This window comes from Sphingobacterium litopenaei (assembly GCF_014692495.1).
In the GTDB taxonomy this organism is placed as follows: domain Bacteria; phylum Bacteroidota; class Bacteroidia; order Sphingobacteriales; family Sphingobacteriaceae; genus Sphingobacterium; species Sphingobacterium litopenaei.
This window is the reverse complement of record NZ_JACOIJ010000010.1, coordinates 1-57,671: the sequence shown is the minus strand read 5'-3', so window position 1 is coordinate 57,671 and position 57,671 is coordinate 1. Positions and strand designations below refer to the sequence as shown.

The following is a 57,671-nucleotide window of genomic DNA, read 5'->3' as shown; positions in this document are numbered from 1 at the left end:
CATTATGACGATCAGCAGCAATTAGCCCACCAACGAATGTACCATGGAAGCTATTTGAATCCACCAACACCGCATTACCATAATATTTATCACCTAATGATTTAATGTTATCGCCTATGGTATATCTAGGATTCGATTGATCATCCAAACTCTCAATTCGCTTTACAGCTGTTTGATATTCCTGTACCTGAAAAGCATATAAATCGTTCCACTTCGTCGTTTCTGCATAGCGAAAGGAAGAACGTCTAGCTGCTTCAATATATTCTTGCGTAGTAGCATCAGATTTTAAGTTTGCTAAATCTTTTATCGATAAAGCTGATCCATCCAAATTTTGTGCTTTGATTGTAGAATCCGTCAAACGAAATGCTTCGTAAGTTAATTTGATTATTGGAAAGAAATTAAGGTAGCCCTGGATTTTAGCATCTTTTTTTACCTGCAAGAAATAGTTGAATTCAGCAATATCCTGTTTCTTCTTCCAATCCGAAATTTTAGTATTTTCATATTTGGGACGTAGACGTTTATATTCACGAAAAGCCTCTGTACCTACTTTTGTGATATGAGTATTGTTGCTCGTTCCTAAGAAGTTCCAGCCGTTTACTGCCTCAGGATAATGTTTATTTGGTTTGGTATAAACCCACAAATTGGATTTTAAATCTTCATGATTGGTATCTAAATCGCCATCTATAACAGCTACTACTACAGGTTTCAAGCTGAGTTTCTGATTGCTGATATATTCATAAGCTTGATTTGTGTTAACTCCAAAATAACCTTGATCGCTATTACTATGATGCCAATGTATTGGTAAAGAACTTTTCTGTGCAAAGGATGATTCTGAATAAAAAAGAATCTGCACGATTACAAATATTTTCAAAAAACGCATAATAACGCGAAAATATGTTAAATAATGCAGATTTTAAATAATAAAAATGCAAAATAACGCATTTGTTACTTTTGTTGCATAAACATCTTATCCTAAATTGAAGTCATTAAACTATCGATAATCATTTAGAAATAAACAAGTTATTTGTAGTCAAGATGCTTTCCATGTTGAACAATTTTCTGTCGCAAATGAATATTTCGAAAAAATTGGAAAGCACGTTTTAACCCATTTTATAATAAGAAGTGACTATTTCTTTATTTTATAAAAGATGGTCCTTTTTATTTTTGGGATATATCAAATGGAATAACTGGTTTCCTAGGGTAAAATTACCAGTAGATATTTCGAAAGGGGTGTAAAAAAATCCCTTTGTCGTACTACAAAGGGATTTTAATATTATCTTAAACTTGGATCATTAAAGGTGTTTCCTGCATTAATATCGCCAGTTTCATAACCTTTCTTAAACCAGTACATACGCTGTTCGGAGGTGCCGTGGGTAAAAGATTCTGGATTAGAGTGACCATAAGTTTGTTCTTGAATATGATCATCTCCCACCGCAGCAGCAGCACGCATACCATCTAATATATCATCGTACGTAATTTCTATACTAGTAAGCTTATTCAAATAGTGTGCCCACACGCCCGCATAAAAATCTGCCTGCAATTCCGTCATCACGGATATCTTATTGTATTCGCGCTCACTCATTTTTGCACGCATTGCATTTGTCTGACTCAAAACACCAGTAAGATTTTGAATATGATGTCCTACCTCATGCGCAATAACATACGCCAAAGCAAATTCACCTTTAGCACCAAACTTAGAACTCAATTCTCGATTAAAGCTCAAATCTAAATAGACTGTATTATCTCCAGGACAATAAAATGGCCCAAAAGAAGACTGCCCCACTCCACAGCCTCCTGTTTCCGTAGCCTGCGAGTATACAGCTAAGGTAGGTTTTTTATATTGTTGTCCTCCTTGTTTGAAAACATGTGTCCATACTTCATCTGTACTGGTCAGTACTATCTCCGAAAATTCCATCAGTCTGTCTTCTTCAGGTGTAGATTGATATTCTCCTTGCTCAGTGGTTAATGCACCACCCTGCATTTGCTCTAATAATTGACCGGGATCTCCGCCCATAAAAAGACTAATCAACAACACTATAACTCCACCTACACCACCTAAAGCTAATTTTTTACCGCCAGACATACCTCGTCTATCTTCGATGTTGCCTCCTTTGCGGCCTCCTTGCCATTTCATATTTCAAATTTGATTTTAAGTTTATTGAATTTAACAAATTCCTTACCAAAATCGAAAATAACTTAAGTAAAACACTTGATAAAGGTAATATGAACGATATTTCGTATTTTTGGTTTTTTAATTAACCTATATGAGTTTAGAAAAACAACTTCAAGAAAGAAGCGGAAGCAAATGTGAATTGTGCAACAGCATATCCAATTTGAGTGTTTATGAAGTTCCTCCAGTGTCTATCGTGAATGCTGATAATAGTATTTATGTATGTCAAACTTGTAAATCTCAAATCGAAAAGACAGAACAAATTGATCCTGAACATTGGAAAGTTTTGAGTGAGACCATGTGGTCGGAGCATGCTCCTGTACAAGTAGTAGCATGGAGAATCTTAAGTCGCTTACGCAACGAAAGCTGGGCTATTGACAACTTAGACATCTTATATTTGGAAGAAGAAAATTTAGAGTGGGCTAAGAAAACAGGTGATCACGAAGCAGAAGCAACGGTAGAGTTCCACCAGGATTCTAACGGAACGCGCTTATACGAAGGTGACACGGTGGTGTTGATCAAAACATTAGATGTAAAAGGTTCTTCTGTTAACGCTAAATTAGGAACAGTGGTAAAAAATATCCGCCTTGACCCGAATAACACAGAGTATATCGAAGGAAAAATCGATGGTCAAACTATCGTAATTCTTACAAAATATTTGAGAAAAGGATAGTATACTTTTCACATAAATAAAGACGGGATATGCCAAACATATTCCGTTTTTTATTTCCCCCTCCTCCTCAAACAAAGAAATTCTCTTCTTCCATCAAACGAAAATTTCACTTATTTGTTATACAAAGTATACTGTGTAGAACACTAACATAAAGTTAGGCTTAATTGAAGGCTAATCACTTTACAAAACTACCAAACTAATAAACATAAACTTTATAAACCAAAATAATATGAGGTATATATTTACTTTGTTCATGATTTTGCTCTATGCTAATTCAGTTAATGCGCAAAATACGATTACGGGGATAGTAAAAGATGAAGAATCTTTAGTAACTATACCTGGTGTTACTGTCTCTATAAAAAGCAAAGCGACAGCGGTACAAACGAATGCTGTAGGACAATATTCTATTGTAGCTGCAGCGGGAGATACCTTAACATTCACTTTCATTGGTTATCAGCCACAAGATATTGTTGTTGGAAATCAAAGTCAAATTGATGTGTTTTTGGTCAGTGATGACAATGCGCTTGAAGAAGTAGTTGTCATCGGATATGGTACGGCTCGGAAGAGAGATTTAACGGGATCCATCACACAAATAAAAGGCGAAGACATCGTGGATAGACCAGGAACAAATCCTATCGCTAATTTGCAAGGTAAAGTTCCAGGTTTACAAGTGACCAATTCGGGTAGACCAGGGCAAGAACCAGACATTCGTATTCGGGGAACGAATTCCATCAATGGTGCTAAACCGTTGTATGTGGTCGATGGGTTGTTAAATGACAACATCAATTTCCTGAATCCTTCTGATATCGAAAGCATGGAAGTACTACGGGATCCATCGAGTTTAGCTATTTTCGGGGTTAGAGGAGCAAATGGAGTTATCGCTATTACCACCAAACGCGCTAAATCAGGACAATTGAATTTTGAGTTCAATACGCGTGTAGGGATGAAAAATGTGGCAAAGCGTATGAACATGGCAAACGCTGCGCAATTCAAGGAATTGTACGATGAGCAGCGAGCTAATCAGGGTGATGCACCTTATAACTACAGTAATTGGACTGGCAATACCGATTGGCAGGATGAAATATTCAGAAATGCTATTCTCAATTACAATAATCTTAGTGTTAGTGGAGCGACAGAACGGAATTCATTTCGTTTAGGGTTAGGATATTCTACAGACGAAGGAATAATTAACCATGAGAAGCATAGCCAAATAACGTTAAACATTAATGATGAGGTAAGATTAACAGACAATTTTAAAACAGGTATAGTCATCAATGGTTACCGCGCTCGCCTACCACAAGAACGTAATGTATTTGGATCTATCCTTGCAGCTCCAAATGCTCCGATATTCAACGATCAATATGGTCTTTATCATACTTTACCTGACTTCCAACGTGCACAGGTTAATAATCCCCTTGTAGATATTGAGGAAAGAAAAAATACATACATTGGAATCAATTATAGAGCTTTAGCTAATTGGTACGCGGAAGTTGATTTTCTAGAACATTTCAATTTTAGGGTAAACTTATCTGCTGATTATGGATTTAATAATTTAAGGACTTACCAAGGATTAGTCTCGGTTTACAACCCTGATATTCAAGGTGAAAATAAATCAGAACGTATTGGCAATCAATTGACTTCCGTTAATCACGAACAAAACACACATTATAAATACCAAACAGATTGGTTGTTAAACTATAGAAACACGTTCGGAAAACACAACCTCACCTTAATGGGCGGTTTTACAACTTATTTACAAGGTAATGAAGCTACCACAGCACGTAGAACGCAAGGCGAAGGAATTGAAATTCCAAATGATCCAGATTATTGGTACGTAAATATAGGAGATCCTGCTACCACTACTGGTAACAGTACAGCCTCAGAATACCGAACTTTGTCCTGGTTAGCAAGGGCTTTGTACAATTATGATGGAAGATATTTAATAAATACCTCTTTCAGAAGAGATGGAAGCTCTGCCTTTGCGAAAAATGGCAAACCTTGGCAAAATTTCTATTCTATCGGTGCTGCTTGGGTGCTGAGCGAAGAAGGCTTTATGCAAAATGTAGAATCCATCAACAACCTGAAACTAAAGGGATCTTGGGCTTCTTTAGGAAATCAAAATGTAGGAGGTAATTGGTATCCGATGTACCCGCTGATGGTACCTGGCAACTCTGCCGTATTTGGAGATAATTTAGTTCCTGCGTATGAAGCAGAGTATATTCCTGATGCAAATTTACATTGGGAAGTCGTGAAAAGCTGGGAAGCAGGTTTTGAATTTAATGCTATTCAGAATAAGCTAAGTGTCGAAGCAGTGTATTACAATAAGAATACAGAAGATATTTTAGTTCGCGTACCTGGTATTTTGGGAAGTAAACCTGGATTAAGTAATCTAGGAACTATCCAAAATAAAGGTATTGAAGCAGCTGCTACTTGGCAGCAAAGTCTATCCGAAAACTGGAACCTCTCCATCGGAGCTAACATTACTACTATTAAAAATAATGTAGTTAAACTATCTACAGACGGTTACGATATTATAAGCGGTGCATCTCGTACGGTAGCTGGTTTTCCTATTGGTTACTTCTGGGGATATGTTCACGATGGTATTTTCCAAAATCAATCTGAAATTAATCAATATGCTACAAATGGATTAGGCGGAGGAGCCTTTTTACCAGGAGATATCAAATATAGAGATATAGATAATAATGGCGTAATCAATACGCAAGATAGAACCATGATTGGTAATCCTACGCCAGACTTTTTCTATGGAATTTCTCTTTCATCTTCCTACAAAAATTTTGATTTAGGCATAGAATTCCAAGGTGTACATGGCAACGAAATTCTGCGTACTTGGAATCAAAACCAATTTGCAACGTTCAATTTTCTTACAGACCGTCTAGGACGTTGGAATGGTGAAGGAACCTCTAACTGGGAGCCTATACTTCATGAAGGCCGATCAGTAAATAGACAATATTCTACTTACTTTATTGAAGATGGAAGTTTCTTCAGAATTCGTGATATTACTTTAGGCTACTCCTTCCCTTCTGAAACATTGAATAAAATGCGTCTTCAAAATCTGCGATTGTTTTTGAATGCACAAAACGTCGCTACATTCTCAAAAAATACTGGCTTTACCCCTGAGATTGGCGGAAGTACGACTTCATTTGGAGTAGACAACGGAACTTATCCTGTTCCAGCGATTTATACATTCGGTTTAAACTTAAATTTTTAACAAGCATTTAAGTAAGTAATTATGAAAACAACGATATACACTTATAAATTTATTCTAAGCATAGCCCTGCTTCTTTTCATAAGCAGCTGTGGTAAAGATTGGTTAGATATTAAACCGAAAGGGCGATTTACGGAAGAAGAAATGCCTACGGGTTCCTTAGAAGGTCAAGTATTTGCGGCTTATGCAGGTTTAAGAAGCGAAGGAACGAGTGGCTTGCCTTATGTGGTGCTGCACAATATTCGCTCGGATGATGCCAGTTTAGGCAGTAATTCAGGCGATAATGCTGCCGCAGGTCCTATCTTTGATGAATTTAATTATCCATTGGATTATTGGTTAGTCAATAATTATTGGACTGGACATTACAATTTAATCAATCTAGCTAATAATGTATTGGCTACAGCAGATTCTATTGATAATCCTACAGAAGGAACTTTAGCTAATATTGGAGAGGTCAAATTCTTACGTGCTTGGGCATATTTTAATATGGTTCGAACATTTGGGGAAATACCTCTTATTAATTTCAAGATAACTGATCAAGCTTCCGCTAATATTCCTAAATCAAGTATCAATGATATATATAGACAAATCGATGAAGATTTAGCCGATGCGGTGGCGTATCTTCCTGAAACATGGCCAAGTCATCCAGGACGTATTACAAGAGGAGCAGCTTTGGCTGTACAAACCAAGACCTTCATGGCTCGTAAAAGATACAGCGAAGGCTTAGCTTCTGCGATGCAAATTATTAATTCCGGTATTTATGATTTGAGTGTACCTTATAATATGATTTTCCGTGAGGAGAGTGAAAATAGTAAAGAATCCATCTTTGAAATTCAAGCTTTATTCGATGGCGTTCAAAATTTTGGGGTTACTTACGCTGGTAGACAAGGTGTCCGTGGATCTGGCGCTTGGGATTTAGGATGGGGATGGAATGTTCCTAATCAACGTTTGCTTGATGCTTTTGAAACAGATGATCCCCGTAAAGATGTGACCGTATTATATAGCGGACAACGCAACGAACCTTATGGAGAAGTTTTACCCGATAATTTACCAAGAGATTATTGGAATAAAAAAGTGTATACTAATCCTACCTTACGATCACGATATGGCAGCCGTTTCGGAGAATGGTTCAATGTACGTATAATACGTTATGCGGATATAGTATTACTAGCAGCAGAGGCTGCTAATGAGGTTGGTGGGGCAGCGAATACAGATCTAGCTTTAGATTTATTAGAAAGAGTTAGAGTCCGTGCACGAGGAGGCAATACTACCATTTTACCAGCCATTTCAACACGTGATCAAGTTGCTCTTCGCAACGCCATAAGACATGAGAGACAGGTTGAATTGGGTATGGAAAACGAACGTTTCTATGATTTGATACGTTGGGATATTGATGTACAGACCATGCGCGACGCCGGACATTCTAATTACCAATTAAAACATCGCTTCTTCCCTATTCCACAGCCAGAAATTGATAAATCTGCTGGAATATTAGTTCAAAACCCTGATTATAGTTAAGTATAAAACTTCCTCCTCTCTATTGAGAGGAGGTTTTAATAATATTTCATGAAATTAATCCCTTCATATATTTTTATACTATTATTTCTTATAGGATGTAAAACAACTGACTTACCAAAAAATGATAAGCAGACGGAAGAATTATTGAACAAAATTCAGCGACAAACCTTTAAATACTTTTGGGAAGGTGCTGAACCTACTTCTGGTCTTGCGCGTGAACGCATTCATTTGGATGGTGTATATCCGCAGAATGATAAAGACGTGATTACTATTGGAGGTAGTGGTTTTGGATTGATGAGTATATTGGTTGCAGAAAAAAGAAATTTTATTCAATCCCAAGAAGCCTTAGAACGATTTAAAAAAGCTTTAAATTATCTAGATAAAATCCCACGTTTTAAAGGAGCATATGCGCATTGGTATGATGGTCCTACTGGCAAAGTCAAAGCTTTTGGCAATAAAGATGATGGCGGAGATATCGTAGAAACAGCTTTTCTAGCGCAGTCGCTGATTTGTATTCGGGAGTACTATAAAAATGGTAGTCCTGAGCAGAAAGACATCGCTCTATTAGCCCACAAACTATGGAAAGAAATTGATTGGGCACATTATACAAACAGATCAAATGTTATCTTTTGGCATTGGAGTCCAGAACACGAATTTGGGATGAATCATCCTATTCAAGGTTTTGATGAATGCTTAATCACCTATATATTAGCAGCCTCATCTCCTACTTTTCCAATCGACAAACAAGTTTATGTAAATGGCTGGACCCGAAATGGAAAAATTAAAACAGCTATTGAAAAATATAATATACCTACTGTAGCAAAGCATAATGCTATTCAGGGAGAAGTAGGTCCATTATTTTGGGCACATTACAGCTTTCTTGGATTAAACCCGAATGGTTTAAAAGATGACTATGTGGATTATGGAAAGGTTGTTAAAAATCATACACGTATCAATATCGCTTATGCAGATGATAATCCTAATAATTATTTAGGTTATGGTCCGGATAAAGGTTGGGGATTAACAGCCAGCTATTCGATTAATGGATATGAAGCCCATCACCCAGATAATGATAAGGGCGTAATTTCTCCTACCGCAGCATTATCATCTATGCCTTACAGTCCGAAAGAAAGTATCGCCTTTGCTAATTATTTGTTTCAGAATCTGGAGTCAAAAGTTTGGGGGCCTTATGGTTTTTATGATGCTTATAGTGAAACGGCGAACTGGTTTCCTCAACGTTATCTCGCTATTGATCAAGGACCAATTATCGTAATGATTGAGAATTATCGATCCCAATTTATCTGGAATTTGTTTATGAATGCTCCAGAAATAAAAGAAGGATTAAAAAAACTAAATTTTCAATATAACAAATAATTATTCTTTTTAGATAAAATTATATTATTTAAATAAATATATTTGTAGTGAATTATTGATAATAAATAGATTATTGATATCTTTACGCATACAAATAGCAAAACCGTGCCAATTAGAAAAACTTTTTTGTTGAGATTATTGTTAGTGCTAGTTATCCTAGTATCTTTCAGTATTCTTTGCACCATATTCATAAAACAATACAAACAGTATAAGCAAGTTGAAAATAGATTAAATCTTGCCTAATCTCATAATTCCAAGGTATCGCCGGCGTTATATGAGCTTTTCTCGACGTTCACAGAAGTAGACAATTTATTTCGATTGTATGCTATATCTTTCGATGACAAGAATTTTAAAGCCTATCAAAGTAAATTAGATACATTAGGGCAAATAATTCACGCTTTGGATACTATTCCAGCGCAGCAAAACACCAAAGTCCAAAAGAAGGAAATTGCCATTTTGGATCAATCGCTATCTATGCAATATTTAGCACTTAAAAAGCAGATAGACGATTTAATAATTTTCGCAGACCAGAATTTTGCTAAGAATAATAATAATTTAAGAACAGTCCAAAGAGATCGAATTGTCAGCAGTGATTCGGTTATCAATCGCATTTTAAGCGATACATTGGCGCGCCTAGATTCTGATGCAGATACTATAGTGAAGAAAAAACAAAATCTGTTTAAGAGAATTTTCAATGCTAAAAATGATACAGTTCTCAACACTAATAATACCGCGGTATTAAATGTAAACCAAATCGACATTGTTCAAAAGTATATTGAAAATCTCATTCGTACGAATGAAGCAAGCTATATAAGCAATATAAAAGATTTAAGAAGGGTCTATCTACTTTCCAAAGAAAAAGAAAGAAAGATCATCACTTCCAATTATGAATTAATAAATGAACTCAAAAAATCAATTGAAGCCATTCGAGAAATTGAATTTTTAAAATTCAGAACAGCGGAAAAAGATGATTATGTGCTCTATAAATTCAACACGCAAAAGTTTCGCTCGTATGCTATAATGGCCTTATGTGTGATTCTTTTAATGTTGATGTTTATTATATATTATCAATATGTCGTATCGAAATACGAGAACAAATTGATAAAAGAGAAAGACTATGCGTCACAATTAGCCGAGGAAAAAACCAGTTTATTAACCAATATCAGTCATGAGATCCGTACACCTCTAAATTCATTGAAAGGTGTTATGAAGCTGTTGACTTCCAATAAAGCGGAAGAAATTGATGACAAATTACTGTCAAATATCAATTACGACATTAATCTCATCAATAATACCGTTAATGATATTCTCAACTTAAGTAAAATAGAATCTGGTGCTGTGGACGTGGTACTTGATGAAGTATATATTTCTAAAATTATCAACGACACTTTCAGTTTACATAAATACCAAGCGGAGCAAAAAGGTCTTACTTTCATTAACGAAAATCAATTAGATCCTATATTAAAAATTAAATCCAACGAATTTAGGCTTAGACAAGTAATTTCTAATTTAATTAATAATGCCTTAAAATACACCAACAAAGGCAGTATTAAGCTCGAAAGCAAAATTGTAAATGATAAAATATCCATAGATATAGTGGATACAGGCATAGGAATAGACGATAAAAAAATCGATCAGGTTTTTAGGAAATACTATACTGTCGATGGCGAAAAAAACAAAGTTGGTTTTGGATTAGGACTACACATATCTCAGATTTTAGCGAAGCAAATAAATGGCAAACTTAGCGTAAAAAGTAAATTAGGAAAAGGCTCCACTTTTACTTTACAAGTTCCAATGAATAAATCTGTTGCTAATAAAAAACCTACAATTCAATCTAGGGTTACAAAGGAAATTCCTGTAGATACTTCTATAGTCTTCATTGATGATAATAAGATAAACTTGCTATTAGCAAAACAAGCTTTTAGCAATTTTAAGAATATTCAATTTTTTGAAGACGCAGAGCATGCGCTTTCCTATATAGAAAAAACAAAACCAGATATTGTAATTACGGACGTCATCATGCCTACATTATCAGGTTGGAACGTATTGGAGTCTATTAAGTCTAAAAAAGACCTTCAGCAAACAAAAGTTTTTGCAAACTCAGCTGAAAGTAGTTTTGCAGATAACAAACATTCTAATTTCCAGTTCGATGGAATATTAGAGAAGGGATTTGATCCAGATAATTTAGCTAAGATATACTATAATTAAAAGCAAAACAAAAGGGGATTTAAAAATCCCCTTTTGTTTTTATTCTTTTATTAAAGCACGATCAAGATGCACATATCCCCCATCGACATAAACCAATTGTCCCGTAGTATGGCTTGATCGATTGGAAAGTAAAAACACAGCTGTATTTGCAATCTCCTCTGGAGTCGTCATACGATGCTCCAAGGGGATACGATCTGTAATTTTCTTCAATGTTTCCTCTGGATTATCCAATGTTTGAATCCAAGTATCGTATTGTGGAGTAGCACATTCAGCTACTATAATGGCATTCACACGAATACCGTAAGGTAACAATTCAACGGCCCATTCTCTCGTTAAGGCATTGCGTGCTCCATTTGATGCTGCATAACCCGAAGTACCTCCCTGACCTGTTTCTGCCGTTTTAGAACTAATATTTACAATTACTCCCTTAGATTCTTTTAAAGCGGATAATGCATGATGTACAATCAAATAATAGTGTACCACATTTTTATGATAAGATTGGATAAAATCTTCATAATTACCATTTTCCAATCCTACTCCATCATTTTGCCCTGCATTATTTACAATCCCATCAATCCGACCATACTTCTCTAAAGTGGCGTCTACTGCTTTTTTAGATTCTTCAGGATTGGACAATTCTGCTTCAACGCATAAGGCTTCGCCTCCTAAAGCTACAACCTCATCCTTTACCAAATTATTATCGGATTGTTTACGCCCAACAATGACAGGAATGGCTCCCTCCTTTGCTAACGCCAAAACAATGCCTTTACCAATACCCTTTGCTCCACCCGTGACGATGAAAACTTTGCCTTTTAAATTTAAGTCCATATTAGTTATTTGAGATTATAAAATTTCACGGCATTCAGTCCCCAAAACTTATCGAGTTCTTCGTTTGTGAAATCTTTTAATTTATCTTGAACAATTTCGATGCTTTGTTCATAACTGGCTGCTAGTAAACAAACCGGCCAGTCTGATCCGAAACATACACGATCTTTACCAAAACTTTTGATGACATGATCAATATATTGTGTAAAATGATCCAGTCGCCAATTCGTCCAATCCGCTTCTGTTGCCAATCCCGAAACTTTGCAGAATACGTTTGGAAAAGATGCTAGACTTTCAATAAACAAAGCCCACTCTTCAAACTCTTGGGATTTGATAGGTGGCTTTGCAATATGATCAAGCATAAATTTTTGATTCGGATTAGCCTTTACACATGCCAATGTACTTGCATAATGACGCGGTCTAATCAGCAAATCGTAAGTATAATCGTATTTTGTGAGAGCTTCTATACCGCGCAAAAATTCATCTGAACTCAAGAAATCACCATGGGGTTCCGCCTCAATAACATGCCTAAAACCTTTGATAATCTCATGTTTTTTGAATTCTTCTAAATATTCATCAATATGTGCAGAATGTAAATCTACCCACCCTACAACACCTTTTATCAATTTGTAAACCTGCGCTAACTCAGCCAAAAAATAGCTTTCCTGATGACTTTCGCTAGCTTGAACAGCCACTACACCATCAATACGATTATCTTTTAGCGTTTGAGAAATATCATTTGGCAAAAAATTGCGCTGAATAGTAGACATTTCGTCTGTAATCCAAGAATCTCTCACAGGATCATAAATCCAAAAATGTTGATGAGCATCTATACGCATATTGTTTTATTTTTTATAATCAATTACTTCTTGTCTTTGCTCGCCTAAATAATCTGCTCCTAATTCAATAACGTCTCCTTCTTTTAAATATATCGGCGGATTAAATCCTAGACCCACTCCAGCTGGAGTTCCGGTAGAAATAACATCGCCTGGAAGCAAGGTCATAAATTGCGAAACATAAGAAACAATAAAAGGAACAGAAAAGATTAAGTTCTTGGTATTACCATTTTGATATGTCTTGCCATTCACTTTCAACCAAAGATTTACATTATTGATATCAGGAATTTCGTCTTTTGTAGTGAGTACAGGTCCCATCGGCGCAAAAGTATCACAGCCTTTGCCTTTATCCCAAGTACCACCACGCTCTATTTGAAACTCACGCTCCGAAATATCATTGTGTAATACATATCCAGCCACATAATCCAATGCTTCAGCTTCTTCTACATAAGTCGCTTTCTGGCCGATTACAATTCCAAATTCAACCTCCCAATCCGTTTTTTTAGAGTTTTTAGGTATTACTACCGTATCATTCGGACCTATTAATGCGGTGGTAGATTTCATAAAAATAATAGGTTCTGCTGGTATCGCAGCTCCTGTTTCTTCTGCATGGTCTTTATAATTCAAACCAATACAAACAATTTTGGAAGGCCTTGAAAACGGAGCACCTAATCTGGAATCCCTAGGTAATTCAGTTAGTCTCTCAGTATTTGTTTCCAAATAGTCTTGTAGTCTCTTTAGCCCTTCATTTTCAAAAAAAGATTCATTATAATCTGACACGAAATCGGAAACATCATAATTTACACCTTCTATCTGTACACCACATTTTTCTTTACCAACTTCACCAAATCGTATTAATTTCATTATTTATATTTTAATTGTTAGTTATTGAGTTTAATAAAGCCACCATCAATTGGATAATCATTACCTGTGATGAATGCGGCATCGTCCGAACATAGGAATAGAGCCAATTTAGCAATTTCCTCTGGTTTTGCCATACGGCCTATAGGTTGTGAATCGGAAAGTTTTTGAAACATTTCTACTTCCTTTCCAGGATAGTTTTTCGAGATAAATCCATCCACAAAAGGTGTATGAACTCGTGCTGGAGAAATAGAATTACTTCGAATGTTATACTTCATATAATCTCGGGCTACAGACATGCTCATTGCGTAAATAGCGCCCTTGCTCATCGAATAAGCAAAACGGTCAGCAATACCGACCACCGCTGCTATAGAAGCTAAATTTAATATTACTCCGCTGCCTTGTTGTTTCATTTTAGGAACACAAGCATATAATGCGTTATATGCGCCTTTGACATTGACGTCAAAAACTTTTTCAAAATCTGCTTCAGCGCAGTTTTCGAGATTTCCAACATGTGCAATTCCCGCATTATTCACCAGAATATCTACTTTGCCAATTGAATCAATAACGTTTATTATCTCTGCTTGATTCGAAACGGAGCAAATGTGTAATTTCGCTCCTCCTCCATTTGAAATAATATTTTGAACCACCTTATTACCACCTTCAACATTTAAATCTATGATATGTACCATAGCCCCTTCAGCAGCAAAAAGCTCTGAAATCGCTTGGCCAATACCACTTCCACCTCCTGTAATTACGGCAACTTTCCCTTCTAATTTTGACATCTTAATTTAAATTGTATTTATTACATAATCTCTATAACGACACACCTCTTCTCCAAGGAATAAAATCATCTTGTCCAAGCTTCACAGCTTTTGGAACTTGTTGACCACTTGCTACTTCAATGACATAATCAAGTATACGATGAGCTGATTCTTCTATTGTTTCTTGTCCATCGATAATAGTCCCACAATTAATGTCTATTATATCTGGCATGCGTTCATAAGTTGTTGTATTGGTAGAAATTTTAATTACCGGTGCAATAGGATTACCCGTTGGCGTGCCTAAACCTGTTGTAAAAAGCACAACATTCGCTCCGGCAGCCACTTCTGCTGTAGTACTCTCCACATCATTTCCTGGTGTACACAATAGATTCAATCCAGGTTTATCTGCTAGTTCGGGATAATCGGCGACATTCGCTACAGGAGAAGTGCCCCCTTTTTTAGCTGCTCCTGCGGATTTAATTGCATCCGTGATTAAACCATCACGAATATTTCCAGGAGAAGGATTCATATAAAATCCTGAACCATCTGCTTCTGCTTTGGCATTGTAGGTTTTCATTAAGTACATGAAGCGTTGAGCGATATCTTCATTCAGACATCTGTCGCTCATTTCCTGCTCAACACCACACAATTCAGGGAATTCTGCTAGGATAACTGAACCGCCTAAACTAACTATAATGTCCGAAACCATTCCTAAAGCGGGATTGGCGGATATTCCCGAAAAACCATCTGAGCCTCCACACTCTAAGCCAATACAAAGTTTGTCCAATGTAGCGCGTTGACGCGTCTGCAAATTAGCCTGAGCTAATCCGGCAAAAGTTGCTTTGAGAGCCTTCTGCATCAATTCGGCTTCCGTCCCCTCCTTTTGCTGCTCAAAAATGTATAACGGTTTATCAAAGTTAGCGTCTCTTTTAGCGATTTCATCACGTAATATGGAAGCTTGTGCATGTTGACACCCTAAACTTAGAACCGTCGCACCTGCCACATTAGGATGCGTGATGTACCCCGCTAATAATCCACAAAGGGCATCGGAATCCATACGTGTCCCGCCACAACCCATATCGTGATTTAAGAATTTCACACCATCAACATTTGGAAAAGGCCGATTAGTCTTCTGTTTAATACTAGAAGAGGTTAAGTCCATCTGTAATAATTCATCGATAGAAGCTCCTGCTTTATATCGATCAAGCAGTAAATCTACCTCATTCGAATAATCCTTGCTTTCTACTTTATAGCCTAATCTCTCTTCTAATGCAGATTTTAGCGTTAAGACATTTCTATTTTCACAGAATACTAAAGGAATGACCAGCCAGTAATTGGCGGTGCCTACTTTACCATTCGATCGATGAAAACCAAAAAATGTTTTATTCTGATATTTCGAAACATCCGGCTTGTGCCATTCCAATTTGCGCTCACCCAATTTAAAATCTTCTGAAGCATGGCGCAGATTGTCTACAGTAATTAAACTTCCTTTTGGTAGCGCATAGTTTAATTTTCCTACCAAAACACCATACATATAGATTTCCTGATCTTTATCGTAATCAGCCAAAGTAAATTTATGTTTTGCTTTAATATGATCTACTAAAACAACTGTTTGTCCTGCAAAATCAATGACTTGTCCTGCTTGCAAATCCTGCAAAGCAACTAACACATTATCTTTTGAATGTATTTGTAAAAAATACAAACGCTCTTTTTCCATTTATAATTGAAATATTTTATCCATTAATACCCACTTTTCACCTTCTTTGGCTCCTGGAATCGCTTGCTGATATTTCCACATCAATTGTTCCCATTCTTGCACTTTTGAATTTGAAGCATCCATTTCAGCTTTTACAGAGAAATCAAAATCCTCAGCTGTCTCCATAAGCATAAACAACCTATTGCCAAATCGATAAATCTCCATATTTTCTATTCCCGCATCAGCTATCGATTTTTTGATTTCTGGCCACACAGCTTTATGGTACTCCTCATATTCTTGAATTAATTTTGGATCATTTACTAAATCCAATCCTAAAGCATATCTCTTCATTTCTATTTTTTAATTTTGAATAGCTTTGACATGACGTGTTTTCCATCCAAACAACAATATAACCAGGAAACACAACAATACCACCACATAAGAAAGGTGAATATTCTTCGTACTATCTGTAATCATACTTGCTAAAGGAGGAATAACCGCACCACCTACGATTGACATAATTATAAAACTGGAAGCGGACTTGGTATCTCTTCCTACGCCTTGTATGCCGATCGCAAAAATTGTCGGGAACATTATTGACATGAAAAACGTAATCCCAATCAACGCATAAAACGTAAATATTCCAGTTCCAAAAATCACTATAAGACTTAACAGTATAGAAAATATGCTATAAAGCATAAGCAATTTGTAAGGAGCTATATAACGCATAAAAAATGTGCCGACAAATCGCCCTATCATAAACAAAAAGCCCGCTAGTCCTGCGTAATATTTTGCATCTTGACCAGCCATATTTATTGCATCTTCTGCAAAAACTAATAAAAAACTAAATACGTAAACTTGCGCCCCTACATAAAAGAATTGCGCAACAATTCCCCAACGAACCTGCATGTGTCTTAGACTCCTGAAAAAGCCCACATGCTCAGTAGAACCATCCTCCTCTTCTTTGATATCTGGTAATTTGGTCAGAAAAAATAATACGGCAACAACCAATATAATTAACCCCAATACCAAATAAGGTCCTTTCACTAATCCTGTTTCTGCTTGAATGTAGGCTAATCTTGCCCCTTCAGACATGGAAGCTAATTCCTCTGAAGATTTTGGCTCTTCTGCAAGAATAAAAACTCCTCCAACAATTGGTGCTAGTGAAGCTGCAAGACCATTGAAAGATTGCGCAAAATTAAGGCGTTGAGTAGCTTTAGCAGGATCACCCAACACGGTGATATATGGATTTGCGGCTGTTTCCAAAATAGTCAATCCACAAGAAAGTATAAATAAGGCAGTTAGGAAAAAACCATAACTCACTGTGTTAGCCGCAGGTATAAACAAAAAGCAACCCAAGGCGAACAAACTTAATCCAACGAGAATACCAGCCTTATAACCAAATTTTTGCATGATGATTCCAGCTGGAATGGCCAATAAAAAATAGGCAACGAATACAGCAGAATCAACTAAGGACGCTTGGAAATGTGTTAAGCTAAATGCACTGCGTAAATGCTTGATTAATATAGGATCTAGATTATGAATAAATCCCCAAAAGAAAAATAGTGATGTAATCAGTATAATTGCAAAAGTATACTTTTGTTGTTTCGTCATGGTCTTTGTTTATAATTGATTGGAATAAAATTAAAGGTATTAAAGAATAATTACATAAACCAATTTACCTAAAACATAAACTATATTATCTACTTTAGTATTAATTTTTAGGATTTACTTGAATAAGTGGATAATATAAACCGATGATATGAAAAAACTAAGCCTCACAGAAAGTTATCATAAAAACTTACATGTGCGCAGAGATAGCTATCCGCAACACCATAATCTTTGGCATTATCACGAAGAAATTGAATTTATCTATTTAGCAAAAGGTATGGGAACTTTATTCGTCGGGGATTGTATTCAGAGTGTTGCTGAAAACAGCTGTGTTTTAATTGGGTCTAACATTCCGCATTATTGGCTTTTTGATGGTGATTATCTTCACAAACATAATCCGATTGACTGTATTGTGATCCACTTTAAACCTAATTTTTTAGGCGAAGGTTTTTATCAATTACAAGAAGCTAAAAGTATTCAACAGTTGATTTCCAATTCATCAAGAGTAATGTATTTGGAGAATTGTGACGCCATGTTCAACGACCTGTTTGCTTATATTCATGAGAAATCGGATATTCTTAAAATCACCAAACTCATCGAATCCCTTCATTATTTCGAAAAGTATCAACCGCAAATGTTGATTAGCGAAAACTACGAAGTTTATACGCATTCGTTAGATCATAAAAGGATGAATGATGTGATTAATTACATTAAAGATAATTACCGTAATAAAGTGGAATTGGATGCATTAGCGAGCTTAGCGAAGATGACTAAAAATTCATTCTGTAGATATTTTAAACAAAAAACTGGTAAAACTCCAATCCAATTCGTAAGTGAACTGCGTGTCGCTCATGCCTGTAGATTATTAAAATCTTCTGATATGAATCTCAAAGAAATTTGCTTTGAATCCGGTTTCAACAACTTTGTGAATTTTCATAAAATATTTAAAAGTGTAACGGATACTAGCCCAAAACAGTATAAAAAATTAAATACAATCACGACAATTTAATTTTAATACTACGCTTCTTTATATAATAAGGTCAATAAATCTTTGGATTAAATTGTAATTCCTTATTTTCAGCGCATGAAATCTACCACACGTTTTGGCGTCGATATTTTACTTGAAAAAGAATCCATCAATAAAAACTTAAAAATAGGATTAGTCTGCAATGCCGCCTCAATGACTAGTAAGGATCAACATAGCCGATTAGCGTTGAAAGACGCTGGATTTAATATAACCAAACTTTTTGCTCCCGAACATGGATTTGATGGAACTGGAGATGATGGGGCTTATATCGATCACCACATTGATAGCGCAACACAAATTCCTATCATCAGTCTATATAGTGAAAAACTTGCTCCGACGGAGAAAGACTTAGCCGATTTGGATTTGATTATAGTGGATTTACCCGATATTGGAGCTCGATTTTATACTTACTTGTGGACGATGACCCACGTATTGGAGAGTTGCGAAAAATACAATAAGCCAGTCCTATTATTAGACAGACCAAATCCAATAGAGCAGGCTATTCATTTGGCAGAAGGTCCTTTTTTGAATGAGAGTTGTAGTTCATTTATAGGAAGATTTAATATTCCTATTACTCACCAATGTACTTTGGCAGAACTTGCTCAATATTTCAGAGGTAAATATTACCCGAAATTAGATTTACAAATTCAGAAAATGGAAAACTGGAATAGGGCAACAAACACAGACTATCCTTTCTTCCCTACATCTCCAGCCATTCAAAACAGAGAAACTATATATACGTACGCGGGTGCTTGTCTCTTTGAAGGATTAAATATCCAAGAAGGCCGAGGAACAGATTATCCTTTTGCACAATTCGGTGCGCCTTGGATAGATGCTGATCTATTATATAAACAGGTTTCCAAAGAATTAGTTGGCGCGGATATAGAGGTTGTACATTATACCTCCACAATGAGTTTGTATATTGGAGAAGAATGTCACGGTTTGAGAATTATTCCTAAAAATCCAACTGCATTTCAATCCGTTCAATATTTCATAAATCTCATTCAGATTATCTACAGCATGTTTCCAGATCATTTAAAAGAACGTAATTACCATACCAACGTTAATCCTGATGGAAACAAACATTTAGATAAATTATTAGGAATACCAAATGCTTTTAAATATTTGAAACAACATAAAATAAACACAAGAGAAGGCATTGAAGATTGGGAAAAAGAAATAACTCCGTTTTTACTGTATTAAGGAAAAGCCCAATGAAAAAATTTTCATTGGGCTTTTTTAATTTTAAAGTTTGATCTTAAATCTTTCCGACTACCACTTTAAATAATTTATCATAGTCAAAATATCGTTGAGCGATATCTTGCACCTTATCCGCATTCATATCTTTTAAGATGTAAGAATAATACTGGTAATATTCTGTTCCTAATCCAGAAAAGTATACTGCTTTGAACTTATCGACATGCGAAAAAATACTTTCTAAACTTCCTAAAAGCATTCCTTGCATATAATTACGAACCAAGGCAATTTCTTCTTCAGAAGTTTTTTCATTTCTAAGGATTTCAAATTCCTTCTGAATTTCACTCAGCGTATTTTGTGTCACATCAACGCCAACTTCCGAAGCAATAGTTATAAATCCTGTATGACGTAAATTTCCAATGTACGAACCTATACTGTACGTATACCCTTTTTCTTCACGAATATTACGCATTAAACGTGAACCAAAGAAACCGCCAAATAATGTATTTACAAACTGTAATGCAGGGAAGTCAATATGACGGCGATTAATAGTTAATCCGCCTAAACGAACCGCAGATTGTAAAGCCTCTGGTTTTTCTTTGATCAACAATTCCGAAGAATACGGTTGGAATTCCAATGAAGTTTTCTTCACCAGCTCATGTGTATTTTCCCACTCCTGACCAAATAAAGTAGCTATTAAAGACTTCAAATTGGCGTCTATATTTCCAGCAATAAACAAATTACAGTTAGCAGGTTGTATCTGCTTACGATACAATTCTACAATGTGCGCTCGCTCAATAGCATCGTATGTTTCCTCTGTCGGAAGCACACCATAACGCGTTCCTTTGAAGACTTCCTTATAGAAATTACGTCTTGCTAGCACATCATTTTTTTGCAACGAGATTTGTAAAGACTGTTTATTATTGCGTATGTGCGTATCTAATTCCGCTTGTGGAATAATAGAATGCTGCAGGATATCGGCTAAAATTGGAAGTATTTTATCTACATATTTGTGCATCGTATATACAGTCAATGAACTTTGATCAAAACTGTATTCTGGCATCAAATAAGCACCGTAAAAATCAACGGTGTCCGCTATCTGTTTGGATGTTAGACTTTCTGTACCTTCTCTCAACATTGAAGAAAGCACAGGATTTAATGTAGCAAGTTCTTCTTTTAATAGAATATTATCAAAAGTGAATTCTAACTTAATCAAATCCAAATCTGGAGCTTGAAAAATAAATGTTTTCAATCCATTGGCATAAACCATTTTTTCTGGTTCTACCAAGTTAACATCCTTTATTTCTTTGAAATGAGGTGCTACTGTTCTATTCAACATTTTCCTTCGCTTATGATTTATAAAATAATGTAGAAGAGTTTTCTTTCACAAATAGTGAATTGGCTACACGATGAATATCTTCTATAGTAACAGCACTATATTTAGCCACATCTTGATTATAATCTTCTGCTTTGCTTAGCATTTCAAAAAAAGCCAAATTCATCGCTTTATCCAAAATTGATAGTTCAGCAAATAACATGGTTGATTCTACCTTGTTCTTCACTTTCTGCAGTTCATTTTCAGCAACCAGTTCAGATTTTATTTTTTCCAGTTCCGTCCAAATATGTTTTTCAGCATCTTCTAAAGATATATGCGGTAACGGTTTTCCTTCTACCACAAAAAGATTAGTATCAATACTGCCCATCATGTAAGCATTAATTTCGCTGAAAACTTGATTTTCTTTTACCAACGAACGATACAATCTGGAGGAGGAACCCCTTGATAATAAATCAGAAATTAAATCGGTAGCATAATAATCTGGAGAAAGTCTGTCTGGTCCATGAAATGCTATATATAAAGCATCTACTGGAACATCAGCTTCTACACTTTCAAATCTAGCTTCTTCTTGCTTTGGCTCTTGAGGCAAATTACGTTCATAAGCATTACCTGCCGGAATATCACCAAACCATTTTTCTGCTAACGCTTTGACTTCCTCAAGATTTACATCTCCTGCTACCACCATAATAGCATTTTGAGGTGTGTAGAATTTTTGGAAGAATGCTTTTACATCTTCCATTTTTGCTTCTTCAATATGCCTAAGCTCCTTACCAATAGTTGCCCATCTATATGGATGAACTTTATAGGCTAAAGGCCGCAGTTTCAACCAAACATCTCCATAAGGTTGGTTTAAGTATCGCTGCTTAAACTCTTCACAAACTACCTGACGCTGAACTTCTAAACTTTGCTCACTGAAAGCTAAGCTTAACATTCTATCACTCTCCAACCAAAATGCTGTTTCCAAATTATTAGAAGGCAATGTGATGTAATAGTTCGTAATATCATTACTTGTGAAAGCATTGTTTTCGCCTCCTACGGATTGCAAAGGAGCATCATAATTAGGAATATTTATTGAACCTCCAAACATAAGATGTTCGAACAAGTGTGCGAAACCTGTTTGTTCAGGAGATTCATCACGAGCTCCTACTTTGTATAGAATATTCACCACAGCCATAGCTGTAGTATGGTCTTCGTGCACCAAAACTGTCAAACCATTATCTAGTTTGAAACGATTGAAATTTATCATTAATAATTGATAATTATACCCAGGGAATATCTTTCTTCAATAAATCTAAAGTTCTTTCTTCTTGCGATCCTGGTTCCGCTTTGAAATCATAAAACCAGTTAGCTTGTGCCGGTAAACTCATTAAGATTGACTCAATACGACCATTGGTTTCCAAACCAAATTTCGTACCCGAATCATATACTAAGTTGAACTCCACATAACGACCTCTCCTAATCAATTGCCAATCTTTCTCTCGTTGTGTGTAAGATTGATCACGATGTCTATTAACAAGCTCTATATAAGTCGGTGCAAAGATTCTTCCCAAATCACACGAGAAATCAAAGATTTGCTCATAGCTTAATCCTGTCTTTTCAGGAGTCAATTTATCATAGAATACCCCACCAATTCCGCGCGTTTCGTTTCGGTGTTTGATAAAAAAGTAGTTATCCGCCCAAGTTTTGAAATCAGCATAAAAATTAGGATGATGGGTATCACATACATTTTTTAATTGTTGATGGAAGAATTTCGCATCTTCATCAATAACATAATGCGGCGTTAAATCTATTCCTCCACCGAACCAACGAATTTGTTCGTTCAATTCAAAATAACGAATATTCATATGAATAATCGGAACATGCGGATTGTTCGGGTGAATAACAATAGAAACACCCGTAGCGAAAAAATATTCTTCATCAACTCCAAAAGCTTTTTTAATAGCCTCAGGTAATTTCCCATGTACAGCAGAGAAATTTACACCGCCTTTTTCCAAAATATTTCCATTTTGAATAATACGTGTTCTTCCTCCACCACCGCCTTCGCGTTCCCAAACTTCTTCCTCGAATTTCGCTCCCCCATCCAAAGCCTCCAAGGCTTGGGTAATTTCATCTTGTATCTTCTGATAGGTTTCTGCTATATGTTCTTTTGTCATCTTATTTACGACAATTTCTGTGCTAATATATTTACTTCTTTTAATGCAGGGCTATTGTTGTACAATATCTGATACACCATATTGCAAATATGCATATCCAATTGATATTTAGCAATAATGCCTTGAATACAATTCGACGCATAATACCCTTCGGCAACCATATTCATTTCCAATTGAGCAGATTTCACACTGTATCCCTTGCCAATCATATTGCCAAATGTGCGGTTTCGACTGAATTGTGAATAAGCGGTAACCAATAAGTCACCCAAATACGCGGAAGCATTAATATCACGTGATCCTGGATTAATAACTTCCACAAAATATTCCATCTCACGGATCGCATTGGATACTAATACCGCTTGAAAATTATCCCCAAATCCTAGTCCGTGACAAATGCCTCCAGCCAAGGCATAGATATTTTTCAATACAGCACTATATTCAATACCCAAAATATCGTCCGAAACAATAGTATTTATGTATCGGCTCTTATATAATGAAGCTACAATTTCAGCTTTTTCTAAATCATTACAGCCAAATGTTAAATACGACAACTTCTCTTGCGAAACTTCTTCTGCATGACAAGGTCCTCCGATAACAATAATATTTTCTATGCTAATACCGTAAGTAGAAGTCAGATATTCTCCTACAATTTGATTTTCATCTGGAATGATACCTTTAATCGCCGAAACGATGATTTTATTTTGAAAATCTTCTGCGTTTAAATCCTGAAGGGCATCTTTAAGATAAGCCGCTGGGGTATTCAACACAATAATATCACTGTTGTCAAATACAAATTTCACTTTTGAAGAAATATGCTCAAAAGGAATTTTAATGTCTACGGCTGTCAAATAACTTGGGTTATGTTTATAGGATTCAATGTATGCAATATCCTCCCGTTTTCTTACCCACCAATATATTTCCTTTTCTGATTGATTGTCTGTCAACATCTTAATCATGGCCGTCGCCCAACTACCACTCCCGATGACACCAATCCGATTTGAAATGTGTTTATCCATACTTTAATGATTGCCCAAAGATACTTATTAAATATGTTTACCCGATTATTATCGTGAATTAATGGAATAAAAATGACTTTATGTATCTTAATAATATATTTACGTGCAAAATACAAGCCATGACTGAGAAAGATAAAATGATTTTAGGCAAGCCATATATGGCTTCGGACAAAGAATTACAAAAAGATAGACTCGAAGCACAACGCGCCTGTTATCGATACAATCAGATAGATCCTAAAAATTATAAAGAAAGAAAAGCTTTGATACGCGGGCTTTTCGGAGAGACGGATGCATTGTTTTGCATAGAACAGCCATTTTATTGTGATTATGGTTTTAATATTCGCATTGGAAATAATTTTTTCTCAAATTATCACCTTACTATTTTAGATTGCGCACCAGTTACTATTGGTGAAAATGTGATGTTTGGACCAAATGTGTCCATTTATACTGCTGGACATCCTATTCATCCAGAAATAAGAAATACAGGATTAGAATTTGCCTTGCCTGTAACTATAGGAGATAATGTATGGATTGGTGGAAATGTGGTCATTAATCCCAATGTAAATATAGGCGCTAATTCGGTAATAGGCTCAGGTTCAGTAGTTACAAAAGATATTCCTGCAAATGTCATTGCGGTAGGTAATCCTTGTAAAGTAATCCGTAAAATAACCGATGAAGATAAAAAGTATTATTACAAAAATCGAGAAATATAAAAAAACCCTATGCGGAGAGCATAGGGTTTACCAAACCAATTATTAACCTAAATATGAAATTATTGAAAATTTTATATTCGTTAATATATTATCAAATAGCATGCCAAGATTAAGTGGCAATTGTAACAAATAGATTATAAAAAGAAACCCCTACAGCGGAGAACTGTAGGGGTACCAAACCAATTATTAACCTAAATATGAAATTATGAATATTAATTTCTACCCTTAAAACGCAGGTCTAATAAGTTTATTATTTCATATTTTTGATTTTAACACTTTTTAACAAATCGCTAATTCGATGACGGAGCAATTATTTCTACTACTTTCTCCCCGAGTCTAGTAATATCAGATTTCAAACCAAACAACAGGGTCATAGCATGAAAAGGTCGTCCTTGTACTTTAGTAAAATGCCGCATATATCCTAACTCTCCCCCTAAAAAGAAACTTTTAAATTTATAATCCGCTCCAACCCCTACTTTAGCCCCTATAGCAAATGATCTATCGTAGTCGATTTTAACGGTAGTCTCCAATTTTTGAGCGCGAGGTTCATTGACTAAGCCAAAACTTGGACCACCATAGACATACGTATTAAGTCTTTTCATCTGCTTCCGCGTTCCTCCAGCCAAACTCAACATATATATACTTGCATTTCCATTTTCAATTAAATGATTGTATTTATTATCCTCGATTTTCTGATCGTAGTCAAAATTGAACATATACAAGGCAGGATAAAGATAATATTTAGAGTTTTTAAGCGAAATATCTAATCCCATGCTCCCAGCAAATAATTTCGGAGAAAGTACTTCTTTCGTCTTTCCAATAGGTAGCGCCAATCCAGTTCCGGCAAAATAATAGATTTTACGATAGTGAATCGTATCAGCGTCATTTTGAGCAAATGAATATTGAATTGCGAAAAAGAAACAAGCAATCAGTGTGAAATATTTAGTCATAAAATACTTTTAGGCATTATTATTCCATAACAATAAATCAGGTCATTTGTTTTGAAGAGAAATTGTAAGATGAATAAGTATTATATTTTATGAATTAACTTAAGGGTTTTTAAATCATAAATTTCAATTTGACTAAATTCTGATTTATCCAGTTTTCTATTCTGATTCAAGTCGGGAAAGCCCGTTACCGTTAAAGTGCCAGATTGTTTATTGACTACCCACTTCTGAACATAAAAACTACTGGGAGTGAGAAGAGTTTTAGTTTTTCCATCTACAGAAAGCACAAATAGCTGAGTAGGATCCTCCCCATCTATGCCATTTTTGCTATTCCGATCCAGTGTTTTCGCGGAGACAAGAATAGAATTAATGTATAATTCATCAATTTTTATCTGTTCCACATTTAAATAATATCCGCCAACCCCAAAATTAACTTCATGCGTTTTTTTATCATTAGTATTAATAAATAAAAGATAGACAGCCTTTTATTTTCTATCTTATTTCGCTCATCTACCCCTGCAATAACATAAGGTGCACCCTCCACTTCAGTTAATTTATTGAAATGGGTCATATTATATTTCTGACCGAAAATATTAAAGCTGATCGAAGTCAGCATAATTAAGAGAAGTGATTTCATAACTAGATTTTTTTATTCTTCTCTTAAATATACGAAGAAACCTACTTTCCTCTACAAATAGTTTTTGCTTTGAGGACCTTGGTTAAAAATTAAATCTATCACACTCAAATCCGGAAGGAACCCGTGTCTTTCCTCAAAGATTTGGTAATAAGGTTTTGGATTTTGTAAAACTGAACCTTTTTTCGGATGGATCAAACTTCTAAAGTCACTTGATTCATAAGATTTTTCGTAAGTTTCTGTAAAATCAATTGTACGTTTCAGTTTAAGACATTTTAGAATTAACTCCAATTGAGCTACGTTGAAATCAAATAGAAATTCATGCTTTTCTTCGTAGAAAGGTCTGAAATCGTCTTCGTAGAATTCGAAATAAGGCGAACTACGATAAGCAGTTTGTAAACTCAACCAATGTAAGCGTTGCCATTCGTGATCATAAGTAATCTTAACATCTTTCATCGCAATACGTTCTTTGCGACCATGTTGTATCGGGACAATCAAATCCAAAATTCCATTTGCTGTCGCAATCTTTGCACGGTTGCGATAAGTCTGCTTTGGAAAATGCTCATATTTATCAAGGATTACATTTCCGTCATTTTGCGCAATGGCATGAAAATAAGATACTGGAGGAAGATAATTCGCTGATAAAATGATTGAATTTGACATATTTATACTTACTTATTAAAAATTACCGCAAAAATAAGTTAATTTGAGGATATTTGTAGCATCGAAAACAAGTTAGGTTGATGAGTAAAAGCATTCTTAAATTTATATTCTGGAGTCTATCCAAACTACCTTTTAGTGCCTTGTATCTCCTATCGGATGCTTTATATTTATTGATTTATTATGTCTTTGGCTACCGCAAAAAGGTAGTTCTCAAAAACCTTCGTAATTCTTTTCCCGAAAAAACAGAACTAGAAATACAACAAATAGCCAAAAAGTTCTACAGGTATTTCCCAGATTTAATCGTTGAAGCTATCAAAATGGCAGATATCAGCGAGCGAGAAGTTATTAAGCGGATTGAATTACTTAATCCAGAAGAAGTTTACCAACATTTTGATAAAGGTAAGGCTGTTATTGGAGTAACCGCGCATTATGGGAATTGGGAACTGGGAATTTTTCGTCTTTCACTAATGACTGAAAATCCACGACTGGTTATCTATAAGCCACTAAACAATAAAGCTTTCGATGAGGTGTACAATGGCATTCGCACACGATTTGGTGCGACAATGGTTCCCATGAAGCAAATCTTGCGTCATATTGTAAGATTACGCAACACACCGCACATCAGTATGTTCGTAGCCGACCAAACACCCGTTTATCAGGATTCGGATTATTTTATGCCTTTCTTGAACCAAGAAGCATTAGTGTATACGGGTACTGAACGTATAGCCAAAATGACCAACAGCCCTGTAGTATATTGTCATATTGGTCGAAAAGAAAAACGAGGGCATTATTATTGTAAATTTACTACATTGGTAGAAAATCCTGCAGAATACGCAGAACATGAGATAACGCATATTCATAATCGATTTACAGAAAAAATGATTCGTGAGAATCCCCCGTATTGGTTATGGACGCATAATAGATGGAAAAGACAGCGAAGAAATCAAGCATGACACACTATCCAAAAGTATCTGTGGTAATATTGAACTGGAATGGTAAATATTTCTTGGAGAAATTTTTACCTTCTGTGTATAATAGCACCTATCCCAATATAGAATTCGTCATTGGAGACAATGCATCGACAGATGATTCTTTGGCTTTTGTAAAAGAATATTATCCCACCATTCGCATTATTTCCAATTCAGAAAATTATGGTTTCGCAGGTGGATATAATAAAGTGCTGGAACAAGTAGATGCCGATTATTACGTTTTACTCAATTCAGATGTTGAAGTAACGGAAAATTGGATCGAACCTGTCATCGAAATGATGGAACGCAACAATTACGCTGCGGCACAACCAAAAATCAGAGCTTACCATAAAAAAACGCATTTTGAACATGCTGGAGCAGCAGGGGGATATATTGACGCATTCGGTTATCCTTTTTGTCGCGGCCGTATACTTCACCTAGCCGAAGAAGATTTAGGGCAATATGAGGACGAGAAAGAAATCTTTTGGGCAACGGGTGCTGCTTTATTTATTAAATCCCATGTTTGGAAAGAAGCTCAAGGCTTTGACTCCGATTTTTTTGCACATATGGAAGAGATTGATTTATGCTGGCGTTTGAAAAAAATGGGTTATAAAATCGGTTATTGTCCTACAAGTACGGTTTATCATGTCGGCGGAGGAACTTTAAACACAAGCAATCCTAAAAAGACCTATCTCAACTTCAGAAACAACCTTTTTATGTTGCAAAAAAACCTTCCCTTAGCCCAAGCTTTCGGTGTTATTTTTGTCCGTTTCTGGTTAGATTTATTAGCTTTATTAGCTTTTTTGGCTCAAAGAAAACCCAAAGATGCATGGGCTATTAGTCGCGCACATCAGGATTTTTTCGTCAATTTCTTCAAGAATTCCAGAAAACGTAAAAAATATTCTGCTACAGAAAACAAAATAGGAAGATATAAAAAATCCATTATTTGGGATTTTTATGTGAATAAAATTCAAAAATTCACAGAATTGTCAGCAAATAATTTTTAACCCAACACACATCTTAGAATAACCGATTTTTCGAACTATTCTCCTAGCAGTTATAGTTCGTAAAATATTGGTTTCTAAATTATTTTAAGCATTTAAATTTTATTAATTTCGTCGCGTATGTCACAAGATATTCAAGCAAAAATCGAACAATTAACAGCAGAATTAAACGAATATAATTACCAATATTATGTATTGGCTAATTCTGTAATTTCCGATTTTGATTTTGACATTAAACTCAAAGAACTTGAAAAGTTAGAACAAGAATATCCTCAATTTAGAGACCCCAACTCACCTACTTTAAAAGTGGGAGGAGATATTACTAGTAAATTCAAAACTGTTAAACATCGTTGGCCGATGCTTTCATTGAGCAATACGTACAGCGAACAGGAGTTACGTGATTTTGATAACCGCGTACAGAAAGCTATAGGACATCCCGTAGAGTATGTTTGTGAGTTAAAATTTGATGGATTATCTATTTCTTTGACATACGAAAACGGAAAATTAGCGCAAGCTATTACACGCGGAGATGGTGTACAAGGGGACGATGTGACTCAAAATGTAAAGACCATCCGTAAAATTCCACATCAACTGAAAAAATCAGACTATCCCGAAATCTTTGAGATTCGCGGTGAAATCTTTATGCATAAATCTGCTTTCTTGCGCTTAAACAAAGAGCGTGAAGAAAACGGAGAACAAACGTACGCCAATCCTAGAAATTTTGCTTCAGGTACCATTAAATTACAAGATTCAGCGGAAGTAGCTAAAAGACCTTTAGACTGTTTCTTATATTTCTTGTATTTAGAAAATAGAAATAAGTTCTTCTCTACACATTGGGAAAGCTTGCAAAAAGTTAAAGATTGGGGCTTTCATATTTCTGAACACAGCAAATTGTGCAGTAGTATAGATGATGTTTTAGAATTTGTCCATTATTGGGATACTGCCCGTCACGATTTATCGTATGATATTGATGGGATCGTTATCAAAGTAAACGATTATTCGTATCAAGAAGAATTAGGTTTTACGGCTAAATCTCCACGTTGGGCGACTTCATTTAAATTCAAGGCAGAACGAGTAGAAACTACGCTAAATAGTGTGAGTTATCAAGTAGGACGCACAGGTGCAGTAACTCCTGTAGCTAATTTAAAGCCTGTACTGTTAGCAGGTACTACAGTGAAACGTGCTTCATTGCATAATGCGAATGAAATTGAGCGTCTTGACTTACACGAAGGTGATACGGTATTCGTAGAAAAAGGTGGGGAAATTATTCCCAAAATTATTGCTGCAAATCCAGATAAAAGAGCTGCAGATGCTACGCCTATCCACTACCCTACACATTGTCCGGAGTGTAACACAAAGTTAGTACGACAAGAAGGCGAAGCAGTACATTACTGTCCTAATGAAAATGGTTGTAAACCCCAAATAGTGGGTAAAGTGCAACACTTCATTGGACGCAAGATGATGGATATACAAGGTCTTGGCGATGAAACAATAGAAACGCTATACAGAATGAATTTAGTAAGACATATTTCAGATCTGTATACGCTACACGAAAAGCGAGATCTATTAGTTACTATCGAAAGATTTGGTCAAAAATCCATCGACAATATGCTTAAAGGTATTGAGGAATCGAAATCAAAACCTTTTGAAAAAGTACTATTTGCTTTGGGTATTCGTCATGTGGGCGAGACGGTAGCTAAAAAATTAGCTCTTTATTTCAAGAATTTAGAAAATCTAAAAACAGCTACTGTAGAGGATATCGCTTCGGTACAGGATATCGGAATCCGTATTGCAGAAAGTTTATATGCTTATCTGCATAACCAAGATAATTTAGCAGAGCTAAATAAACTTCAAAGCTATGGCTTACAATTCCAGATCGAAGAAAAAGAAATTGTTTTAGCGGGTGATGGATTATCAGGTAAGACATTCTTAATATCGGGAGTTTTTGTGGATTACTCACGCGAGCAATTGACCAAATTAATAGAGTCTCATGGTGGAAAAATGTTGAGCAGTATTTCTGCGAAGCTCAATTATTTGGTGGCTGGAGATAAAATGGGACCATCAAAACTAGCAAAAGCTGAAAAATTAAATGTTCCTATCATTTCTGAAAAGGAACTATTACAAATGATTAATCAAGAATAAATACTATATAAATTAAAAAATCAAAATGACTGAGATTCAAGGAGCAGGTGTAGCATTGGTTACGCCATTTAATGCAGATGGAAGCGTAGATTTTGAAACTTTAGGAAATTTAATTGAGTTTCAAATCAAAGAGGGTATGAATTATTTAGTTTCATTAGGAACTACAGGTGAGACAGCTACATTAAGCTCTGAGGAGAAGAAGAAGATTTGGAAGTTTACAAAAGATAAAGTAAATGGTAGAGTTCCATTGGTAGCAGGTATTGGTGGAAATCACACACATGAAATTGTTGAAGCTATAAAATCTTTTGATACAGAAGGTTACTGCGCTATACTTTCAGTTTCACCTTACTATAATAAACCTACGCAAGAAGGTATTTACCAACATTATAAAGCAGTAGCTGAAGCATCAAGCTTGCCTGTTATTTTATATAATGTCCCTGGAAGAACAGGATCAAATATGACGGCACAGACGACATTGAGATTGGCTAATGACTTCAAAAACATTGTCGCGATCAAAGAAGCTTCAGGTAATTTCGCACAGTTTTCGGAAATTTTGAGAGACAAACCTGAGAATTTTTTATTAATTTCAGGAGACGATCCTACTACTTTACCGATGATGGCATTGGGTGCTGTGGGAATTATCTCTGTGGTAGGAAATGCTTACCCAAAAGAAGTAGCAACTTTAGCCCAATTGTGTGCAGAAGGAAAATATGTGGAGGCACGAAAAATCCACAATAAGCTATTACACATTACAGATCTTTGTTTTGTTGAAGGAAATCCTTGTGGTGTAAAATACATCTTGCAGGAGTTGGGATTCGGAAAAGATGTGGTTCGCTTACCTTTAGTTTCAGTAAGTTCAACCACACAGGATAAAATTAGAGAAGAAATAACTATTTTAGCGGAATAAATTCAGGTAAATGTATATTATAGAGGGCTTCGTTTTAATGATGAAGCCTTTCTTATTTTTAACTCTTCTACAAGGAATGTGAATTTTAATAGGCAAGCTTAGAAACTATAAAAACATTCTGCTATATTTATGTATATCAAATTCTTGTAATATGGCGGAATCATCGTTAAACACAGAAAAGAAAGGTTCAAAATTGAAATCATTTTTTGGTTGGCTTATTGTCGTAGCTCTATTAATTATTAGCGGAATAATTTACTGGAAATATTATTTTGTTTTTGGTGAAGGTGTAAAATCTGGCTATTTAAACTATGCTGTCAAGAAGGGCAATCTTTTCAAAACTTATGAAGGAAAATTAATTCAAGAAGGATTTGGCGGTGGTCGCACGGGAGTTATCACCAGCAATGAATTTATTTTTTCGGTCGAAAGTGATTCTATTTATAATATTTTAGAAACTAATAGCGGCAAATTCTTTGATCTACATTATAAAGAATATAAAGGTGCCTTACCTTGGCGTGGTAATACCGTATATATAGTAGATAAAATTGTAAGAATGAAATAAGCTATTGTTTAAATGATTAAATTTAAATCATTTATTATATGCCTGTTAATAATAACAACAAGTATTAACAGCTATGCACAAAAACGAAAATCTAATCCTGATTTAAGAACTGGTAAAAGCAACTTGATATACGATAATTTTAATTATTCTTCTTATATCAGGACTGTACAATTGAATCATATAGGCAAGGAAAACGAATTTCCAATTATTGATTTAAATAAAAATGAAACTTTAACGATTTCTTTTGATGACTTACGTGCGGATCAGCGCAATTTTTATTATCGGATAGAATATTGTAATGCCGATTGGACATCTAGTCGATTACCTAGTATAGATTATCTCACGGGGTACGAAGAAGATAGAATTTATACTTTTCAGAATTCGCAAAATACCCTACAAGCTTATACGCATTATGCTTTCATCTTTCCAAATGAAAACATAAAACCGAAATTATCTGGCAACTATCTACTCAAAGTCTACGAAGATGCTGATCAAGAACGCCTACTTTTTACTAGAAAGATTTATGTTTTAAAATCAGAAGTGCAACTTGATTCTGAAATTATTCCATCCTTATCTCCTACTAAAAGATCAAAAAATCAAAAACTAAATGTTTCAGTTAATTCCTCTCAGGAAATAAGAAATCCTCATACAAACTTACAGATTCATGTCTACCAAAATCAAAGACAAGACAATTATAAAATCCTCAAAGCACCAACTCAAGTTTCGAGTAATAAGATAACTTACAATAACCCTCAAAGTTTAGATTTTGAAGGGAACAATGAGTTTAGAACCTTAGATTTGCGCAGTGTTAGAAGTGCGTCTTCTTCAGTACAATCAATAGTTCGTGACAGCATAATTTTGGCGCAAGTCAATTTAGACGAGAAAAAGTCAGATAACAAATACATCTACAAACCCGATGAAAACGGGAAGTTTTATATTCGGAATATAGATTTTGAAGAAGCAAACTTACAAAGTGAATATATTAATTCATTTTTTTCGCTAAAAGATTCTGCAAATATTAAAGGAGATATTTACCTTGTAGGAGCTTTTAATAATTATAAGATTGGGTCAGAAAATAAGTTATCCTACGACGAACAGCAAGGCGTATGGACTACCACTCAATTATTAAAGCAAGGTATCTATAATTATGAATACATCACAATAGAGGAAAACAAAATCATAACCGATAAGTATTCAGGATCATATTTTGAAACAGAAAATGAATATCAAATTCTCGTATATTACCGCAAACAAGGAATATATTGGGATGAACTTATTGGATTTAAAAACATAAAAACTACAAATAATAACATATACAGTGGAGGAAAATAAAGAAAAAGAGCTCAAGAGAGGATTAAGCAATAGACATATTCAACTTATTGCTATTGGTGGAGCTGTAGGTACAGGTTTATTTCTTGGAATTGGGAAAGCCGCCATTTTAGCTGGCCCATCCGTTATTCTAGGCTACGCTATTGCTGGTATTTTTGCATTTTTTATATTAAGGCAATTAGGTGAAATGGTGGTTGACGAACCTGTATCGGGAAGTTTCTCTTATTTTGCCAATAAATATTGGGGGCCTTTTGCAGGGTATGCTTCAGGTTGGAATTATTGGATTCTTTATATACTTGTAAGTATGGCTGAATTAACGGCTATTGGTGTTTATATTCAATTTTGGTGGCCCGAAATACCATTATGGGTTTCAAGTTTATTCTTTTTTATTGTAATCAATGCCTTAAATCTTACTTCAGTAAAAGTTTATGGAGAAACGGAATTTTGGTTTTCCATTATTAAAGTTTCAGCCATTATAGCAATGATTATCTTTGGAGGCTATCTTTTAATTTCGGGAGCTGAAGGTGACCAAGCCACCGTACAAAATTTAGTGAATGATGGAGGATTTTTCCCTAAAGGCTGGTTGCAACAAACAGAAGACGGTTCTTATCAAGGGCTATTGGCAGCCTTGGTAACCATAATGTTCTCTTTTGGAGGTTTAGAATTAGTCGGCATCACAGCTGCGGAAGCAGAAAATCCAGAGAAAAATATTCCGAAAGCGACCAATCAAGTTTTGATTCGTATTTTAATTTTCTATGTAGGTGCTTTGTTTATACTATTCTCCTTGATGCCTTGGCGCTCAATTACAGCAAATACAAGCCCCTTTGTAGAAGTATTTGACATTTTGAACGATAAGCAATTTACTGTCTTCGGCAAAACATTTGACTTCATGAGCTTAATTGCGAATGTATTGAATATTATCGTTTTGACAGCAGCGTTATCGGTTTATAACAGTTGTGTTTATAGTAATTCAAGAATGCTGTATGGTTTGGCTGAACAAGGAAATGCCCCAAAATTTTTACGAAAACTAAATAAAAACCATGCTCCTATTGCTGCTTTAATGGTGTCAGCGGTATTGGTTGCTTTTTGTATTGTAATTAACAAAATAATGCCAGAACAAGCCTTAGAAGTATTGATGTCATTGGTTGTATCTTCTTTGATTATTAACTGGATTATGATTTCTTGGACACATTTGTTCTTCAAAAAACAAAAGAATAAAGAAAACAAATCTACTAGCTTTCCAAGCTTATTCTATCCTTTAAGTAATTATTTAACCTTATTATTCTTATTCGGGGTTTTGGGAATGATGTGGTTAACAGGGTTACGAATATCTGTAGAATTAATTCCTATTTGGATATTATTACTCTATATAAGTTACCGCATAGTGAAAGCCAATAAAGCTAAACAAAGCGTATAAAAAACAAAGGCTCGAATTTATAAATTCGAGCCTTTGTTTTTTATACAGTTGATCAAAATTTAATGATCACCCTTAGCCGCTAAGTATCTTTCAGCCTCTAAAGCCGCCATACAGCCTGTTCCAGCTGCAGTAATAGCTTGACGGTAAACATTATCTTGCACGTCACCCGCTGCAAATACACCAGGTATATTTGTGGTTGTAACATTTGGTTTTGTAATCAAATAACCTGTCTCGTCCATATCCAAAATACCTTGGAACAATTCTGTATTTGGTTTATGGCCAATAGCCACAAAGAAACCTGTTACATCTAAGTCTGTTGTTTCGTTCGTTTTATTATTTAGTACACGAACACCAGTAACCACTTGACCATCACCTAAAATTTCTTGTGTTTCCGTATTGTATAATACTTCGATGTTAGCTGTATTCATTACACGGTGATACATTGCTTTTGAAGCTCTGAACTCGTCACGACGCACCAACATATATACTTTATTACACAATTTAGCCAAATAAGTAGCTTCTTCTGCAGCTGTATCCCCAGCACCTACTATTGCCACATCTTGTCCTTTGAAGAAGAAACCATCACATACAGCACAAGCAGATACACCAAAACCATTGTATTTTTGTTCTGATTCTAATCCTAACCATTTAGCTGTAGCACCGGTAGAGATAATAACAGTATCCGCAGAAATAACGGTTTTACCATCAATTTCTACATAGTGAATACTACCATCTTTTGAAAAATCTACTTTAGTAGCATAGCCAAAACGTACCTGCGTTCCGAAACGTTCTGCTTGATTTTTCAAATCTTCCATTAATTCAGGACCTGTAATACCTTTAGGATAACCTGGAAAATTATCTACTTCTGTAGTTTGTGTCAATTGACCTCCCGGAACAATACCTGTATACACTACAGGTTTCAAATCAGCACGCGCTGCATAAATAGCTGCAGTATAACCTGCTGGCCCAGATCCAATAATCAAACAATTAACGTGTTCTGAAACTTGCTCTTTATTCATTATGTCTTTTTAGATTTATTTTACTTACCAAATTTATTTTGCAAACTCGCCAACATATCGCTTGTAATAGGCTTTGGATTTGTTTCTACTTTTACTTTCGGCTCATCCTTTTTAGCAATTTGTTGCTTTTGTGCATTTCTTGCGCTTTTGTATTCATTCCACAATTTTTCTAAAATGCGTTTGGTGTACAATGGAAAATCTCCATTCTGCATCCATGCATAATAGCTTGGTTCAGATTCAAAAACATCTGTTAATCTTCTACCCTTGTGCTTCCCAAAATTGATACAAACCTCATCCTGCTCATCATAGACAAAACGACCAGCAAAATCTACTGGTTTAGTCAGGTTCGTAAACTTATGTAAGGCTTCTACATCATTCACCACTGGGTATGAAACAGCACCATGCTTGTCTGTATAACTTTCATTTTCATATTTTGAGAGTTGTGCTTTAAGCACTTCATATGTTGCACGTACATCATCTTCTGCTTGATGTGCATTGTCTAAAGACTTACCACAGTAGAACTTATACGCAGCTTTCAACGTACGTTGCTCCATTTGATGGAAAATATTTTGCACATCAACAAACGAACGTCCTTCTAGACTAAACTCTACACCCGCTGCTAGAAATTCTTCCATTAACATGGGAACATCGAATTTATTGGAATTATATCCCGCCAAATCTGAATCTCCAATAAACTCTGCAATTTCCTTTGCCAAATCCTTAAATGTAGGTGCATCTTTGATATCTTCATCATAGATGCCATGGAACATAGATGACTCTACAGGAATTGGGATTTGAGGATTGATACGACGTGTATACACTTCTTCCGAATTGTCAACATTCACTTTTAAAATCGAAACTTCAACGATTTTATCGGTTGCAATATTGACTCCTGTTGTCTCTAAATCGAAAAAAGCTAACGGACGTTTTAATTTTAGTTCCATGAATTTATTTTTATACTTTCAGCCCTGAGACCAAAAATTATTAAAAACAAAAATAAGCAAATGCCAACGTAGCAAAAACTTATTTTTGTCACAACTCTATATTATGAGATATTTTCAACAAAAGAATGACTTTGACCAAAAAACAAGGTCTTAATCTTCTTTATTATAACTCCAAGTACGTAATTTTTCTTGCAAAATACGTGAAATTTTATTGAAGTAACGTTTCTGCTTATAGCCCATCACCCACTGAATACCTTGAACCGCATTCGTACAGAATAGCTCATCCGCTTTCTTCATGATTTCTGGACTGATCTGCGCTTCTACGACTGGAATACCTTCTTCTTCACACATATCCATCACAACCCGACGCATTACACCGTCGATACAGCCTTGATTCAAAGCTGGGGTGTACAACACTTTATCGTAATAAACGAAAATATTAGAGGTAAGCGCTTCACACAAAAAGCCTTCTTGATTTAAGATAAATACATCATCGTAATCAAATTTCTTCTTGTAGTTCCCTGCCAAAACGTAAATCAAGGAGTTATTGGATTTCAATTCAGACAAATCGCTATAAGGCTTTTTGATTTCAGAATATAAATCCACAATCAAACCTACCTTTTTATCGCGTACCTGAATATCAACTTTTTGCACCTGTAAAATGTAAGCGGGTTTGTTTGTCTCTGGGGAATAAATACCGCCTCCAGAACGATACACTATCAATCGCACACGCACACGCTGACCTACCATATTATTTTTACGAATCAATTCATCCGTGATTTTTTTGATGAAATATTCATCAAACATGGTAGATTGTTCCAATTGAATTTTTTGCATACTACGTTGTAGTCTTTCTACATGTAAATGCAAAAATCTAATCTCCCCTCCTTGATACAGCATCGTCTCAAAAAGACCATCACCATATCTCAATCCTCTATTTTCAACAGTTAATAGTTTTGAATCCTCAGAAACTATTTCTCCATTAAAATTTATATAATGTATTGGCATAAATTCTCACTAATTAACTTTTAACTTGCGCTGCGTAAGCTCTCCATTTTTCCAAAACCTGTTGCATATCTGCTGGCATTGGTACTTCAAAATCCATCTGTTTTTTCGTCACCGGATGGATAAAACCTAATAAACGTGCATGAAGTGCTTGACGAGGTAAAACTGCAAAACAATTGTCTACAAATTGTTTATATTTACTGAACGAAGTACCTTTCACTATCTTATCTCCACCATACATAGCATCCGAAAATAAAGGATGACCTATAGATTTCATATGTGCACGAATCTGGTGTGTACGTCCTGTTTCGAGTTGACATTCAATCAATGTCACAAAACCTAACCTTTCTAGTACTTTATAATGCGTCACCGACCACTTCCCTTTTTCAGGATCATCATACATAGCCATGATACGACGGTCCTTAAGATCGCGACCAATATAACCTGTCACCGTTCCATCCTCCGCTATATCTCCCCATACTAATGCTATATAACGACGATTGATAGTATGTTCAAAAAACTGTTTAGCTAAATAGGTCATTGCCCATTCATTTTTCGCTATAATCAACAAACCGGATGTATCCTTATCAATGCGGTGCACCAATCCTGGTCGTCCCGTATTACCTGGCAAAGTAGGCAATTGATTCAGATGATAGGTCAATGCATTGACCAATGTTCCTGTATAGTTGTTGTACCCGGGATGCACTACCATTCCTGCTTCCTTGTTAACCAAAAGTACATCATCGTCTTCATAGATTATTTCTAAAGGAATATTCTCCGGATAGACTTCGGTATCGCGTGGCGGATCGGGCAATAACATGGTGATTACATCCAATGGCTTTATCTTATAACTCGCCTTAATAGGTTTATCATTGACACGCACCGAACCAGCATCTATGGCATTTTGTATACGATTACGCGACGTATTCTCTACTCTATTCATCAAGAACTTGTCAATACGAATCGTAGTCACTCCTTTTTCCGCGACAATACGTATATGTTCAAATAATTCCTGATCCTCTTGTTCGATTAATTCCAAATCTTCAGACATGTTACAAAAGTAAAGGAAATAAGCCGAAATCTATTAACTTTGGGCAGTTCTACAACTAAAATCATTGATAATTCAGCGATTATATTTATGGAGCTAAATAATAAAATTAGGAATTAGCGCACATGCACATTTATAGCCCAGAACAAAAGATTGAACATCTACTCTACAAATCCAAAAATGTACAGGTCTATCTCAAAAGAGATGATATGATTCATCCTTTTATCTCAGGGAATAAATGGCGTAAATTAAAATATAACCTGCAAAAAGCACAAGAAGAACAAAAGACAACCTTAGTCACCTTTGGTGGAGCGTGGTCCAACCATCTATTAGCAACAGCTTGTTCAGGTGCAACTTATCAGTATAAAACTATTGGCTTTGTACGCGGTGAAGATATCAATAATCCCGTGCTGGATATGTGTAAGCTTTTTGGGATGAAACTGCGATTTGTTTCAAGAGAGGACTATAAGGATAAGCTAAAGCTTTTCGAGCAATTAGAAAATAAAGAAAAATGCTATTTTATTGATGAAGGCGGCGCTAATTCAGAGGCGACTTGGGGATGCAAAGAATTGGTTGATGAATTAGCAAATACTTATGACCACATCTTTTGTGCTGCTGGAACAGGAACTACAGCAGCTGGAATAGCACAAGGAATTCAAGAACAAAATCTAAAAACGAAACTACACGTTATTCCTGTTTTGAAAAATGGTGGTTTTATCTTAGATGAAATCCAAAAGTACCATGCGCCTATTGATCAAATAGAATTACATCTAGATTATCACTTTGGCGGATATGCAAAAGTAAAGCCCGAACTAATAAATTTTGTCAAAAATTATATCAAAGCTACCGGTGTCATGATAGAACCGACCTATACGGGTAAAGCAATGTATGCTTTGCACGATTTAATTGAAAAAGATTATTTTCAAGAAGGAACCAAAATCCTAATTGTCCATACTGGAGGATTGACTGGCTTATTGGGACAATTAGAAAAGTTTGATAAATGATATTTCTTTATCTTTAACTATATAAATATTATTACTCATGTCAATTAGCAACGAACAAGAGTTATTAGGTATGCAAAAAGCTGCAAATGCAGTTGCATACACTCTAAGGAAAATGGTTGAGTTTACCAAAGTTGGAATGTCAACAAAGGAATTGGACAATTATGGTGCTAGTATCCTTACTTCTATGTATGCTAATTCTGCACCTAATAAAACATATGGCTTTCCTGGATATACGTGTATAAGTGTAAATAAAGAATTTTGTCACGGCATACCTTCTGAAAACCGTATTTTGAAAGATGGAGATTTAATAAACATCGATGTTTCAGCAGAATTAAACGGTTTTTGGGCGGATAATGGTTGTTCCTTTGTTTTAGGAAAAGATATTTATAACCACCAAAAATTAGTAGACGCGTCAAAAGAAATATTGCAAAAAACTTTGGATAATATTCGTGGTGGTGTTAAAATTGCTGATATAGGACATTTGATGGAAACTGAAGCCAAAAAGCGCGGATATAAAGTTATCAAAAACTTAGGTGGGCATGGTGTTGGAAAAAGTTTACACGAAGATCCAGATGAGTTACTAAACTATAGAAACCGTTTTGATCAACGTCGCTTCAAGAAAAATTCAGTTGTAGCGATAGAAACATTTATATCAACAAATTCAACATATGCTATCGAATTAAATGATGGTTGGACAATGATTGGCGACAAAGGAGGCTATATGGCACAACATGAACATACTATCTTAATTACTGACGGAAAACCAATTATTCTAACAGCAGACAATAAGATTTTCAATTAATACAAATCTTTAATCACTTGTTTAGCCCCATTAAACTCAAAAGACTCACCTACAGCCTTTCCTACAAGTACTTTTCCAATTGGTGAAGCTGTAGAAATACTAAATATTTTCTGATCTCCTACGCTTACTAAACCAATACTTGTTGCCAAAAAATAAATCGCTTTATCGGTTTGTATCACTGAGCCAAGACCAGCTTTGTTGCTTTCAACTTTTTGCGTTTTAATACGGTTCAATATTTCGGTATCTTGATTCAGAACTTTCAATTGTTGTTCATAACGATTCAAATCTTGTTGAATCATTTCACGGCTTGTCTCATACTTATCCCCTGCGCTACTTTTGGTATCATCATGTAGACTTTGATTAGCATCCTGAATTGCAAAATTTACCTGATCAATTTTTTGATTCAAGATTGAAAAACACGCCTCAACAATTTGTTCTTTATTCATAGCACAAAAATAAGTAAAGCGCCTATCATTCGATAGACGCTTCACAAAATACTTTAATTATAGATTATTTTAAAGCTTCTTTTAGTTCGTTAGCTTTTTTCTTAGTCTTATCTGCTGCATCCTTAGCGGCTGCTTCAGTTTTGTCAGCAGCATCCTTTGCAGCATCTCCTACTTTCTTAGCTCCGCTTTCGATTTTATCACCTGTTTTTTCAGCGGCATCCTCAGTTGCATCTACAGCATCATTAATACCATCTTTTGCTTTGTCAGCAGCATGTTGCATATCTGCTTTTGCCTTTTCCCAAACAGTTTCTGCATCAGCTAAAGTTTTACGAGCTGCAGCTTCAGCTTCTTTATCTCCTCTTTCAATTGCAGCATCCAGATCAGCTTTAGCTTGATTATAGTCTTCTTCTGCTTTATGATACGCATCATGTGCTGCATCGTTCAAGTGATCATGTGTGTGATCCACATGCTCTCCTACTGAAACTTCGCCGTCATTATTTCTATCTTTTGACGGATTATTATTACACGCAGTAAATGTTAAAGCTGCTGTTGCAACAGCTAATAATGCAATTTTTTTCATACTATTTAAGTTTAAAAATTTATTAACTGTTATTGTTTTACAATTCTTATGCCAAAGAAACTTTAACTATTTCGTGTAGATAGTACCTTTTGCGGCTTCCAAAGTGTTCTTTAATAGACCAACAATAGTCATCAAACCTACACCTCCTGGTACCGGAGTAATCCAAGATGCTTTTTTAGAAACTTCTTCAAAGTCAACGTCACCGTATAATTTGAAACCTGATTTTGTTTCTGTAGAGTTTTCTCTATTGATACCTACGTCAATGACGATAGCACCATCTTTTACCATATCAGCAGTAACGAAGTTCTTTTTACCGATAGCAGCTACAACGATGTCTCCACGCAATACTTCAGTTTTCAAATCTGCAGTACGGCTATGTGTTAAAGTCACGGTACAGTTACCTGGATTGCTATTGCGTGCCAATAAAATACTCATCGGCGAGCCCACTATATTACTACGACCAACGACTACAGCATGTTTACCAGATGTATCAATACCATAATGCTCCAACATCATCATAATTCCATAAGGTGTCGCAGGAATAAAACATGGCAAATTACGTTGCATACGACCCAAGTTGATTGGGTGGAAACCATCAACATCCTTGCGATAATCAATAGCTTCGGTAATCTTATCAGGATCAATATGTTTTGGTAATGGCAATTGAACAATTAATCCATCAATGGTATCATCTTGATTGATTTCTTGAATTTTTGCGATTAATTCTTCTTCTGTAATATCAACGCCGTAACGAATATTAGTAGATTCAAAACCTACCAATTCACAGTTACGCATTTTACTTGCTACATATGTTTCGCTGCCACCGTCATTACCTACTAAAATAGCAACCAAATGAGGCTTACGACCAGCTTTAGCCGTAAATTCTGCAGCTTCTTTCTTAATATCTTCTTTAATCTTAGCGGATACTTCTTTACCGTCTAATAATCTCATGCTTATATATTTTTATAGGTTGATCTACAAATTAATCTAATTTCAACACCGCCATAAACGCCGATTGAGGAATCTCTACGTTACCGACTTGACGCATACGTTTTTTACCTTTTTTCTGTTTCTCCAACAATTTACGCTTACGCGAAATATCACCACCATAACATTTAGCCGTTACATCTTTACGTAAAGCTGAAATAGTTTCACGCGCGATAATTTTCGCACCAATAGAAGCTTGTATACGAATTTCGAATTGTTGACGAGGTAAAAGTTCTTTTAATTTTTCACAGATTTTTTTACCAAAATCGTACGCATTACTACGGTGAATCAAGGATGACAATGCATCTACTGGCTCATCGTTCAAACGAATATCTAATTTCACCAAATCCGATTGCCTGTATCCAATCTGGTGGTAATCAAAAGATGCATAACCTTTAGAAATGGTTTTCAACTTATCATAGAAATCGAATACAATTTCACCCATCGGCATCTCGAACACCAATTCCACACGATCCGAAGTTAAGTATGATTGATTAATAATAGTACCACGTTTTTGGATACAAAGAGACATTACAGGACCAACGAAATCCGCTTTTGTAATGATGTTTGCTTTAATATATGGTTCTTCGATAGAATCCAATTTACTAGGATCTGGTAAATCCGAAGGGTTGTGAACAATGATTTCTTCGTTATCTTTTGTCAAATATGCTTTGTAAGAAACGTTGGGAACTGTGGTGATTACAGTCATATTGAACTCACGCTCCAAACGCTCTTGGATAATCTCCATATGCAGCATGCCCAAGAAACCACAACGGAAACCAAAACCTAAAGCCGCAGAAGATTCGGGTTCGAAAACCAACGAAGCATCATTCAATTGCAAACGGTGCATAGACTCACGCAATTCTTCGAAGTCTTCAGTATCTACTGGATAAATACCGGCAAATACCATTGGTTTTACCTCTTCAAAACCTTGGATAGCTTCTTTACACGGGTTATCTTTTGTAGTGATTGTATCTCCTACTTTTACTTCCCGTGCTTCTTTGATACCGGAGATGATATAACCTACGTCACCTGTTTTGATTACTTCTTTCGGTACTTGATTTAATTTCAATGTTCCTACTTCATCCGCAAAATATTCTTTGCCCGTAGCAACGAATTTTACCCTATCACCTTTACGAATCTCGCCATTTTCTACTTTGAAATACGCCATGATACCGCGAAACGAGTTGAACACCGAGTCAAAAATCAAAGCTTGCAATGGCGCATTTGGATCACCAACTGGTGCAGGTACACGCTCTACAATCGCTCTTAAAATATCAGGAATCCCCAAACCTGTTTTACCAGATGCTGGGATAATATCTTCACGTTTACCACCAATCAAATCAATGATTTGGTCTTTCACTTCTTCTGGCATTGCTCCAGGCAAGTCCATTTTATTTAGGATAGGAATGATTTCTAAATCATGCTCCATTGCCAAATAAAGGTTCGAAATAGTTTGCGCCTGAATACCTTGCGAAGCATCCACGATTAATAATGCACCTTCACACGCCGCGATTGAACGAGATACTTCATAAGAGAAATCCACGTGTCCTGGCGTATCGATCAAATTCAAAGTATATTTTTCACCATCTTGAATATAATCCATTTGAATAGCGTGCGATTTGATGGTGATACCACGCTCACGTTCCAAATCCATATTATCCAAAAGTTGAGCTTGTGCTTCTCTTTGCGAAATTGTGTTGGTGTATTCTAATAATCTATCCGCCAAGGTACTTTTACCGTGGTCAATGTGTGCTATAATACAAAAATTACGTATATGCTTCATACAGGTTTTATGCCTTCAAATTAAAAAGCAAATATACTGTATTTATATCAAGAAATATGCACTAAAATGAGCTGTACAAAGAGTTTTTTACAGCAAAAGAAAAGGGTTATCGATGTTCAATCAATAACCCTCAACTATATATAATGTTTGGTATTACAATTTACTGTTTACGTCAATAGCATTCAATTCCGCGAAAGCTTGTTTTAAGCGCTCAACGAAAGCTTCCTCTCCTTTGCGTAACCATACACGAGGATCGTAGTATTTTTTGTTAGGTGAATCTTCACCTTCAGGATTACCAATTTGACTTTGTAAGTAATCGTGGTTTTTAGCTTCGTAAGCACGAACACCATCCCACATAGCCCATTGCATATCTGTATCGATGTTCATTTTGATAGCGCCGTAAGAGATAGCTTCAGCGATTTCTTCTGGAGAAGAACCCGAACCACCGTGGAATACGAAGTTTACTGGTTTTTCAGCTTCTAAATTAAATTTCTCACGAATGTACTCTTGAGAGTTGTGTAAGATAACTGGTTGTAATTTCACGTTACCTGGTTTGTATACACCATGTACGTTACCAAAAGCAGCAGCTACTGTGAATTTATCAGATACTTTAGATAATTCTTCATAAGCGTACGCTACTTCTTCAGGTTGAGTGTATAATTTAGAGCTATCAACATCTGAGTTGTCTACACCGTCTTCTTCACCACCAGTCACACCCAATTCGATTTCTACAGTCATACCTAGTGGTTTCATACGAGCTAAGTATTTAGCAGAGATTTCGATATTTTCTTCGATAGGCTCTTCTGATAAATCCAACATGTGCGAAGAGAATAAAGGCTTACCGTTTTGTGCAAAGAATTTTTCACCAGCATCTAATAAACCATCGATCCAAGGAAGTAATTTTTTAGCAGCGTGATCCGTATGCAAGATTACTGCAACACCATAATGCTCAGCTAATAAATGAACATGTTGAGCAGCTGAAACAGCACCCAAGATACATGCTTTTAATCCATCGTTATTTAATGTTTTACCAGCATAAAATTGTGCACCACCATTAGACAATTGCACGATAACTGGAGAGTTAACAGCTTTTGCTGTTTCTAGAACTGCATTAATAGAGTTAGTACCTATTACGTTTACAGCAGGTAAAGCAAATTTGTGTTTTTTAGCAATTTCAAATAACTCTTGAACTTGATCACCTGTCAAAACACCTTTATAATCTTTTAGGCTCATTTTTGTATTATTTTTAATGAAGTTATAAAAATATAATTAATTTATCATTAAAAAAAATAATAGTGTAAAAAATACACTATGAAAATGAATTTTTTATAAAATTATCCTAATCCTTCTTCTTTCTAACATTATGAAATAGAAACATATAGCCATCTAAAATTATTGAATATGACTAAACCTATGAAAACCATATCTCGAGATTTTTCAATATAAATGATATAAGTTTACCTATTTTTAACAACCTAAGAATTGAAATAATACTTACTTTTATAGTAATATATTAAGAGCTAAAACGAATAAATATGTTAAACGTCTACGGAATCAAGAATTGTAACACAGTAAAAAAAGCTTTGGATTGGCTGAATGAAAACCAGATCGCTTATACTTTCCACGATTATAAAAAAGAACCCGCTCAAGATTCAAAACTAATGGAATGGCAAAAGCTAACGTCTTGGGAAAATTTAGTAAATAAAAAAGGAACTACTTGGAAAAAGCTTTCTGCAGAACAGCAAGCTGCTGTAGTAGATGAAAAATCTGCCCGTGAAGTTTTATTAAGTAACAACAGTATGATTAAACGTCCAGTTATCGAATTGGAAAATGATATCATATTGGGATTTGATGAAGAAACCTATAAACAAAAATTATCTAATTTATGATAAAGAATATATCTAACTGCCTTTTACTAAGTCTTGCATTATTATCTTCGCAAACTTTAGTAGCACAACAACCGAAAAGCGATTACAATTATAGCGAAGCTTTTGGTCCTAATTTTTATACTTCTAATGGAACAGAATATCGTTCTGCAAGCGGAAAACCCGGCCCACAATATTGGCAGAATGCTGCCAGCTACGACATCAAAGCTACTTTGAATGATAAACAAGATAAAATAAAAGGTTCTTTAACAATAACGTATACCAATAATAGTCCAGAAGCTTTGGACTTTGTCTGGTTTCAGTTAGATCAAAATCTTTTTAATTCCCAGTCACGTGGACAAGCGACTATTCCTTTGACAGAAAGCCGTTACGGAAGTGCCAGTAGCACTTTTGACGGTGGTTATAAATTATCAAATGTCAAAATCAATAATGCAACAACTACGGATTATGTAATTACCGATACGAGAATGCGTATTAATTTACCGAAATCTTTAGAAGCTAAAGGTGGTAAAATCACCTTTGCTATGGATTTTGAATTTTCTATTCCAGAATATGGCGCGGACAGAACAGGTATTTTACCAACAAAAAACGGGAAGATATATGCTATCGCACAATGGTATCCACGTGTAGCGGTATTCGATGATGTTTTAGGTTGGAATACGCATCCGTATACTGGACCAGGTGAATTTTATTTAGAATTTGGTGATTTTAATGTAGAAATTACTGCGCCTGCTAATCATATTGTGGCATTAGGTGGTGAGTTATTGAATCCTGCAGAAGTATGGACTGCTACGCAACTATCCCGCTATAATGAAGCGAAAAAATCAGACAAAACAGTCATGATTCGTTCATTAGCAGAAGTAACAGATAAGAATTCTCGACCGAATAAAAAGGAACTTACATGGAAGTATCGTTTAGAAAATGCGCATGACGTAGCTTGGACTGCTTCTACATCATTCATCGTAGATGGTGCAAAGATTAATCTTCCTTCCGGAAAAACAAGTTTAGCACTTTCCCTATATCCAGAAGAAAGCAATGGCAAAAATGGATGGGAACGCTCTACAGAATACACAAAAGCTTCTATTGAGCATTATTCCACCAAATGGTTTGAATACCCTTATCCTGTTGCCGTAAATGTCGCTTCTAATGTTGGCGGTATGGAGTATCCAGGATTATCTTTCTGTGGTTATAAAGCTAAAGGCGGAGACTTATGGGGCGTAACAGATCATGAATTTGGTCACAACTGGTTTCCGATGATTGTGGGTAGCAACGAAAGATTACACGCGTGGATGGATGAAGGCTTTAATACGTTTATCAATGAGATTTCTACAGCGCATTTTAATAAAGGCGAATACAACAGATCTTTCGGAAGTAAGAATAGTTTAACTCAAGCCACATTCAATCCTTCATTAGAACCTGTGATGAATTCTCCTCAAACGATGAGAGAAAGAAACATAGGTATATTAGCGTATTACAAACCAGCATATGCCTTGCGATTATTGCGCGAAGAAATTATAGGTCCTGAGCGTTTCGATGTTGCTTTCCGCAAATACATAGAATATTGGGCTTACAAACACCCCACTCCAACGGACTTTTTCCGTACTATCGAAAATGAAACAGGCGAAAATTTAAATTGGTTTTGGAGAGGAATGTTCCAAAATAACTGGCAAATGGATCAAGGCATTTCAGAGGTTCGTTATATAGAGTTGGATGAAAAGAAAGGCGCATTGGTTACCGTACAAAATTTAGGTAAACTTCCAATGCCAATTGAAGTGGAAGCTACTACAGAAAGTGGACAGAAAGTAACGACTAAACTTCCTGTAGAAATCTGGGAAAGGAATAAAGTCTGGACATTCAAGTTGAATACTACAGAAAAACTTACTTCTGTAAGATTAGATCCACGTAATGTTTATCCCGACATTAATCCAGAAAACAATACTTGGAGAGCCAAATAAATGATTAAATATATTATTATAACAGTTCTTACTGCGATATCGAGCTTTGCTCAAGCGCAGCACATTAATGGCTTTATCTACGATTTAGTTAGCAGCCAACCCTTGAATAATGTAGAAATAAAAAACCTACGTACCAATGAAATTGCCAATTCCAACCGAGACGGCTCTTTCAAAATTGCGGGCGAAGTAAATGATTATTTGGGCGTTCAAATTTTAGGCTATAATACAGATACTATCTTCTATTATGACGAAGCGGTTCGTCGAATTTATTTGAATAAAGACGAAAACATCCTTCATATTGACGAGGTTTTAGTCAAGAGAATGACGGACAATGTGCTCGCACAAGAACTAGAAAAGGCAAAGAATGCAGGAAAAATTGTAGAAGTTCCCAGAAATCAAGGTGGAGTAAAAATATCACCGTCTCGCCTTTTAGGGCGTGAAGCAAAAAATGCGCGTCGAAGCGTTGATATACTCTACGAAGAATTTCAAGCCAGAAAGATCGATCGCAAATTTACCAAGCATCTAATTGGATCATTGCTACCATTAAATGATGCCGATATAGCCTTATTTCGAGAACGATTTAGACCTACGGTAGAGTTCATTGAAAACTCCAGCCCTGAAGATCTAAAAGTTTATATTATAGAAAGTTATACCACATTTAAAAAAATAAAATAAGTAAGAGCGAATCGATTGATTCGCTCTTACTTTTTAACAACTTTTTTAAGTAAATACTCAAAAACTTCTTGATAGGGTAAAGTTATAATCGTAAATTGACTTAAATCACACTAACCCTAGAATGGAATTTTTAATTAAAATATTAATCTATATCCATGCCTTCTTTGGTGGATTAGGATTGCTATCGGGTGTAGCAAGTCTATATGTTAGAAAAGAAAGAACAAAACACCGAAACTCCGGTCAAATATTTTCCTTTTCTATGCTGATTAGTTCAGGACTATCTTTAGTCATTGCCATACTCCCCAATCATCAAAATACTTTTCTTTTTTTAATCGGACTCTTTACCATTTATTTGATATAATCTGGAAATCGCGCTTTATCATTTAGAGATTCTAATAAATTGTCGGCTAATACCACCGATAAAGTTATCTCTGGAAGTATGTTTCTTATTGCGCTAATAATGCTAATTGTCGCGACTTTCAAATGGATAGCTGAACACGAAGATGCTATATTTTTCTTATTCTTTGGAGCGATAGGCTTATTCTTGGGAATAAATGATTTTAGAAATTACAAATTTTACAGATTCCAAAAAATTGCTTGGTTGAAAAGTCACATTGGTCGCATGATAGGAGCTTTAATAGCAGCTTTTACGGCATTTCTAGTAACAGGGTTACAACGAAATGATATAATCTTTTGGATTACTCCTACTTTTATTGGTATTATCATCATTACTTATTGGACAAAAAAAGTAAGAAAAAGAGGTTTTATAAAAGAAGTTTATAAAATCAAATTTTGTCATTCGATTTTTGATTTTATTTGTGATCTATTAAGTAAAAATAATGTAGCTTGCACGCCAATTATTACGTCATAATCACACTTACACACCTTTACTAATGGAAACATTTATAAAAACATTAATTTATATCCACGCTTTTTTAGGGGGATTAGGACTGTTATCTGGACTTTCAAGCGTATATTTTCGAAAGAGAAATACTTCACACAAAAAATCTGGTAAAATATTCAGTGCAGCTATGATCAGCAGTTCTCTTATTTCGTTGATAATTGCGCGGTTGCCGAATCACGAAAACACCTTTTTATTTCTAATTGGCTTATTCACTATCTATATGATTTTAGCAGGTAATCGTGCGCTCACATTTAAAAGCAAAGAGAAATCCGCCGCAGATACATTGGACAAAATCATCTCGGGGTCAATGTTATTCATCAGTATCATCATGCTTGGATTGGGTGTATTGGGAATCCTACAGAAAATAGAAGGTTCTATATTGTATGTATTCTTTGCGGGATTTGGCTTATTTATGAGCGTAAATGATTTTAAGAATTTCAAAAGATTAACTACGAAAAACATAGCCTATCTGAAAAGCCATATTGGTCGAATGGTAGGTGCATTAATTGCTTCCTTTACCGCTTTCCTTGTCGCGGGGTTACACTTTAATGAAACCATTTACTGGATGGCGCCAACAGTTTTAGGAACAGTTTATATAATTTACTGGATTAAAAAAGTTGATAAGCATAAAGTTTCCACTATAAAATAAGAAAAGGCGAATCTTACGATTCGCCTTTTCTTATTTTATGGTTTTCTATATGAAATTTATCTCGCCAAAAAATTGGGGTTGGTGAAAGTTTGGTTTGGGTAAATCGATAGTACTCCAGGCTAAGAAGTGTGGTTGCGGAAGACCATCCCCACATTTATAAAAGTTTGCATGATACGTCTGACCTTCCAACGAAACTGCATTAAAAAGTGAGGTTGGAATCACCAAATAACTCTCCCACTCTTTACTACCTTTAATATTTTTCACTTGAATGTACGTATCCACTAATTCTATTTGCGCTGCAGATAAACGTGTTCTTTCTGACTTTACTGCCGATCCGTATCCTATCAAACCTGTACCCAATGCGTTGAATTCAAAATTGTAGTAGGTCTCTTTACCATCTAAGGAAAGAAAAAATTCCACACAGCTATCTTCCCATACATTTTCATTTGGTCGAATGTAAGAAGCTTTCACAAACTCTTCTTTCACATCGTAATGTATAAATATATGCTCTTTATCGTAAGCAATCTGAAACTTCACATCAGGTTGATATGGATATTCGTTAGCCCATGGAGCCTGATCGATAGCATGCCATTCCAATTCCTTGAAAACAAATTTTAAGGATTCCATCGTAATGGAGGGAATGTGAATTTTAGGTACTTCTAATGAACTCATTTACTAATTGATAGATAGTGTATTTTTCAAAATATCCTTCAGTACCGTTTCGTGTTGCTCCAATTCCTGAACGAGCTTTATTTGAGCACGAGTACGTACTAAATTGTGGTCAAGATAATGAATTTTGTAGTATAAATCACCATCTATATAATCAGTCAAGAAACGAACTGCCTGCATATAAGGCAATAATAACACCCCATAAAATAAAGATTCTATTTCCTCTTCGGTTAAAAATTCAGCGGCTTCTGCCAAATAACCTTCTGTATAAGCTTGAAACAATGGAATATTTAAAACTATTTTAGATAGGTCTTTTTCATCCTCAGCGGCTGAATTGATAATCGTGCGTATTGCATCACCAAAATCATAAGCTACATAACCTGGCATTACCGTATCCAGGTCAATCACACATTGTACATTATCATTCTCATCCAATAATACATTATTGAATTTGGTATCATTGTGCGTAATACGTAAAGGCAATTCACCATTTTCGGCCATGTGCAAAACGGTACGCATGCGATTTTCACGCGAGTTGATATAGTCTAATATATCTTTTACCTCATCTAGTCGATTAGCTTTATTTTCACGAATCGCATTTTTAAGATTATTCAATCTAAAATCAATATTGTGGAAATTTGGCAATACCTCTACAATTTTACGCGCATCTAGCGTAGATAATTGTTTTTGAAATTGTCCAAAAGCTCGCCCACCAGAGTAAGCTTGCTGATAAGTTTCTACGATATCGTAGCTTTTAACATTGTCTAACAATATAAATACTCTCCAATATTGACCATCCTGGTCTTTGTGGTAAAGCTTGCTGTCCTTGCAAGGAATAATCGTCAAAGTATGTTTTGTTACATCCTCCACACTACCTGCCATCACATTTTTCAAATGATCGGTGACCAATTGAATATTTTGCATCAATCCATCAATATTAGGAAATATATGGTGGTTAATCTTTTGCAATAAATAGGAAGTATCGGCATTATCTATGCGCACTCGAAATGTATCGTTAATATGGCCGGAACCAAATTTTTCGATACTTACGATTTCGCCAGAAATATCAAATTGAGAAACTACATTTTTGAGCTCAAAATAAACGTCATTGGTTAAATTCATGCACTTGATTTTCAAAATAATGACCAATATCAATAATTCATTGTATTAAATAAAGCTTTTTTTTATATCAAACGTTTGCACCATTTTCTTTCAGAATGGAATCATTTATCCTGATTTAATTTATTATATTCGTAATGAAGATTTTTATTTAATATATGATAACAGAAATAGTCGTCATTTTGGTGCTTATGGTACTTAATGGTATTTTGTCCGCCTCCGAAATCGCCATAGTATCCAGTAGAAAAGCACGATTACAATCCATAAGTGATGAAAATGCGGGCGCAAAAAGAGCCTTAAAACTTAAAGATGACCCCAATCAATTCTTATCTACCGTTCAAATAGGTATTACCTTAATTGGTATTTTAACTGGTTTTTTCTCTGGGGGCTCTATTTCAACTTACATCGCTGAACACCTGAAATCGATTCCTTCATTAGCTCCATATAGCGACACGCTTTCCGTAGGTATAGTTGTATTAATAATTACCTATATGTCCTTGGTTATTGGCGAACTGGTGCCCAAAAGAATTGGGATGGCTATACCAGAAAAATATGCTTCGCTCATCTCCAGACCAATGGACATCCTGAGCAAAATTGTAAAGCCGTTTGTTTGGTCATTATCTGTTTCGACTGATTTTATTGTTAAATTATTAAATATCAAAACTTCCAGCAATGCGGTAACAGAGGAAGAAATTAAAGCTTTAGTCGATGAAGGAGTGACTAGTGGCGTTATTGAAGGCTTTGAACATGATTTGGTAGATCGCTTGTTGACTATTGGCGATAAGCGCGCTTTGAATATTATGGTTCACCGCAATGATATTACATACTTGGATATTCAGGATTCCTTTGAGGAGATGCGGAAATATATTCTTAAGTCCAATCATACAGAGTACCCAGTCTGCGACGGACATTTTGATAATATGAAAGGTATTATTTCGGTGAAAGATTTATTGAAAGCCTTTTTATTGAATGATCATCCAGATATCGAAAAATTAATCCAGCCTATTCCATTTGTGAATGAAAACAGCGGAATATATTCTGTGTTGGAGATATTAAAAAGCAGCAGAGTGACACAAGCTGTTGTAATTGATGAGTACGGAACACCTCAAGGTATTATTACATTAAAAGATATCCTCGGAAATCTAGTTGGAACTTTCGATGAAGAAGCGAAAGAAAGTAAATCAAAATTGGTTCGTTTGCGCGAAGATGGCTCATACATCATAGATGGACGTTGTCAGCTTGATGATTTCTTCGAAAAATTTGAAATCCACCTAAGCGAAGATGACGAAGATGAAATTTCAAATATAACGACTGTCGGAGGACTGGTATTCCTTTATTTGGATCATATCCCTGCCGAAGGAGAATCCATCACCTACAAAGGTTACCATTTGGAAGTCATCGACATGGATGGCAACCGAATAGACAAGGTGGCGATGACAAAAATCAAATCACTAAATTCTGATATTACGGATAATATCGATTAGGCAGCATATTGCTGAATAATCGATATTAGATCTGATCTGGTTAATAGACCGCTTTGCCGCCACACCTGTTGACCAGATTTATATAATATCAAAGTCGGAACACCTTGCACCGAAAAACTTCTTGCCAAAGCATTGTTCTTATCCACATCAATTTTAATCACACTTAATCCTTCACCAAAGTGTTCTTTCACTTCTTTGAGAATGGGCGCTAATGTCTGACAAGGTCCACACCATTCTGCTGAAAAATCCACTAAAACCAAATTATTTTTCTCAATCAACTCTTTAAAACTTGCCATAACTTTTCTTTATTAATTAAAAGGGATACTCAATTTTTCCAAGTCTTCTACATCCAAATGATACATATTGAGATCCACAAAACCTTTAATTCCTTTAACGCTGCCTTTTTCCGAAAATTGCCAAATATCCCAATGTGCTTTAGGCGACTCTACCCAAAAATTATAATTAGCAATCCAAAGCTTGTAATCTTTAAATTCTTTCTCTAAGAAATCAGTAAAATAACTATCTCCTGAATATACAATAGGCTTGACTTTGTAATGCGCTTCTACCCGATCCAACCATCTTTTCAAACCTACACGCAGACTATCCATCGATTGCCTTCGCGGACGCTCTTCAATATCTAGAACAGGTGGAAGATCGCCCGGTTTTAATTTTACTGTTTTAATAAAATTATTAGCTTGTTTGATGGAATTTTCATTTGGCCTAAAATAATGATAAGCACCGCGCAGTTTATTAATGCGCTGTACAGCAGACCAATTTTGATCAAATTTACTATCCTTCCCTTTCTCTCCCATCGTGGCTCTTACAAAAACAAAATCTATAGGAAATTCTTCATTGATCAGACTTACAGAATCCCACAAAATCTTCCCTTGATATTGACTAATATCAATCCCAAAAGATTTATCCGAATGAGAATTCATCAATAATATATTACGCGCATCATGTTTACTCTTTTCAGAATCTCCTTTCTTGATTTCCTTATCAAAAAGTACGTGATAATAATACTTAACACTATGCCGGTAATTCCATATGGCAATCAAAACTATTACAGCAAATGGTATAGCAACGCTCCATATCAAATACCGCCTTCTCTCCTCTGCAGCTGATACAACATTTTTCTTGCTCCTTTTCTGATATTTCGCCATATTGCGACTAAAATAAGTTATTTCAAAATCTATATCAACTATAATTAATGAAAGTTTATAACCCGAAAGATTGGTTTCATACCATAAAACATTTGTTGAAATCTGATCATTCGAAAAAGATCTTCCCTATACTTTTACTTGTTTCTGCCTTTTCTTGGGGCGTAGCTTATCTCGAACTCGAATACCTCAATTTATCCGATAAAAGTTGGGTTAAAAATATCACCACCGTACATAATCTACTGGGATTTGTGCTTTCGTTAATTTTGGTTTTCCGTACCAATACCGCGTATGACAGGTGGTGGGAAGCACGCAAACAATGGGGAGCTTTGACGAACATAAGCCGTACCTTGAGTATAAAACTAAATGCTATGCTGCCCGTAGATGATAAAGTCAACCGTAATTTCTTCCGAAAATCCATACCGCTTTTTGCTGAGACATTATTTAGCTTCTTGAGGTCGGATTACACCAAATTTATGTTGGACGAAAAAGATCATCCTGAATTAGCTGATTTGGATGACAAAAAGCATGGACCTAATCAAGTAGCTTCCCTAATATTTAAAAAGGTGAATGCATTATATACAGAAAACAAAATTACGGGCGACCAGCTTCGAATCTTACATGAAGATATCACAGGGATGACTAATGTCTGTGGAGCATGTGAACGCATCAAAAATACGCCTATTCCCATTGCTTACAGTTCATTTATCAAGATATTTATTATCATTTATTCTATCACTCTTCCTGTAGGATATGTTTTCTCTATGGGTTATTTCGTAACGTTGGCGGTTCCGTTTATTTTCTATGTACTAATAACGATAGAAATGATAGGCGAATCCATTGAAGAACCTTTTGGTTTGGACTCTGACGATCTTCCAATAGATAAAATAGCAAATAATATCCGTAAGCATTGCCGCGAAATTCTTGCTCAATAGCCTCAAAAAGTGAATTTTTCTAGGAGAAAATAAAATAATTCACCTCATTTTCAAGGCATAAGCCTATTGTCGCAAAATAAGTTTTGTAGATCTAGTTAGAATTTCTACTTTTGTGGCGGAGAGTTGGCAGAGTGGTCGAATGCGGCGGTCTTGAAAACCGTTAACTGTCACAGGTTCGGGGGTTCGAATCCCTCACTCTCCGCAGAAAAAGCTTCATCAAAAGATGGAGCTTTTTGCATTTATAGCCTCAACAAGAACTCAAATCGGATCATACGGAAAGTTTGGGGGGTAAAGATTTTTAAGCATACAATTTCATCACTCTGTATAGGAAGAATGTTGTATCCCTTACGCCACGAAAGACACTCCTGAAAGCTTTGAGTTTTGTATTGAAAGATTCTGCGGAAGCATTGGTGCTTCTGTTGTCGAAGTAGTGTAGGATGTATTGATGATGCGCTGCAATAGATCGTGCTACGCTCTCAAAGGAAGTAATGCCCGCATTCTCAACCTGATTATGCCACAGGCCTAGTTTGGTAAATGCTACCTTTTTGTCCTTGCATTTATTGAAGATGTCCCCTAAGGCAATTCCAAGATCATAAGCCTGTTTTAGCTTGGGAAACCGCATGAACAACAATTCAGCACGATGTTTCTGGCTTTCGGACCATCGGCTCGGATGCTTGAACAATAGGTGTCTTGATCTAGCCAATAGCTGTTTGAGCGTATCACCATTAGGCAACAATTCTGCTTCATATGGGATTCCTCGCTTTCGCGACTCTATTATCTTCTTGCTTTCTGCATCTAATACTTCCCAACGGTATTTGATACGGAGTTCCTGCACGGCAT

Annotated in this window: 55 protein-coding genes and 1 tRNA gene (1 of these 56 running past the window's edge); 25 read left to right on the top strand and 31 right to left on the bottom strand. The window is 35.6% G+C overall.

The genetic code is table 11. The features are described from left to right. Both H8B04_RS07260 and ypfJ read right to left on the bottom strand, forming a co-directional pair. Positions 1-880 carry the 5' portion of a S8 family serine peptidase gene (locus tag H8B04_RS07260; RefSeq protein ID WP_190301910.1) on the bottom strand. Its footprint begins 656 nt before the window's first position, so only the first 880 of its 1,536 coding nucleotides appear in the window; its start codon is at positions 878-880; its stop codon lies beyond the left edge, outside the window. Between the two features lie 393 nt (positions 881-1,273). Next, positions 1,274-2,134 carry a KPN_02809 family neutral zinc metallopeptidase gene (gene ypfJ / locus H8B04_RS07255; protein WP_190301909.1) on the bottom strand — a complete coding sequence of 287 codons (861 nt, stop codon included), beginning with the start codon at positions 2,132-2,134 and terminating at the stop codon, positions 1,274-1,276. Positions 2,135-2,264: 130 nt separating this feature from the next. Here ypfJ and H8B04_RS07250 point away from each other — a divergent pair, with 130 nt between their 5' ends. The 5 genes from H8B04_RS07250 (at position 2,265) to H8B04_RS07230 (ending at position 11,169) form a co-directional block, all read left to right on the top strand. After that, entirely contained in the window at positions 2,265-2,843 is a 579-nt protein-coding gene (locus tag H8B04_RS07250; RefSeq protein ID WP_190301908.1) for a PhnA domain-containing protein, read from the top strand. A gap of 229 nt (positions 2,844-3,072) precedes the next feature. Next, complete coding sequence (locus H8B04_RS07245) at positions 3,073-6,072, top strand: SusC/RagA family TonB-linked outer membrane protein (RefSeq protein ID WP_190301907.1); 3,000 nt, start codon at positions 3,073-3,075, stop codon at positions 6,070-6,072. Between the two features lie 21 nt (positions 6,073-6,093). Then, on the top strand, positions 6,094-7,587 hold the full coding sequence (locus H8B04_RS07240) for a RagB/SusD family nutrient uptake outer membrane protein (protein WP_190301906.1): 1,494 nt from the start codon (positions 6,094-6,096) through the stop codon (positions 7,585-7,587). A gap of 48 nt (positions 7,588-7,635) precedes the next feature. Beyond that, entirely contained in the window at positions 7,636-8,961 is a 1,326-nt protein-coding gene (locus H8B04_RS17260) for a glucoamylase family protein (RefSeq protein ID WP_190301905.1), read from the top strand. Between the two features lie 318 nt (positions 8,962-9,279). Further along, positions 9,280-11,169, top strand: coding sequence for an ATP-binding response regulator (locus tag H8B04_RS07230; protein ID WP_190301904.1), 1,890 nt, complete (start codon positions 9,280-9,282; stop codon positions 11,167-11,169). Positions 11,170-11,208: 39 nt separating this feature from the next. Here H8B04_RS07230 and H8B04_RS07225 read toward each other — a convergent pair whose 3' ends face one another. Genes H8B04_RS07225 through fucP form a run of 7 tightly spaced genes read right to left on the bottom strand, consistent with a single transcriptional unit; the run spans position 11,209 to position 17,765 of the window. Beyond that, positions 11,209-11,997, bottom strand: a complete 789-nt coding sequence (locus H8B04_RS07225; RefSeq protein ID WP_165289791.1) for an L-fucose dehydrogenase — start codon at positions 11,995-11,997, stop codon at positions 11,209-11,211. Positions 11,998-12,002: 5 nt separating this feature from the next. Then, a complete protein-coding gene (locus H8B04_RS07220; protein WP_190301903.1) occupies positions 12,003-12,833 on the bottom strand; it encodes an amidohydrolase family protein in 831 nt (276 codons plus the stop codon). A gap of 6 nt (positions 12,834-12,839) precedes the next feature. After that, positions 12,840-13,694, bottom strand: coding sequence for a fumarylacetoacetate hydrolase family protein (locus tag H8B04_RS07215; protein ID WP_165289793.1), 855 nt, complete (start codon positions 13,692-13,694; stop codon positions 12,840-12,842). A gap of 17 nt (positions 13,695-13,711) precedes the next feature. Continuing rightward, positions 13,712-14,476, bottom strand: a complete 765-nt coding sequence (locus H8B04_RS07210; protein WP_165289794.1) for an SDR family NAD(P)-dependent oxidoreductase — start codon at positions 14,474-14,476, stop codon at positions 13,712-13,714. A 31-nt stretch (positions 14,477-14,507) separates the two neighbouring features. Beyond that, complete coding sequence (locus H8B04_RS07205; protein ID WP_165289795.1) at positions 14,508-16,172, bottom strand: UxaA family hydrolase; 1,665 nt, start codon at positions 16,170-16,172, stop codon at positions 14,508-14,510. Beyond that, positions 16,173-16,502: an L-rhamnose mutarotase gene (locus H8B04_RS07200; protein ID WP_165289796.1), complete on the bottom strand. Its 330-nt coding sequence runs from the start codon at positions 16,500-16,502 to the stop codon at positions 16,173-16,175. Between the two features lie 9 nt (positions 16,503-16,511). Next, positions 16,512-17,765 carry an L-fucose:H+ symporter permease gene (fucP, locus tag H8B04_RS07195; protein WP_165289797.1) on the bottom strand — a complete coding sequence of 418 codons (1,254 nt, stop codon included), beginning with the start codon at positions 17,763-17,765 and terminating at the stop codon, positions 16,512-16,514. Between the two features lie 148 nt (positions 17,766-17,913). On the opposite strand from fucP, the gene H8B04_RS07190 reads away from it, so the two are divergent. Together H8B04_RS07190 and H8B04_RS07185 are read left to right on the top strand one after the other, a co-directional pair. Next, positions 17,914-18,771, top strand: coding sequence for an AraC family transcriptional regulator (locus tag H8B04_RS07190; RefSeq protein ID WP_190301902.1), 858 nt, complete (start codon positions 17,914-17,916; stop codon positions 18,769-18,771). Between the two features lie 75 nt (positions 18,772-18,846). Next, positions 18,847-19,992 carry an exo-beta-N-acetylmuramidase NamZ family protein gene (locus H8B04_RS07185; protein WP_190301901.1) on the top strand — a complete coding sequence of 382 codons (1,146 nt, stop codon included), beginning with the start codon at positions 18,847-18,849 and terminating at the stop codon, positions 19,990-19,992. A 55-nt stretch (positions 19,993-20,047) separates the two neighbouring features. Here the strand turns inward: H8B04_RS07185 and H8B04_RS07180 are convergent, their stop codons facing one another. From H8B04_RS07180 to H8B04_RS07165, 4 genes are read right to left on the bottom strand one after another with little or no spacing between them, the layout of a single operon-like run. Then, positions 20,048-21,325: a M16 family metallopeptidase gene (locus H8B04_RS07180; protein WP_190301900.1), complete on the bottom strand. Its 1,278-nt coding sequence runs from the start codon at positions 21,323-21,325 to the stop codon at positions 20,048-20,050. 10 nt (positions 21,326-21,335) lie between these two features. Next, on the bottom strand, positions 21,336-22,568 hold the full coding sequence (locus H8B04_RS07175; protein ID WP_165289801.1) for a M16 family metallopeptidase: 1,233 nt from the start codon (positions 22,566-22,568) through the stop codon (positions 21,336-21,338). 13 nt (positions 22,569-22,581) lie between these two features. After that, positions 22,582-23,475 carry an oxygen-dependent coproporphyrinogen oxidase gene (hemF, locus tag H8B04_RS07170; RefSeq protein ID WP_165289802.1) on the bottom strand — a complete coding sequence of 298 codons (894 nt, stop codon included), beginning with the start codon at positions 23,473-23,475 and terminating at the stop codon, positions 22,582-22,584. A gap of 5 nt (positions 23,476-23,480) precedes the next feature. Further along, the gene (locus H8B04_RS07165) at positions 23,481-24,491 is read right to left on the bottom strand and encodes an NAD(P)H-dependent glycerol-3-phosphate dehydrogenase (RefSeq protein WP_190301899.1); all 1,011 of its coding nucleotides are present in this window, start codon (positions 24,489-24,491) and stop codon (positions 23,481-23,483) included. Positions 24,492-24,610: 119 nt separating this feature from the next. Between H8B04_RS07165 and H8B04_RS07160 the strand changes: the two genes are divergently transcribed. Next, positions 24,611-25,204, top strand: coding sequence for a sugar O-acetyltransferase (locus tag H8B04_RS07160; RefSeq protein WP_165289803.1), 594 nt, complete (start codon positions 24,611-24,613; stop codon positions 25,202-25,204). Positions 25,205-25,494: 290 nt separating this feature from the next. On the opposite strand, the gene H8B04_RS07155 is transcribed toward H8B04_RS07160, so the two are convergent. The 4 genes from H8B04_RS07155 to H8B04_RS07140 all read right to left on the bottom strand — a co-directional run bounded on the left by H8B04_RS07155 (position 25,495) and on the right by H8B04_RS07140 (position 27,448). Further along, positions 25,495-26,154 (bottom strand): hypothetical protein, encoded by a 660-nt coding sequence (locus tag H8B04_RS07155; protein WP_165289804.1) that lies wholly within the window; start codon positions 26,152-26,154, stop codon positions 25,495-25,497. Between the two features lie 80 nt (positions 26,155-26,234). After that, a complete protein-coding gene (locus tag H8B04_RS07150) occupies positions 26,235-26,552 on the bottom strand; it encodes a hypothetical protein (protein ID WP_190301898.1) in 318 nt (105 codons plus the stop codon). Positions 26,553-26,554: 2 nt separating this feature from the next. Then, positions 26,555-26,788 (bottom strand): hypothetical protein, encoded by a 234-nt coding sequence (locus tag H8B04_RS07145; protein ID WP_190301897.1) that lies wholly within the window; start codon positions 26,786-26,788, stop codon positions 26,555-26,557. A 51-nt stretch (positions 26,789-26,839) separates the two neighbouring features. Then, positions 26,840-27,448, bottom strand: a complete 609-nt coding sequence (locus H8B04_RS07140; RefSeq protein ID WP_190301896.1) for a WbqC family protein — start codon at positions 27,446-27,448, stop codon at positions 26,840-26,842. Between the two features lie 80 nt (positions 27,449-27,528). Here H8B04_RS07140 and H8B04_RS07135 point away from each other — a divergent pair, with 80 nt between their 5' ends. The 7 genes from H8B04_RS07135 (at position 27,529) to H8B04_RS07105 (ending at position 35,774) form a co-directional block, all read left to right on the top strand. Continuing rightward, complete coding sequence (locus H8B04_RS07135) at positions 27,529-28,401, top strand: lysophospholipid acyltransferase family protein (RefSeq protein WP_190301895.1); 873 nt, start codon at positions 27,529-27,531, stop codon at positions 28,399-28,401. Further along, positions 28,371-29,423 carry a glycosyltransferase family 2 protein gene (locus tag H8B04_RS07130; protein WP_223815316.1) on the top strand — a complete coding sequence of 351 codons (1,053 nt, stop codon included), beginning with the start codon at positions 28,371-28,373 and terminating at the stop codon, positions 29,421-29,423. Before H8B04_RS07135 ends, H8B04_RS07130 begins: the two co-directional genes overlap by 31 nt. 117 nt (positions 29,424-29,540) lie before the next feature. Continuing rightward, on the top strand, positions 29,541-31,562 hold the full coding sequence (gene ligA / locus H8B04_RS07125; RefSeq protein ID WP_190301894.1) for an NAD-dependent DNA ligase LigA: 2,022 nt from the start codon (positions 29,541-29,543) through the stop codon (positions 31,560-31,562). Positions 31,563-31,587: 25 nt separating this feature from the next. Further along, positions 31,588-32,469, top strand: coding sequence for a 4-hydroxy-tetrahydrodipicolinate synthase (gene dapA / locus H8B04_RS07120; protein ID WP_190301893.1), 882 nt, complete (start codon positions 31,588-31,590; stop codon positions 32,467-32,469). A 151-nt stretch (positions 32,470-32,620) separates the two neighbouring features. Next, positions 32,621-33,028 (top strand): hypothetical protein, encoded by a 408-nt coding sequence (locus H8B04_RS07115; protein ID WP_223815315.1) that lies wholly within the window; start codon positions 32,621-32,623, stop codon positions 33,026-33,028. A gap of 12 nt (positions 33,029-33,040) precedes the next feature. Next, complete coding sequence (locus tag H8B04_RS07110; RefSeq protein ID WP_165289810.1) at positions 33,041-34,360, top strand: type IX secretion system plug protein; 1,320 nt, start codon at positions 33,041-33,043, stop codon at positions 34,358-34,360. Continuing rightward, the gene (locus tag H8B04_RS07105) at positions 34,347-35,774 is read left to right on the top strand and encodes an amino acid permease (protein WP_165289811.1); all 1,428 of its coding nucleotides are present in this window, start codon (positions 34,347-34,349) and stop codon (positions 35,772-35,774) included. Before H8B04_RS07110 ends, H8B04_RS07105 begins: the two co-directional genes overlap by 14 nt. Positions 35,775-35,833: 59 nt before the next feature. Here H8B04_RS07105 and trxB read toward each other — a convergent pair whose 3' ends face one another. From trxB to H8B04_RS07085, 4 genes are all read right to left on the bottom strand, one after another. Beyond that, positions 35,834-36,793, bottom strand: a complete 960-nt coding sequence (trxB, locus tag H8B04_RS07100; protein WP_190301892.1) for a thioredoxin-disulfide reductase — start codon at positions 36,791-36,793, stop codon at positions 35,834-35,836. A gap of 20 nt (positions 36,794-36,813) precedes the next feature. Further along, positions 36,814-37,737: an exonuclease domain-containing protein gene (locus tag H8B04_RS07095; RefSeq protein ID WP_190301891.1), complete on the bottom strand. Its 924-nt coding sequence runs from the start codon at positions 37,735-37,737 to the stop codon at positions 36,814-36,816. A 150-nt stretch (positions 37,738-37,887) separates the two neighbouring features. Further along, positions 37,888-38,745, bottom strand: a complete 858-nt coding sequence (locus H8B04_RS07090; RefSeq protein ID WP_165289814.1) for an aminotransferase class IV — start codon at positions 38,743-38,745, stop codon at positions 37,888-37,890. 13 nt (positions 38,746-38,758) lie between these two features. Further along, on the bottom strand, positions 38,759-39,793 hold the full coding sequence (locus tag H8B04_RS07085; RefSeq protein WP_165289815.1) for an RluA family pseudouridine synthase: 1,035 nt from the start codon (positions 39,791-39,793) through the stop codon (positions 38,759-38,761). 122 nt (positions 39,794-39,915) lie between these two features. Here H8B04_RS07085 and H8B04_RS07080 point away from each other — a divergent pair, with 122 nt between their 5' ends. Both H8B04_RS07080 and map read left to right on the top strand, forming a co-directional pair. Continuing rightward, positions 39,916-40,794 carry a 1-aminocyclopropane-1-carboxylate deaminase/D-cysteine desulfhydrase gene (locus H8B04_RS07080; RefSeq protein ID WP_190301890.1) on the top strand — a complete coding sequence of 293 codons (879 nt, stop codon included), beginning with the start codon at positions 39,916-39,918 and terminating at the stop codon, positions 40,792-40,794. Between the two features lie 37 nt (positions 40,795-40,831). Next, the gene (gene map / locus H8B04_RS07075) at positions 40,832-41,596 is read left to right on the top strand and encodes a type I methionyl aminopeptidase (protein ID WP_165289817.1); all 765 of its coding nucleotides are present in this window, start codon (positions 40,832-40,834) and stop codon (positions 41,594-41,596) included. Here the strand turns inward: map and H8B04_RS07070 are convergent. The 5 genes from H8B04_RS07070 to fbaA form a co-directional block, all read right to left on the bottom strand. Continuing rightward, positions 41,593-42,042 carry a GreA/GreB family elongation factor gene (locus tag H8B04_RS07070; RefSeq protein ID WP_165289818.1) on the bottom strand — a complete coding sequence of 150 codons (450 nt, stop codon included), beginning with the start codon at positions 42,040-42,042 and terminating at the stop codon, positions 41,593-41,595. The two genes, map and H8B04_RS07070, sit on opposite strands and share 4 nt — an antisense overlap. Before the next feature lie 64 nt (positions 42,043-42,106). After that, positions 42,107-42,622 carry a hypothetical protein gene (locus H8B04_RS07065; RefSeq protein WP_190301889.1) on the bottom strand — a complete coding sequence of 172 codons (516 nt, stop codon included), beginning with the start codon at positions 42,620-42,622 and terminating at the stop codon, positions 42,107-42,109. Between the two features lie 66 nt (positions 42,623-42,688). Next, a complete protein-coding gene (locus H8B04_RS07060) occupies positions 42,689-43,573 on the bottom strand; it encodes a bifunctional 5,10-methylenetetrahydrofolate dehydrogenase/5,10-methenyltetrahydrofolate cyclohydrolase (protein ID WP_190301887.1) in 885 nt (294 codons plus the stop codon). Positions 43,574-43,604: 31 nt separating this feature from the next. Beyond that, positions 43,605-45,395 (bottom strand): translation elongation factor 4, encoded by a 1,791-nt coding sequence (gene lepA / locus H8B04_RS07055; RefSeq protein WP_165289821.1) that lies wholly within the window; start codon positions 45,393-45,395, stop codon positions 43,605-43,607. 153 nt (positions 45,396-45,548) lie between these two features. Then, positions 45,549-46,628 (bottom strand): class II fructose-bisphosphate aldolase, encoded by a 1,080-nt coding sequence (gene fbaA, locus H8B04_RS07050; RefSeq protein WP_165289822.1) that lies wholly within the window; start codon positions 46,626-46,628, stop codon positions 45,549-45,551. A gap of 302 nt (positions 46,629-46,930) precedes the next feature. On the opposite strand from fbaA, the gene H8B04_RS07045 reads away from it, so the two are divergent. The 5 genes from H8B04_RS07045 to H8B04_RS07025 all read left to right on the top strand — a co-directional run bounded on the left by H8B04_RS07045 (position 46,931) and on the right by H8B04_RS07025 (position 51,464). Next, positions 46,931-47,284 (top strand): Spx/MgsR family RNA polymerase-binding regulatory protein, encoded by a 354-nt coding sequence (locus H8B04_RS07045; protein ID WP_165289823.1) that lies wholly within the window; start codon positions 46,931-46,933, stop codon positions 47,282-47,284. Then, a complete protein-coding gene (locus H8B04_RS07040; protein ID WP_190301885.1) occupies positions 47,281-49,236 on the top strand; it encodes a M1 family metallopeptidase in 1,956 nt (651 codons plus the stop codon). The genes H8B04_RS07045 and H8B04_RS07040 overlap by 4 nt, the downstream gene beginning before the upstream one ends. Continuing rightward, the gene (locus H8B04_RS07035) at positions 49,237-49,911 is read left to right on the top strand and encodes a hypothetical protein (protein WP_190301883.1); all 675 of its coding nucleotides are present in this window, start codon (positions 49,237-49,239) and stop codon (positions 49,909-49,911) included. Positions 49,912-50,350: 439 nt separating this feature from the next. Beyond that, positions 50,351-50,782, top strand: a complete 432-nt coding sequence (locus H8B04_RS07030; RefSeq protein WP_190301882.1) for a hypothetical protein — start codon at positions 50,351-50,353, stop codon at positions 50,780-50,782. Positions 50,783-50,804: 22 nt separating this feature from the next. Continuing rightward, entirely contained in the window at positions 50,805-51,464 is a 660-nt protein-coding gene (locus H8B04_RS07025; RefSeq protein ID WP_190301881.1) for a hypothetical protein, read from the top strand. A gap of 45 nt (positions 51,465-51,509) precedes the next feature. Here the strand turns inward: H8B04_RS07025 and H8B04_RS07020 are convergent, their stop codons facing one another. Then, complete coding sequence (locus H8B04_RS07020) at positions 51,510-52,136, bottom strand: carbohydrate-binding family 9-like protein (RefSeq protein ID WP_165289827.1); 627 nt, start codon at positions 52,134-52,136, stop codon at positions 51,510-51,512. Positions 52,137-52,139: 3 nt separating this feature from the next. Continuing rightward, on the bottom strand, positions 52,140-53,255 hold the full coding sequence (locus H8B04_RS07015; RefSeq protein ID WP_190301880.1) for a phosphotransferase enzyme family protein: 1,116 nt from the start codon (positions 53,253-53,255) through the stop codon (positions 52,140-52,142). A 155-nt stretch (positions 53,256-53,410) separates the two neighbouring features. On the opposite strand from H8B04_RS07015, the gene H8B04_RS07010 reads away from it, so the two are divergent. Then, positions 53,411-54,736, top strand: coding sequence for a hemolysin family protein (locus H8B04_RS07010; protein ID WP_165289829.1), 1,326 nt, complete (start codon positions 53,411-53,413; stop codon positions 54,734-54,736). Here H8B04_RS07010 and trxA read toward each other — a convergent pair. Both trxA and H8B04_RS07000 read right to left on the bottom strand, forming a co-directional pair. Continuing rightward, positions 54,733-55,032 (bottom strand): thioredoxin, encoded by a 300-nt coding sequence (gene trxA / locus H8B04_RS07005; protein WP_165289830.1) that lies wholly within the window; start codon positions 55,030-55,032, stop codon positions 54,733-54,735. The genes H8B04_RS07010 and trxA overlap by 4 nt on opposite strands. A gap of 12 nt (positions 55,033-55,044) precedes the next feature. Beyond that, positions 55,045-55,899, bottom strand: coding sequence for a glycoside hydrolase family 25 protein (locus H8B04_RS07000; RefSeq protein ID WP_165289831.1), 855 nt, complete (start codon positions 55,897-55,899; stop codon positions 55,045-55,047). Positions 55,900-55,946: 47 nt separating this feature from the next. Here H8B04_RS07000 and H8B04_RS06995 point away from each other — a divergent pair, with 47 nt between their 5' ends. After that, positions 55,947-56,831 carry a bestrophin family protein gene (locus H8B04_RS06995; protein ID WP_165289832.1) on the top strand — a complete coding sequence of 295 codons (885 nt, stop codon included), beginning with the start codon at positions 55,947-55,949 and terminating at the stop codon, positions 56,829-56,831. Positions 56,832-56,948: 117 nt separating this feature from the next. Next, positions 56,949-57,033 (top strand) — tRNA-Ser (locus H8B04_RS06990). A 96-nt stretch (positions 57,034-57,129) separates the two neighbouring features. On the opposite strand, the gene H8B04_RS06985 is transcribed toward H8B04_RS06990, so the two are convergent. Continuing rightward, positions 57,130-57,671: ISAon1 family transposase (locus H8B04_RS06985; RefSeq protein ID WP_190301879.1), on the bottom strand; the 542-nt coding region annotated here is incomplete at its 5' end.

Excerpts from the sequence above, each read along its gene's own strand:
- ypfJ (WP_190301909.1), bottom strand. The coding sequence starts at position 2,134 with ATGAAATGGCAAGGAGGCCGCAAAGGAGGCAACATCGAAGATAGACGA.
- H8B04_RS07250 (WP_190301908.1), top strand. The coding sequence starts at position 2,265 with ATGAGTTTAGAAAAACAACTTCAAGAAAGAAGCGGAAGCAAATGTGAA.
- H8B04_RS07245 (WP_190301907.1), top strand. The coding sequence starts at position 3,073 with ATGAGGTATATATTTACTTTGTTCATGATTTTGCTCTATGCTAATTCA.
- H8B04_RS07240 (WP_190301906.1), top strand. The coding sequence starts at position 6,094 with ATGAAAACAACGATATACACTTATAAATTTATTCTAAGCATAGCCCTG.
- H8B04_RS17260 (WP_190301905.1), top strand. The coding sequence starts at position 7,636 with ATGAAATTAATCCCTTCATATATTTTTATACTATTATTTCTTATAGGA.
- H8B04_RS07225 (WP_165289791.1), bottom strand. The coding sequence starts at position 11,997 with ATGGACTTAAATTTAAAAGGCAAAGTTTTCATCGTCACGGGTGGAGCA.
- H8B04_RS07220 (WP_190301903.1), bottom strand. The coding sequence starts at position 12,833 with ATGCGTATAGATGCTCATCAACATTTTTGGATTTATGATCCTGTGAGA.
- H8B04_RS07215 (WP_165289793.1), bottom strand. The coding sequence starts at position 13,694 with ATGAAATTAATACGATTTGGTGAAGTTGGTAAAGAAAAATGTGGTGTA.
- H8B04_RS07210 (WP_165289794.1), bottom strand. The coding sequence starts at position 14,476 with ATGTCAAAATTAGAAGGGAAAGTTGCCGTAATTACAGGAGGTGGAAGT.
- H8B04_RS07205 (WP_165289795.1), bottom strand. The coding sequence starts at position 16,172 with ATGGAAAAAGAGCGTTTGTATTTTTTACAAATACATTCAAAAGATAAT.
- H8B04_RS07200 (WP_165289796.1), bottom strand. The coding sequence starts at position 16,502 with ATGAAGAGATATGCTTTAGGATTGGATTTAGTAAATGATCCAAAATTA.
- fucP (WP_165289797.1), bottom strand. The coding sequence starts at position 17,765 with ATGACGAAACAACAAAAGTATACTTTTGCAATTATACTGATTACATCA.
- H8B04_RS07190 (WP_190301902.1), top strand. The coding sequence starts at position 17,914 with ATGAAAAAACTAAGCCTCACAGAAAGTTATCATAAAAACTTACATGTG.
- H8B04_RS07185 (WP_190301901.1), top strand. The coding sequence starts at position 18,847 with ATGAAATCTACCACACGTTTTGGCGTCGATATTTTACTTGAAAAAGAA.
- H8B04_RS07180 (WP_190301900.1), bottom strand. The coding sequence starts at position 21,325 with ATGTTGAATAGAACAGTAGCACCTCATTTCAAAGAAATAAAGGATGTT.
- H8B04_RS07175 (WP_165289801.1), bottom strand. The coding sequence starts at position 22,568 with ATGATAAATTTCAATCGTTTCAAACTAGATAATGGTTTGACAGTTTTG.
- hemF (WP_165289802.1), bottom strand. The coding sequence starts at position 23,475 with ATGACAAAAGAACATATAGCAGAAACCTATCAGAAGATACAAGATGAA.
- H8B04_RS07165 (WP_190301899.1), bottom strand. The coding sequence starts at position 24,491 with ATGGATAAACACATTTCAAATCGGATTGGTGTCATCGGGAGTGGTAGT.
- H8B04_RS07160 (WP_165289803.1), top strand. The coding sequence starts at position 24,611 with ATGACTGAGAAAGATAAAATGATTTTAGGCAAGCCATATATGGCTTCG.
- H8B04_RS07155 (WP_165289804.1), bottom strand. The coding sequence starts at position 26,154 with ATGACTAAATATTTCACACTGATTGCTTGTTTCTTTTTCGCAATTCAA.
- H8B04_RS07145 (WP_190301897.1), bottom strand. The coding sequence starts at position 26,788 with ATGAAATCACTTCTCTTAATTATGCTGACTTCGATCAGCTTTAATATT.
- H8B04_RS07140 (WP_190301896.1), bottom strand. The coding sequence starts at position 27,448 with ATGTCAAATTCAATCATTTTATCAGCGAATTATCTTCCTCCAGTATCT.
- H8B04_RS07135 (WP_190301895.1), top strand. The coding sequence starts at position 27,529 with ATGAGTAAAAGCATTCTTAAATTTATATTCTGGAGTCTATCCAAACTA.
- H8B04_RS07130 (WP_223815316.1), top strand. The coding sequence starts at position 28,371 with ATGGAAAAGACAGCGAAGAAATCAAGCATGACACACTATCCAAAAGTA.
- ligA (WP_190301894.1), top strand. The coding sequence starts at position 29,541 with ATGTCACAAGATATTCAAGCAAAAATCGAACAATTAACAGCAGAATTA.
- dapA (WP_190301893.1), top strand. The coding sequence starts at position 31,588 with ATGACTGAGATTCAAGGAGCAGGTGTAGCATTGGTTACGCCATTTAAT.
- H8B04_RS07115 (WP_223815315.1), top strand. The coding sequence starts at position 32,621 with ATGGCGGAATCATCGTTAAACACAGAAAAGAAAGGTTCAAAATTGAAA.
- H8B04_RS07110 (WP_165289810.1), top strand. The coding sequence starts at position 33,041 with ATGATTAAATTTAAATCATTTATTATATGCCTGTTAATAATAACAACA.
- trxB (WP_190301892.1), bottom strand. The coding sequence starts at position 36,793 with ATGAATAAAGAGCAAGTTTCAGAACACGTTAATTGTTTGATTATTGGA.
- H8B04_RS07095 (WP_190301891.1), bottom strand. The coding sequence starts at position 37,737 with ATGGAACTAAAATTAAAACGTCCGTTAGCTTTTTTCGATTTAGAGACA.
- H8B04_RS07090 (WP_165289814.1), bottom strand. The coding sequence starts at position 38,745 with ATGCCAATACATTATATAAATTTTAATGGAGAAATAGTTTCTGAGGAT.
- H8B04_RS07085 (WP_165289815.1), bottom strand. The coding sequence starts at position 39,793 with ATGTCTGAAGATTTGGAATTAATCGAACAAGAGGATCAGGAATTATTT.
- H8B04_RS07080 (WP_190301890.1), top strand. The coding sequence starts at position 39,916 with ATGCACATTTATAGCCCAGAACAAAAGATTGAACATCTACTCTACAAA.
- map (WP_165289817.1), top strand. The coding sequence starts at position 40,832 with ATGTCAATTAGCAACGAACAAGAGTTATTAGGTATGCAAAAAGCTGCA.
- H8B04_RS07070 (WP_165289818.1), bottom strand. The coding sequence starts at position 42,042 with ATGAATAAAGAACAAATTGTTGAGGCGTGTTTTTCAATCTTGAATCAA.
- H8B04_RS07065 (WP_190301889.1), bottom strand. The coding sequence starts at position 42,622 with ATGAAAAAAATTGCATTATTAGCTGTTGCAACAGCAGCTTTAACATTT.
- H8B04_RS07060 (WP_190301887.1), bottom strand. The coding sequence starts at position 43,573 with ATGAGATTATTAGACGGTAAAGAAGTATCCGCTAAGATTAAAGAAGAT.
- lepA (WP_165289821.1), bottom strand. The coding sequence starts at position 45,395 with ATGAAGCATATACGTAATTTTTGTATTATAGCACACATTGACCACGGT.
- fbaA (WP_165289822.1), bottom strand. The coding sequence starts at position 46,628 with ATGAGCCTAAAAGATTATAAAGGTGTTTTGACAGGTGATCAAGTTCAA.
- H8B04_RS07045 (WP_165289823.1), top strand. The coding sequence starts at position 46,931 with ATGTTAAACGTCTACGGAATCAAGAATTGTAACACAGTAAAAAAAGCT.
- H8B04_RS07040 (WP_190301885.1), top strand. The coding sequence starts at position 47,281 with ATGATAAAGAATATATCTAACTGCCTTTTACTAAGTCTTGCATTATTA.
- H8B04_RS07035 (WP_190301883.1), top strand. The coding sequence starts at position 49,237 with ATGATTAAATATATTATTATAACAGTTCTTACTGCGATATCGAGCTTT.
- H8B04_RS07030 (WP_190301882.1), top strand. The coding sequence starts at position 50,351 with ATGTTTCTTATTGCGCTAATAATGCTAATTGTCGCGACTTTCAAATGG.
- H8B04_RS07025 (WP_190301881.1), top strand. The coding sequence starts at position 50,805 with ATGGAAACATTTATAAAAACATTAATTTATATCCACGCTTTTTTAGGG.
- H8B04_RS07020 (WP_165289827.1), bottom strand. The coding sequence starts at position 52,136 with ATGAGTTCATTAGAAGTACCTAAAATTCACATTCCCTCCATTACGATG.
- H8B04_RS07015 (WP_190301880.1), bottom strand. The coding sequence starts at position 53,255 with ATGAATTTAACCAATGACGTTTATTTTGAGCTCAAAAATGTAGTTTCT.
- H8B04_RS07010 (WP_165289829.1), top strand. The coding sequence starts at position 53,411 with ATGATAACAGAAATAGTCGTCATTTTGGTGCTTATGGTACTTAATGGT.
- trxA (WP_165289830.1), bottom strand. The coding sequence starts at position 55,032 with ATGGCAAGTTTTAAAGAGTTGATTGAGAAAAATAATTTGGTTTTAGTG.
- H8B04_RS07000 (WP_165289831.1), bottom strand. The coding sequence starts at position 55,899 with ATGGCGAAATATCAGAAAAGGAGCAAGAAAAATGTTGTATCAGCTGCA.
- H8B04_RS06995 (WP_165289832.1), top strand. The coding sequence starts at position 55,947 with ATGAAAGTTTATAACCCGAAAGATTGGTTTCATACCATAAAACATTTG.